Below are 57,671 nucleotides of genomic sequence, written 5' to 3' on the forward strand. Positions count from 1 at the left end.
TTGCGTACCTCCGGCACGCCTGGAGTGCTCAGAATACCCATTTGCTATTAACATTCGACCCCTCCGGGGTCAATAATCTCATAGTTCATGTTAAATTTTAATCAACAAACGACTTTAGCAAGCCGATTAAAGCCCCCTTCAGGGACCGGGCCTACGATTTGATTGGGGCTTATTTAAAATCAGTTTTAGAAATAATTTATACGGTCTTTGAACCACACAAAATCAATGAAGTCTGCTGCTGTTGTCAATTATGCTCCCGAGAAAGGCTCGGTTGAAATTCGTGAAATTCCGAAACCGACCATTGGTGACGACGATGTGTTGCTGGAAGTCGCCAACGTCGGCGTCTGTGGTAGTGATCTCCATCAGTGGACCGCCGACCATAGCTGGCCGGTCAACTATCCCGTTGTGCTTGGTCACGAATTTGGCGGTCATATCGTCGAAGTGGGAAGCCGGGTCGTGGGCTGGAAAGAAGGCGACCGAGTCGTGAGCGAAACGGCCGCCATCATCGATCCCAACAACCCCATGACGCGTCAGGGTCTGTACAATCTGGACCCCACCCGCAAAGGCTTTGGCTACGGCGTCAATGGCGCCATGACCAAATTCGTGCGCGTGCCGATGCGCATTCTTCACCGCGTGCCGGACTCACTGGCGTTTGAAGAAGCCTGTCTGACCGAACCGTGTTGCGTGGCCTTCAACGCCGTGGTCGAAAATTCGCGGATCAAACCCGGCGACCGCGTCATTGTGCTGGGTCCGGGCACCATCGGCATTTTGTGTGCCGCCATGGCGCGGCTTTGCGGAGCCGAAGTGGCGGTGGTTGGTTTGGAAGCGGATCGTCATCGTCTGGCAATCGCCCAGCAATACGGCTGCGAAGCGATCATCGGCGATGCCACCGAATGGGCTAAAAAACGCGACGGGTTGGGAGCCGATTGCATCATTGATGCCGCCGGAGCCAGTATTACGCTCAAAATCGCGCTGCAACTGGTGCGCCCCAACGGCCACATCACCAAAGTGGGCTGGGGACCTCAACCACTCGGTTTTTCACTCGACGCGCTGGTGCAGAAAAACGTCACGCTTCAGGGCAGTTTCAGCCATAACTGGCCGATCTGGGAACGCGTTCTGGCATTGCTGACGAGTGGTCAGCTCGACGTCAAACCGATCATCGGGGGCGTTTGGCCCATCACTGAATGGCACGAAGCCTTTGAAAAAATGCACCATGGCGAAGTGATCAAAAGCGTTTTAAAACCAGTTTAAAATAGAATAAAGAGATGAGACAAGAGAAATGAGACTAAAAACGTATTCGTTAAAATCTCTTCAGACTCGCTTAGTCTCTTGTCTTTCTTCTCCTCTCTTTCCTCTCAGAATGCGCTTACAAGAGAAAGTCATCATCGTTACCGGCAGTTGTACGGGCATTGGGAAAGCCATTGCGAAACGCTGCGTCGAAGAAGGGGGCCGAGTCGTCATTCACGGTCTGGAGCCGGAACTGGGTCAGGAGGTTGTTGCTGAACTGGGTGCCGAAAATGCCGTTTTGCACATTGAAAATCTGGCCGTCGAAGGCGTTGCGGAACGGCTGGTTGCCCTCGCCGTGCAGACGTTCGGTCGGCTGGATGCCGTGGTCAACAACGCGGCCTGGGTCGCGTCTTCCAATATTCACACCACCGATCTGGCGTTTTTCCGGCAAATTCTGGAAGTAAACACACTCGCTCCGTTTGCCTTGATCCAGGCGGCTTTACCGTATCTGAAACCATCAAAAGGTTGTGTGCTGAACATTGGCTCGGTTAACGGCTGGAGCGGAGAACCGGATTTGATGGCCTACAGCGTGTCGAAAGGCGCACTGATGACACTAACCCGCAACCTCGGCGACACGCTTCACCGGGAAAACGGCGTTCGGGTGAACCAGATCAACCCCGGCTGGGTGCTGACCGAAAATGAGGCCCGGCGCAAACACGAACAAGGCCTGCCCGTCGACTGGTACAAGGACGTCCCCCCGGTTTTTGCGCCCTCCGGCCGGATTTTGTGGCCCGCCGAAATTGCCGCTGCGGCTGTCTACTGGTTGGCCGACGAGAGCGGCCCCATCAGTGGCCAAATCGTTGATCTGGAACAACATCCGCTTATCGGACGAAATCCACCAAAGAATTAACCGTTTACGGTATTCGGTTTACGGTATTCGGTAGCTGACGCGAGTTAAAAAAATGCGTCAGCTACCGAATACCGTAAACTGAATACTGAAAACTCTAAACCACTATTAAAATGCCAAAACTCGCTGCTTTTCCCAAAGCTTTTATGCAAGCCCTCTGCAAAGACGGCACGATGACGGTTTCTGAATGGATTGAACTCGCCGTCCAGCTCGACATCGACGGTCTGGAATGGTACGCCGGATTTCTGGAAATGGCCGACGAAGCCAACTGGTCACGGTTTCGCCAGCAGGTCGAATCGCACGGCAAAGTGATTCCGATGATGTGCTGCTCCCCGGATTTTACGCACCCCGATGCGGCTTTCCGCGCCAACGAAATTGCCAAACAGAAACGCTGGATCGATATGACCTACGCCCTGGGCGGTTCGTATTGCCGTGTTCTCTCCGGCCAGCGTCGGCCCGAACTCACCATCGATGAGGGCGTTAAACTGGCGGCTGAGTGCATCGAAGCCTGTTTGCCCTACGCCCGCGAACGCGGCATTACGCTCATCATCGAGAACCACTACAAAGACGATTTCTGGGAATACCCGGAATTTGCGCAGAAAATGGACGTGTTCTGCCAGTTGGTCGACGCCATTCATGACCCAAACTTTGGTGTGAACTACGATCCGAGCAATACGTTTCTGGCGGGGGAAGAACCGCTGGAGTTGCTGGCCCGCGTGGCTGATCGCGTGGTGACGATGCACGCCAGCGACCGGTTTTTGCTTTCCGGTACCATCGAAGACCTGCGCAACGAAGAAGGCGGTGCCGTGGGCTACGCCAAACGGTTGAGCCACGGCGAAATCGGCAAGGGCCTGAATGATTATGATGCTATTTTTACGATCTTGAAGGGCGTTGGCTTCGACGGCTGGATTAGCATCGAAGACGGAGTCGATGGCATGGCGCAACTGGAGCGCAGTGTGGCGTTTCTCCGCCGGAAAATGGCGCAGTACTGGCCGGAATCGGTGGATTGATGTCTAAAATCTGGCAGCGGTTTTTACTACAAATCAATACTTTATGACCAAATGGATCTGGCTCTCTCTTTCCTTGATTACGCTAACGGTTCGGGCGCAAAGCCGGTTTTACGTCGCTCCGTCGGGGAAAGATTCCAATCCCGGCACGATCGCGTTGCCGTTGGCCACGGTATCGAAAGCGTTGGAAAAAGTAAAAACCGCTCCCCACAATTCTGTTCAGATTTTTCTGCGGAAAGGCAACTATTATTTAGCCGAAACGGTGGTCATCAGGCCGGAAACGATGAACGGAAAAAACCTGACGATCATCGCTTTTCCGAATGAAAAGGTTCAAATTAGCGGTGGCCGGAAATTGGCGCTACGATGGCAGAAAACCGGTGCAACGACCTGGACCGCGCGCGTCGACGGCCCAGCTTTCGAACAATTGTTTCTCAACGGGAAAAAGCAGATTCTGGCGCGGTATCCGAATGATGACGCCAAAGCAAGGGTCTTCAACGGCACGGCTGCCGACGCCCTGAGTACACAACGGATCAGCCGGTGGAAGTCGCCCGAAGGCGGTTTTATTCATGCGCTCCACCAGGGCGAATGGGGGGATTTTCATTACCGGATTACCGGAAAATCGGGCGGGCAACTGCAACAGGAAGGCGGTTGGCAGAATAACCGCCCCGCTCCGCTGCACAAAACCGAGCGGTTTGTCGAGAATATTTTCGAAGAACTGGACGCGCCGGGCGAATGGTTTTACGACAAAAAAACCCAACTCCTCCACCTGATTCCGCTCCCGGGCGTTAATCCCAAAACCGCCACCGTAGAAGTTTCCCACCTGAAAAGCCTGATCGAATTAAGAGGAACACTGGAAAAACCGCTGCAACAGGTTCGCATTCAGGGTATTCGGTTTGTGAATGCGGAACGGACGTTCATGGAACCGTATGAGCCGCTGCTCCGAAGCGACTGGATGCTGTACCGGGGGGCTGCGGTGTATCTGGAGAATACCGAAAACTGCCGGATCGAAGCCTGCGAGTTTACCGATCTGGGCGGCAATGCACTGATGGTCAGTCGTTATAACCGAAAATCGGCTGTTGAAGGCTGTCATTTTCACCACATTGGAGCCAGTGCCATCAGTTTCGTGGGCGATTCATCGGCGGTGCGCGCTCCTGCTTTTCGGTATGAAAAGTTTATCCCGTACGGCCAGATGGATTTGACACCGGGGCCGAAAAATAACCGGTTTCCGTCCGAATGCGTGGCGGCTGATAACCTCATTCACGACATCGGGCAAATCGAAAAACAATCGGCGGGGGTGGAAATTGCGATGGCGTCCGGGATCATTGTTCGGCACAACACGATTTATCAGGTTCCCCGCGCCGGGATCAACATCGGCGATGGCACCTGGGGCGGTCATTTGCTGGAGTTTAATGACGTGTTCGATACGGTTCTGGAAACGGGCGATCACGGTGCCTTCAACTCCTGGGGCCGCGACCGGTTCTGGCACCCCAACCGGCAGACCATGGACAGTCTGGTGGCCGTTCACCCGGAATTGATTTTACTCGATGCCCAGAAAACCACGATCATCCGCAACAACCGGTTTCGCTGCGACCACGGCTGGGACATCGACCTGGACGACGGCAGCAGCAATTACCACATTTACAACAATGTTCTGCTAAACGGCGGGCTGAAATTTCGGGAAGGTTTTTACCGCATCGCCGAAAACAATATCCTGATTAACAATTCGTTTCACCCGCACGTCTGGTTCGCCAGCAGCGGTGACGTCTTCCGGAAAAACATCGTCATGCGGCCCTACGCGCCCATTGGCATCAAAGACTGGGGCAAGGACGTGGATGCGAATCTTTTTCTGGATCAGTCGGCATTACAAAAGGCGCAAAAGGACGGGACTGACCTTCACAGCGCTTCTGGTGATCCGGGTTTTGTTCAGCCTGAAAAAGGGAATTATCAGGTCAGCGCCACCAGTCCGGCTATAAAAACCGGCTTTCAGAATTTTCCGATGAACCAGTTTGGGGTTCAAAAACCGGCTTTGCGTGCTTTGGCCCGTTCTCCTAAACCCCCTATTTTATTAGACAGCCGGTTTGAAGAATCGGTGCAGGAAATGACCTGGCTGGGGGCTTCCCTCCGCAACGTGCGCGGCTTGGGCGACCGTTCGGCCTTCGGTTTGCCGGACGAAAAAGGCGTTATTGTGGTGGCGATTCCCACAGGCAGTCTGCTCGGAACCTCGGGGCTGAAACCCGGCGACGTGATCCGAACGGCGAATCAGGAAGAGACGCCCAACGTCGGTCGGCTGGTGGCCATTCAGCAACAGGTCAACTGGACGGGACAAATGGCGATAACCGTAATCCGTAACCAACAGATTGTCAAATTATTGATTCCAACAAAATAGCCCAAAGGGCTTTCATACCCTAGCCTCGCACACCGGGCGGGGACGTGTGGAAAAACGGATAATTATTCAAATTTGTCCAACCCTGAAAGGGTGGCATAATCATGGCCGGAAAATGATTCAACCCTTTCAGGGTTGGCGTTTGATCAATTGTCGCTCCAAATCCCCGCCCGGTGTGCGGGGCTAGGTATTAAAGCCCTTCGGGCTAGGGACTATTCACCCGTTTTTACAAACGAAATATTCCGTTTTAATCCTTCCAGTTTCGTTCGTTTAACGGCCGACCGGCGGAAAATCTCCTGAAAAATATCCTGGGTGATTTCTTCCCAATCGCTCCTAGTAAATTCCGCCAAAACCGGATTGGGGTCAAACGCCGGGGTCGTGTGGGGGCGGGAAAACCGGTTCCAGGGACAAACATCCTGACAAATGTCGCAGCCGAAAATCCAGTTTTCAAATTTCCCTTTTACCTCGTCCGGGATGGCGTCTTTAAGTTCGATGGTGAAATAGGAAATGCACTTGCTGCCGTCCACAACGTACGGATCGGTAATGGCATCGGTCGGGCAGGCATCGATGCAGCGGGTGCAGGTGCCGCAATAATCGGCGATGGGGCCATCGGCCACCAGTTCCAGATCCAGAATCAGTTCACCGATGAAGACAAAACTGCCCGTATCGCGGGTAATCAGGTTGGTGTGTTTACCGACCCAGCCCAGGCCGCTGCGTTTGGCCCAGACTTTGTCCATCACCGGGGCCGAATCGACAAAAAACCGCCCATTGACGTCGCCGATTTCCTCGTGAACAAAGGCCAGTAACTCCGCCAACTTTTCCTTGATAACAAAGTGATAATCTGTGCCGTAGGCGTATTTCGAGATTTTGTACCCGCCTTCTTCCTGCGCTACGGTTTTTTCGGGGTAGTAGTTCAGCAAAACCGTCACCACCGACTTCGCCCCGTCCACCAGAAGCCGGGGGTCGAGCCGTTTGTCGAAGTGATTGGCCATGTACCCCATCTTGCCGTGCATCTGCCGGTTGAGCCACGCTTCCAGCCGGGGGGCTTCTTCTTCCAGAAATTCGGCGTTGGAAACTCCGCAGAAATCGAAGCCTAGTTCAGTCGCTTTGGCTTTGAGCAAGCGGGTATGTTTTTGGATCACTGAAATCATAGTCGGGTTGAACCCAAGGCCGCTATTCCGGGGTTTTATCCGTACCGAAGCTGACACGTTACCGGGTTTCCTGTCAAAATTAACAGGCCCGGCCCACGAATAAAAATGCCATCTTGTCAGTATTCTAAAAATTGGCAACTAATTTGCGACTTTATCGGATACTATGTGGTGGCGACGAAATACAACCAAGCGTATGGAAAATAAAGAAACTTTGAATACTGAAGAGCAGGAAACGACGCAGCAACCTGACAATACCGCCCATGAAGCCAATGTCGTTTCGGAAGCTCCGACTGACAATACGTCGGACGACATCGAATCCGGTGCAACGGGCGAACAGGTGATTACCGAATTCGATAAAGTGAGTGTCGAACTGACTGATTTAAAGGATAAATACCTCCGCCTGTATGCCGATTTTGAAAATTTCCGTCGGCGCACGGCCAAGGAGAAAATCGACCTGATCTCCAACGCCAACGAGGGGTTGCTGGTGGCGTTGCTGCCGGTTCTCGACGATTTCGAACGGGCCTTGAAATCGGCAGAAAACACATCGGATGTCGAAGCGCTGAAAGCCGGGGTGAAATTGATCTTCAATAAATTTTATAAAGTTCTGGAATCCAAAGGCGTGAAGCCGATGGACTCGCTGGGCCAGGTTTTCAACCCGGATCTGCACGAGGCCATTACCCAGTTTCCGGCTCCCAGCGATGATCTGAAAGGAAAAATCATGGACGAAACGGAAAAAGGATACCTTCTGAATGACAAAGTGATCCGGTTTGCGAAAGTGATTTTAGGCTCCTGAACGATGACGATAGGCTAGAACGAGTAGACTGAACAGGACGGCTTTCCGCCCCTCCCCGTTCAGTCTACTCGTTTTTCAACGAACAATACATGGCTACGAAACGAGATTATTACGAAGTATTAGGGGTCGACAAAAACGCTTCGCCGGAAGAAGTTAAAAAAGCCTACCGGAAGATGGCGATCAAACACCACCCCGACAAAAATCCGGACGATCCCACCGCCGAAGACAAATTCAAGGAAGCCGCCGAAGCCTACGATGTGCTGAGCGATCCGCAGAAAAAAGCACGATATGATCAGTTTGGCCATGCCGGCATGAACGGCGCGGGCGGTGGTGGCCAGTCGATGGACGACATTTTCTCGCAGTTCGGCGATATTTTCGGCGACGACAGCCCCTTTGGCAGTTTCTTCGGCCGGGGTGGTCAGCAGCAGGGTCGGCGCGTCCGGCGCGGTTCGGATTTGCGGATTAAACTGAAGCTGAACCTGCAGGAAATCGCCAACGGTGTCGAGAAAAAAATTAAGGTAAAACGCCACGTTTCCTGTACGACCTGTGGTGGCAACGGTTCCAAAAACGGTACCGCCGTCACCACCTGTAACACCTGTAACGGTTCCGGCCAGGTTCGGAAAGTGGTCAATACGATGCTGGGTCAGATGGTTTCGACCAGCACCTGCCCGACCTGTAATGGCGAAGGCAAAATGGTCACCGACCGTTGCGACACCTGTTTCGGCGAAGGTCGTCTGTTGCAGGAAGACGTTATTCCCATCAAAATTCCGGCTGGCGTGGCCGAAGGCATTCAGCTTTCCGTAACCGGCAAAGGAAACGTTCCTCCGCGCGGGGGGGTGGCCGGTGATTTGCTGATTGTGGTAGAAGAAGAGGAAGACGACAACCTGAAACGCGACGGCAACAACGTGGTTTTTGATTTGCACGTCAACTTCGTCGATGCCACGTTAGGAACCTCCGTGGAAGTGCCAACGATCGACGGTCGCGCCCGAATCACCCTCGAACCGGGTACGCAGGGCGGCAAAATCCTCCGTCTGAAAGGCAAAGGCATCAAGGAGCTGAATGGCTACGGACGTGGGGATCAACTCATCCACATCAACATCTGGACGCCTAAAACACTCAGTTCCGAAGAACGCAGTATTCTGGAACGACTGCGAAACTCGCCTAACTTCCATCCCAAACCGGGAAAGAACGAAAAAGGGTTCTTCGATAAAATGAAAGACTTTTTCCACTGACATAAAAAATCCCGGCCAGTCTGGCCGGGATTTTTTATGTCAGTGGAAGACAAGAGAGGTGAGAATAGAGAGTAAAGATTTTACAATTTGATTTTCAAATCTTTACTCTCTATTCTCACCTCCCTTGTCTCCGGGTTATCCCAGCGCGTTCAAATGCTTCTGGAACAGCGCGTCGTATTTTTTCGCCAGCGCTTCGTTTTTGGTTTCGCGGAACGCGTTCACGATGGTTTGCAGGTTGTACAGATCAAAGTTGGCGTCGTCGCTGCCGCCACCGGTTTGCTTGATGTAGGTCAGACTCTGGTCGGCCCGGTTTGCGACCACATCGGCAATGGCCTGGGCGGTTTTCAGATCGCCTACTTCCAGCAGAATCCGGATGTAATTGGTCGAAATCTGGTCGTACGGAATGCTTTTGTCGGGAATGACCTGCAACGAATGGTTCAGCACTTCTTTGGCCTGGGCATTTTTTCCCTCGCGCATCAACTGATCGGCCAGCCGCAGGAACGCAATCCGGGCCGAAATAACCGGTGAACCACGGTACGTATCGTCGTAATACGAATTCGGGTTGTTCATTTCCCGCCAGAAGGTTTTCTTCATCATGTTGGTGTACATAACGTCGGAATTCACAAAACCGTCCGTTGCACTCGGCACCTGCACCGGCATCAACCGGAATGCATACCCTTCCAACTGCATGTGATCCTTCAGATTCAGATAATTCGATTGCCCCAGCGTAGTAGAGAAATAGATCGGCCGCTTCCAGTTATTGGTCGCGATGATATCGAGCATCACCAGATCCGGTTTGTAGATATCCTGTTTGCCATAATTCCAGACCACGGTATCTTTCACCATCGGCAGCAGGTTAGCCGGCACAAAACCGAGTTTCTGAACCTCCGCCTTGTCAACCGGCAGGAAGAACGTCGGCGACGGCAGAATGTTGGTCATTTCGCCGGTTGTCAGTGGCACCTGAATCGCCTGGTTGTTCTGTTTCACCAACCCGATGTATTCTTTCAGGTTGATGCCATTTTTCACCGCCGGGATTTCGTAAAACGGAATCACATCGTTTTTCCCTTTGTTGAACTGGGCAAATTCCAGCGAAATCGGCAACGCTTCAGACTCGTACGTTTTGCGTTTCATTTGCTGAATATACCACTCGGTGCCGAGCAGGCTCAGGTTACAAACCCGTACGTCGGTCCGGAAACCTTCGACTTCCTGGGCATACCACAAGGGGAACGTGTCATTATCACCACCCACAAACAGAATGGCGTTCGGAGCGCAGGAATTCAGGAGGTTTTTGGCAAAATCAACCGAATGGTAGCGGTTCGACCGGTCGTGGTTATCCCAGCTTTTGGCCGCCATCATCACCGGAACCAGCAAACACAGACCAGCGACGAGCCCCACACGCATCTTTTCATTCTTCAAGTAGGCCGCCAAACCGTCTACCAGTGCAACCACCCCCAGACCGATCCAGATGGCAAAGAAGTAGAATGAGCCTACGTAAATGTAATCCCGTTCACGCGGTTCGGAAGGCGGAGAGTTCAGGAAGATCTGCAACGCAATCCCGGTAAAGAAAAACAGCATCCCCACAATCAGCAGGTCTTTTGGCCGGCGGAAATATTGAATGACCATCCCGAACAAGCCCAGCAGAAACGGCAGCATGTAGAAGTTATCACGGGCTTTGTTGTCCTTGATCAGATCCGGAACACCATCGTCACTCGTCCAGGGCAGCAGATAGCCCGATCCTTCCTGATCACCGGCGCGTCCGGCAAAATTCCACATCAGATACCGCCAGTACATATGCCCCAACTGGTATTGAAAGAAGAATTGCAGGTTATCCCCCATCGTCACTTTCCGCGTGGGTTGCCCCTGCGCATCGAGCGGAATGTTTAGCATGCGGGAATACAGTTGCGGGTGGTTATTCTGGTTGCTGTAAATCCGCGGAAACAGCATTTGCTTGTCGCTGTCGTAGATGTATTCCGGCGCATAATCGAAGATTTTGTACTGGCCGTCGCGCTTTTCGTATTGTGGAGCGCCTTTTTTCTGATCGACGGGGCGCGAGAAAAACAACGGGCCGTAGCTGAGCGAGCGATTGCCGTATTGCTCGCGTTTGAGGTACGACACGAAATTGACCACATCGCTCGGGTTATTTTCGTTGATTGGCGTATTGAAATCCGACCGGATCAGCACCTGAATGTAGGACGCGTAACCAATCAAAACGAACGCCAGTCCCAGCAAAGCCGTGTTCAAAATGGGCCGGTTTTTGCGCGCCGACCAGATAATTCCGTAGATCAGTGCCCCGATAAAGACAATCGTGAAGATGATGATACCGGTTGTAAAGGGCATTCCGAACGTGTTAACGAAAAACCGTTCAACGGCAAAAGCCGCTGTGGGAAGCCCCGGAATGATGCCCGAGTTGATGATACCCAGAATGACCATCCCGACACCGAAGGAAATGATACCACCCCAAAGCGTAGTTTTCGGATTCTTCTTGAAATAGTAAATCAATGCCATGGCGGGCAGGGTCACCAGGTTCAGCAAGTGGACGCCGATGGAAAGACCGATCAGGTAGGCGATGAAAATCAGCCAGCGATTGGCGGCAGCCTCGTCTTCGATCAGCTCCCAACGGAAAGCCGCCCAGACGACAATGGCCGTAAAAAAGGAAGAAACCCCGTATACTTCGGCTTCAACGGCCGAAAACCAGAAGGTATCTGAAAACGTATAGACCAGGGCACCAACGACACCGGAACCGATCACCGTCCAGATTTCGGTCGGGGTCAGTTCATTGAATTGCTTGTTGATCAGTTTGCGGCCCAGCATGGTGATCGTCCAGAACAGAAACAGAATGGAGAACGCACTGGCGAGGACCGACATCATGTTGATCCAGTAGGCTACCTGGGTGACATCGCCGAGGGCCAGCATCGAGAAAACGCGGCCCGTCAGCAGGAAAAACGGCGCTCCCGGCGGGTGAGGCACCTGAAGTTTATAGGCACAGGCAATGAATTCGCCACAGTCCCAGAAGCTGGCCGTCCGCTCGACCGTCGACGCATACGTAAACAGCGCGATGGCGAAAAGCACCCAGCCGGTTATGTTGTTGATGCGTTTATACGAAAAACCGGATGCTTGCGGGGGCGTCCCGGAACGCACTGTAGATTCTGTTCCTCTGATGGTCTGCATTGGGGTAAGCGGTATATTTTCCCCAAAATTAACAAAATAAACCCCGCTTGACGCCGGTCAGGCCCGTTAAAGTTTGTTAAAGCCGTTTGGGAGGTCTTCTACCAGCTATTGCCGGTTGCTGCAACTTATGGACTAAAACCTACCCGTTATGGGTTTCGGGTAGCGAATGTGTAACCAAATCCGGTATTTCAATGCGCTATTCAATGACAGAGTGGGCAACCGGTTGTTCATTCTGACGATTGTCAGCCCGTTCACCAACCAACCCAACTACCCTTATGAAATCTCTTTTCAGACTTGGCGTTGCCATTGATTGCATGGCCGTTCTCTACGGTATTTACGATGCGCTGGCGGGCACCTTTTTGTGGCCGGAACTCTACGCCGGCAAAGGGCTGCTGGCAATTGCCCTCTGTGGCACCTTCGTGGCCCTGGCGATTTACGCGAAAACCCGCGACCAGGTTTCGCTGTCGACGGTCACGGCCCGGCTTCCGGCTTTTCCACTCCTGGGCTTCGGCCTGATGATGTTGCTGATTGCGGCTTCCAACCGGCTGAGTGCGAATAAGTGAAGTTATTTCGCAGAGGTTATCAGAGTTAAGCGGAGTTTTTCTCTGATAACCTCTGATTAACTCTGCGAAATAATCCTTTTTAAAGCGTCAGTCCGCTTCGGCGGAGCATGGCTTGCGGAGATGGTTCACGGCCCCGGAATTTCTTGTAAAGCTCCATCGGTTTTTCCGTCCCCCCTTTTTCCAGGACGTTCTTGCGGAATTTGTCGGCCACTTCCCGGCTCGACAGTCCTTTTTCCTTGAAGAACTCAAACGCATCAGCGTCCAGTACTTCCGACCATTTGTAGCTGTAATAACCGGCGGAATACCCACCGGCAAAGATGTGTGAGAACGCCGGACTGAAAGCCGTTCCCGGTACTTTCGGAAACAGATTTACCAGCGAATCGATGTGGGATTCGACCTGCTCGACGGTTTCCCCTTTCGGCGCACCGCCGTGCCAGTACATATCGACCAGCCCATAGCGCAACTGCGTCAGGTTGGCCATACCAGCCATGAAGTTCTGGCTCGCCCGGATTTTTTCGATCAAATCATTCGGAATCACTTCGCCCGTCTGGTAATGTTTGGCAAACAGTTTCAGCGCTTCCGGGTCGTAACACCAGTTTTCCATCACCTGCGAAGGCAGCTCCACAAAATCGCGGTACACGCTCGTTCCCGACAGGCTTTCGTATTTGCTGTTGGCCAGCATGCCGTGCAAACCGTGCCCAAATTCGTGGAAAAGCGTGGTTACCTCGTTGAAATTCAGCAGTGACGGTTTGGTTTCGGTGGGACGCGTGAAGTTGCAGACGTTAACAATGTGCGGGCGAATGTTCACGCCATTTTCCACTTTTTGCCCCTGAAGATCGTTCATCCAGGCCCCGCTGCGTTTGCCCGCCCGCGGGAAGTAATCGCCGTAAAAAACCGCCAGAAACTTGCCGTCCTGATCAAAAACATCGTAGGTTTTTACTTCCGGATTGTACGTCGGCACGTCTTTCCGCTCCTTGAACGTCAGGCCATACAGCTTGTTGGCAATTGTGAAGGCCCCTTCGATGACGTTTTCCAGTTTGAAATACGGTTTCAGAATTTCATCGTCGAGCGCGTATTTCTCCTTTTTCAGTTTTTCGGAATAGTAGTTATAATCCCAACGTTCCAGTCGTTCATCCTTAAAACCGTTCTGCTTCGCGTAGGTGGTCAGTTCGGTCATCTGCTTTTCGGCCACGGGTTTGGCGTAACCGGCCAGTTCGCTCAGAAACTGCTTCACTTTCTCCGGCGAACCCGCCATGCTTTCTTCCAGAATGAAATCGGCGTGCGTCTGGTAGCCCAACAGTTTGGCGCGGTCGTAGCGAAGCTGGACCAGTTTGCCGATAATTTGCTGGTTGTCGTTTTTGTCACTGTGGAAACCGCGTGAGTTATAGGCAATAAACAGCTTTTTCCTCAACTCCCGGTTGTCGGCGTACTGCATAAACGGCTGGTAGCTAGGAGCCTGCAAGGTAAATACCCAGCTGGTTTTCCCTTTCTGCGTTGCCGTGGCTTTGGCGGCTTCCCGCGCAAAGTCCGGCAAACCCGCCAGGTCCTTTTCGTCCGTCACTTCCATCAGGTATTCGTTCGTTTCGTTCAGCACATTTTCGCCAAACTGCAACGAAAACTGCGACAGGTCTTTGTTGATGGCCCGGAATTTGTCCTTATCGGCGGCTTTCAGATTGGCCCCGTTGCGGGCAAAACCTTTGTATGATTTTTCGAGCAGCATCCGGTCTTCGCCTTGCAGTTTCAGCTGATCCCGCTGGTCGTAAACGGTTTTGATGCGCTTGAACAGTTTCTCATTCAGGGAAATATCGTTGCCGTATTCCGTTAGCAAGGGCGAGGCTTCCCGCACAATTTTCTGCAATTCGGGGCTGGTTTCCGCGCTGTTCAGATTGAACAGCACCGACGACACCCGGTTCACCATATGACCGGCATTTTCGAGCGCGACCACGGTATTTTCAAACGTCGGCGCGGCCGGATTCGCCACAATGGCGTCGATTTCCTTCCGGCCCATCGCCATGGCTTCTTTCAGAGCGGGCAGGTAATGGTCATTTTTAATCAGATCAAACGGCACCGTCTCGTGCGGTGTTTTGAACGGTTGCAATAGCGGATTTTCACTCATTTTGGCTTTTTCGGGAGAAGGCTGTGCTAAAAGTGCCGGGGTCAAAGCCGCCAGCAGCACCGCCGTTTGGGTCATTTTTCGAAGTGTAAACATTTTGATTTGCTGATGGAGTTTCTCGCAGTTTACAAAAGTACGGAAATTTAGAAAAGGAATTCCGGACAAGCGGGATTTGTGCTTGAGCAGTGGTAATCAGGCGGTCACGTCCTGCCGAACGTAAACATCGTACTCCCCCGCCGACGTTTTTCGGTACGAATAAGCCGACGTAGCCGCCAGAAAACTGGCCGAACTGCCCGGTTTCATCCACTCGTGGAGTTCAACCACCAGCACCTGAACGGTGGGAAGCCACAACTCGGTATTAGTCCGAAACACTTCTGATTCGCTGCCTTCAATATCCAGCTTGACAACGTCGAACGGTTTGCCGCCATTCTGCTGAATCAGACCCTCGATGGATTCGGCCCGCACCGAACCGGGCGTCGGGGTGTCGGTTTCTTCCACCGTAAACCCCCATTCTCCTCCCCCCGCATCCCGAATTTCCAGGTGCGTCGGGCGCGACCACAAACCAGCTTTCACGGCGCGAATCGTTTCATAAGCCGCAATGTTCTGCTGAAGGATTTTAAAGTTTTCGCTTTCCGGTTCCACCGAAAGAATCTGCATTTGCGGGTAGCGATTGGCAAAATACACGGCCGCCAGACCGATGTTGCCCCCGCCATCGAGAAAATTGGTCGGCGCAAACCCCAATTCGACAGCGTCGTATTCGCCATACACAAAAATGTTGTTGAACACGTTACGGTCTGAGGTCCCCAACCGAACAAAAATCGGGTGTTTCACCTGCGGAATCCGAATCCGAACGACGCGCTTTCGCTTCGATTTGAGCAGGAAATAGAGCGCAAGCCCTTTAAAAAAACCAAATCGATTGAGATAGAGAGGTAGTTTGCTTTTCATTGTGCGATAAAAGCGCCAGGGTAATGGCTCTGTTCAGCAAATAAAATGAATTATTCAAAAGTGGAATGAAAGACAAGTCAAATTCAAACATTTATCTTGCAGCTACTTATCTACTTCACGATGAACACCGAGTATTCGCCCCCCCTGACCCGCGCTCAGGAATCCCGTCTGGCCATTGAAAAACTCTATATCACAATGCGGCACCTGTTCAACCGGGGGTTTTACAAACCGTCCGGCGTATCGGGTGAAGAAATCCGGCAGGCTCTGCTAACCCTCCGGCCCGAGATTTACGGTTCAGTCAACGACCCGCAACGGGTTGAATTAGACGGCCTTGTATACGTTATGGACCGCTTGCCAAAGGGCATCGAAGCCTGCCGGGTCATCACGCTGGTGTCGCGTGAAGGGTTCGAGCATTCGCGGTTTCCGGTGCTCGTGCCGGCCAAACGCCGACGGAACTGCTACCGCGTCGATGACGAGCAAATGGTGATCGAGGTCACGAACGGCCGCAGCGAAATCTACGACATTCTGACTCACCTCACCTTTCTGTTTATGGAAGCCGACAAAATCCGGCGGAATGTGTTCGTCGACCGGGGCAATAAACTCCGCGAATGGGAAAAACTGGAGGCCATTATCCAGTCTGGCGGAACCGTCAAGGAAGACGAACAGGAACTGGCTCTGATGTACCTGAGTTCGATTCTGGGCCGGACGTTTGAAGAAACGCAGCAGGCCTACCACCGGTTTGCGGAAAACGCCGGAACCAACAACGGTTTGTTCCAGATTGTCTATGGACTGGGCTGCGTGTCGGTACGGGAAATTCAGGAGAAAAAAGTCGACCGTGAAATCAACTTCACGCCCATGCTGCGGGAGCGCGTCGGACAGCACCTGTACGGTGAACGCTGGGCCACCCGCATCAAACATTACATTCAGACCAACGGCTGGCAAAACCGCCCGATCCACGTCATCAGCGCCAATCCGCACAGCGTTGTCAACTGCCTGTATGCCCCGGCCGCGCTGGCCGAAGTGACGTCCTGGGACAACCTCTATGAGCTGGCCTACAAACTTAGCCAGCCTGCGCAACAGGAACTCCGCCAGCAGGTGATCGAATTTGCCGAAGCCCACGGCTTGCACGAACTGGAGGATTTGGGGGGCACGAATCTGCTGGTGCAAGTGATCGATACTGCCCAACTCGATGCTACGAAATTGTCGCCGGAGATTGCTCACAACCCGGTTTTGATTCAGGAAACCCAGCCGCTGCTGCTGGTGATGGACTACGCGTTTGGCGAACAGGCTTTTGAAACGATGGACGAATTGCTGAAACCGTATGACCACGGCGACGAGTCGTTCGCGCTGAATGTGGCCTCGATCTCGATCATGGGCAAAGCCGGTATTCTGACCGGCGACAAAGGCGACCTGATGATTCCGACTTCGCACATTTTTGAGGGAACCGCCGACAACTACCCGCTGGAAAACGATTTTTCCATTGCTGATTTTGCCGGTTTTGGCATCGATGCCTACGAGGGCGCGATGATTACGGTGTTGGGAACGTCGTTGCAGAACAAAGACATTCTGTCGTATTTCAAAAACTCGTCCTGGAAAGCCGTCGGGCTCGAAATGGAGGGCGCGCATTACCAGAAAGCGATTCAGTCACACGCCAAAATCCGGGGCAGCGTACAGCCCAGCATGAAGGTGCGGTATGCCTATTACGCGTCGGACAACCCGTTGCTCACGGGGGCGACGCTGGCCTCCGGGAGTTTGGGGACGCTGGGCGTAAAACCGACGTATTTGATTACAATAAAGTGTTTGGAGAAGATTTTGGGATAGGAACACAGATTGAACGGGTCAAAATGGATTTTAATCTGTGATAATCCGTTTAAATCCGTTCAATCCGCGTTCCTTTCCCAAAACGAAAAAACAGGAAGAAATGAAACCAAACCCCTTTCAAACCTATTTCCTAACCTGTTTTCTTCTGCTCATCCCCATTCTGCTCTGGAATCTGGCCTTTTCGAATCAACTGCCGCCCGTTTTTCAACCTGCGGTATTTTGGAAGGATATCCCTCCGTTTTTAGCTTTCGGCGAAAACGGCCTGAGGTTTCTAGTCTTTGGATTGGCTTACCTGATGCCATTTTCGCTGGTGTCAAGGACCCGGAAAACCGGTTTTATTGTGTATGGGGCCGGCCTGTTCCTCTACTTTTCCTCGTGGCTCGTCCTGCTCTATGCACCCGATAGTCCGTGGAGCCACAGCCTTTGGGGCTTTCTGGCTCCCGCTTACACGCCATTTGTCTGGTTAATGGGCATCGGACTGATTGGCCGCTCGTTTTCTTTCAATCTGACCTATCGACCTTGGATTTTCGGAGCGGTTTCAGTACTTTTTCTCGTATTTCATCTCTCACACTCCTTCCTGGTCTATAAAAGACTTCATGGATAGAAAACCCTTTTCCGCGTATGAACAAACCCGCCAGCATCGACGCCTACATCGCCGGATTTCCAGCCGAAACGCAGGAACTGCTGCAACAAATTCGGGAAAGTGTTCAGAAAGCGGCCCCCGATGCGGAAGAAACCATTAGCTACAACATGCCGACGTTCAGGCTGAACGGTTATCTGATTCATTTTGCGGCCCATAAAAACCACATCGGGATGTACCCGGCCCCCAAAGGCAACGACGCTTTTCAGGAAGCCATCGCGCCCTATAAAGGATCGAAAAGCACGGTTCAGTTTGCGTATAATAAACCACTGCCGCTGGCCCTGATCACCGATCTCATCCAATTCAGAATTGCAGAAACCGGCGGAAAACTGTTGCAAAACCCGTAAAAGCTCCAATCAACGTTCCTTATGAAAATTCATACCACCAATTTCACCAACACGCTCATTGCCATTGCCGACGACTGCCCCGCAAGCCGGGGAGAAATTCCACCGCAGAAAGGTGACGCCAAATCGGTGGCTACGATGCAGTTTGAGATGCTGAGCCGAAATCCATATCAATACACGTCGGATGATGTCTTGTTTCAGGTATATGTCCAACGGAACGACCTCACGGAAAGTGAACGGCCAGCCGCCCGCCAGCAGTTCTTTTCCAAAGGACAGCCGTGTTTTCGGGCTTCTCCCCTGACCAAACGCTACGGCTGGGGCGTTCACAGCGACGAAAACGGGCGAATTGCGTTGCTGGGTTGCGACACAGAAGACTATGAGAAATTATCCCGTGACAAGAATCTTCAGGTTGTAAAAGCCATGAAATCAAGCCGTTAATTTCTGCAACTGGTCGTCCGATTAAAATCAAAAAACAAATCCCGGCAAGCTGTCGGGATTTGTGGCGTTAACTCTAAATCGTTGAAACAGAATCTATCGGAAGTCCTTAGTCTGTTTGGATTACCCAATGAACATGAGAATACGAAAGAGTTGCAAAGCTACTTCGAATCCTGTTGCGTCCGGGTTATCAAATCATGAAGGATTTCCGCCAATTACTTCAAACTCACTTCACGGTGCGCTACTTCAACGGGGGTGCTGGTTTGCACTTTCACGGTTTTGACGTCGGTTTTGACCCCGTCGGAAACTTCTACTTTGTAAATCCCGTCTTCCAGGTTGTTGAGGTCAAACCGGATGATCGACGATTCGTTGTCTTTGCCCAGTTTTAAAACTGTCAGCGTTTGACCGGCTTCGTTCACCAACCGGATATCGACTTTACTGTCTTTCGGTTTGCTGACGTTCACACTCACCTTCATGCTGTTGATCATCGGATAAACCGCCGATTGAAACGTGGATTTGGGGTCGGCATTTTCTTTGTTGTCAGCGGCAAACGCGACTGAAGACGTACTAAGAACCAAAGCAAGCAGTGCGGAAGTGAATAAGGCTTTCATCGTATGGGTTGTTTAAGGATGTTGTTAGTGTTTGTTGTTACTGCCGTTTTCCGGCCGGTGCGACGTTGCCGCCGTTTTGATGATTCAAAGGTAATTACTCCGTAAGGTACCTTGCTATACATAGTACTTTGGCGGTATAAATACCGGGATGAATGGTTGGTGGCCGGGATGAACAAAAGAAATCGCCCGCACCAACAACCAGCGGGTTGTCAATACGGGCGATGAAACCCAAAGAAACACGTAAGAAATACTGATTCTTACTTCACCCGAACCGGCAGGTCTTCCAGTTGGGCATAACTAAGCTTCCAGGTGTTGTCGGCTCCTTTTTTCCAGAGCAGCAGGTAGTTTCCTTCACCTGTTCCGTGCGGTTCGTCCGGGTTGGCGGGCAACACGTCGACGGAGAACGTTCCGGCTTCGTAAGCGGTTTGCTGATCGGTTGACGAACTGACGGTAAACGTTTTCAGGTCGTCCAGCGAAGGCAAGGTGGCCCGAACCCATTTCGTGGCGACTTCGGACTTGCCCTGCAAATGGCTGTTTCCTTGAACAAACTGGACGTCGTCGGCCAGAAAACCGACAATTTTGTCAGCCTCTTTCGTATTCCAGGCCGAGATAAACTGCTTATTCAGTTCCTGTACATTGACAGGTTCACTGGCGGGCGAGCAAGCCGTAGTCAGTGCTGCCAGCATAGCTATTGCGATGAATGCTTTCATGGTGTTTGCGATTTTAAGGTGAGATGAACGAATACGGATCGATGTTACCAGCTTTTCTGGCGGTATTCCGTCGCTCCATACGGCGCCGTCTGATCCCCGTAATACGGATTAGGCAGATAGCCCTGGTTCAGGACATACAGGGCCGGATTGTTCTCGGTTTCCGACTTCTGCACCGGTTGAACGGCACTAAAGGTCGGTTTTGTAGCCGATACTGCAGGTCTGGCTGCCAAAGCGGTGCGTTTTGTAATCGAAGGAGCGGCTCCCTTGCTGGTGGCCAGCGGCTGCTGCTCTGCCGCCCGACGACCGGCTTCCTGCCAGGCCGCCTTCTTACGCTTGTTGTCGATGTGTTTGCCGACAGCATACCCGGCAGCACCACCCACTACCCCACCGATGACTCCACCCACCACACGGTTCCGTTTGTTGATAATGGCTCCGGCGGCCGCGCCGGTTCCGGCTCCAATGGCCGTTCCTTTGGCTTGGGGGCTCCAGCTTTTCAGAATTTGAGCCTCCATCGAATGCCCCGCCATCAGGATCACCAGCAGGATCAAGATAAAACTATTATGATTCGTTTTCATAGCGTTTCATGTTAAGTTGAATGAACTATAGACACACTCAAGTGACAATAGTTTAAAAAACGGTAACAATAAAGAAATGTTTGATGCGCAAAAAGTCGCAATCGACCCGGTCAATGTCGCAGTCATACACCCCTGAAAATCCGGATCGGCGGTACCTTTGTCAGGTAAACTTTAAACCACAAATACACATGGCCACTCAAATTTTTGTAAACCTGCCCGTTAAAGACCTGGACAAATCCATCGCGTTTTTTACCCAATTGGGCTACCGCTTCAATCCCCAGTTTACGGACGAAAAAGCTACCTGCATGATCATCAGCGAAGCTATTTTTGTGATGCTGCTGGTGGAACCGTTCTTCCAGTCATTCACCAAAAAAGCAATTGCCGATTCGACCAAAACCACTGAATCGATCATCTGCCTTTCTGCCGAAAGCCGGGAGGCTGTCGATGAACTGGTCAGCAAAGCGGTGGCGGCTGGTGGAAAAACGCCGAATGAAAAACAGGATCAGGGCTTTATGTACGGACACGGTTTTGAGGACCTGGACGGACACCTGTGGGAAGTAATGTGGATGGACCCCAGCGCCATCGGGCAAGACCAACCGGCGGCCGAAGCCAGTAAGTAACCAATACATCAATTTGTAACGCATAAAAAAACCGTAGCGAGCCACGCTACGGTTTTTTTATGCGTTTGATAGAATCCTATCTTATAACGCCACCTCCGAAAGTGATTCTTCAAAACCGGCTTTCTTCGCCCGGTAATGAATCACCCGTTGTCCTGTCATGAAAATAACCAAACCACTGAACACGCAGACCAGCATCGTACCTACCATCGGGATGGCGGTGTGGTTATGGAAAACACTGACGGCCGCGGAAACCAGCGCACCAAAGCCCATCCGGAAGCTGCCCATCAGTGCGGCCGCGCTGCCTGCATGACGGGAAAAAGGAGCCAGCGAAAGTGCCGAGGCATTGGGGCCGGTCAATCCCTGTCCAGCGAGGAACAAAAACAACATGGCGATCAATCCGTAAGGGCCAAACCAGCCCGCCCAGGTTCCCCAAACCATCAACAACCCCACGGTGGATTGGTAAATCAGTGTGGCATGAATGATCTGCTCGCTCCGAAACCGCTTCAGCAGAACGTGGTTCAGTTGCGTCGGAGCAATCATGCTAATGGCTAAAAAGGCAAACATCCAGCCGTATTGCTGCTCACTGATCCGGTAGATGTTCATAAAGACATCGGGTGAGCCGGAAATATAAGCGAAAGGAGCCGACGTGGCAATCCCGCCCACCAGCGTGTAAGTCAAAAACTGGGGATGTTTTGCCACCGTCAGAAAGCTAGTCAGAACGGCTTTGGGGCGGAGCGACAAGGACGGGTCGGCCTGTTTTCCATCGGGTAAAACGAAATAAATGGCGACCAGAATCAGAGCCGTGATGCCCGCCAGAATCAGGAAAATGGAATGCCAGCCCAGGGCGACCGTCGCATAACCGCCCACCGTGGGCGCAATCATCGGCGAAATGGCCAGCACCAGCGTCAGCAACGAAAAAACCTGGGCAATCTGCGATACCGGAAACAAGTCACGCACCAGCGCCTGGGCTGCCACCAACCCGACACAGCCCCCAACAGCCTGCAAAAGCCGCATCAAAATCAGGGTTTCGATCGACGTTGTCTGCGCACAGCCAATCGAGGCCAGTAAATACAGCACCAGCCCCGCATACAAGGGGCGTTTCCGGCCATAGCGATCCAGCAACGGTCCATACAGGAGTTGCCCCACCGAAATACCAATCAGGTAAGCCGTCAGGGAAAGCTGCACCTGTTCAATGGTGGTGTTGAGGCTTTTCGCAATGGCCGGAAAACCCGGCAGATACATGTCGATGGAAAATGGACTGATTGTAGTGAGCGTTCCTAAAATCAGGATCACAATAAAATGCTGTCGGCGCGTCATGAACTGCGGAAGAGGTTCTTACTAAAGTACGCTCAACCACGGATGATTGTTCCCATTTTTGCATTTTTTTTAGAAAACCGCCCGAAAACACCCTCTATCCAGGATCATTCGGGTAAATCAGAACTTGAACCCGAGGCTGGCACTGACCATCCGAAGCTTGGCATTCTCGGCTTTATACACGTCTTTGATGCCATGATGGTAGGACACATCGAGGGTAACCGGCCCCAGATCGAAGCCGACACCACCCAGTAGATTGACGACGGTTTTGTTGTAATCGTCGTCGGTCAGGTTGAAATCATTTTTATCAGCATTCAGCAAATACGACAATTCGGCCCCCGCCTGAATCCGGATTCCCGTCCGCTTGGATGGAGACATGGCCGGCCGAAACCCGATCTGGAGCGGAATCTGAACGTAGTGGGTATTGATGGTGCTGCTGATCTGGTCCAACGAGGTGCCTTTATCATCCTTGCTGTAGCGTTTCGACGACACCCCCACGTATTCGACTCCCACCTGCCCGAAGAGTCGCCCACCACCACGAACGTAGACGCCGAGTTGGTAGCCCACGCGGGCTTTGGATTCCAGGCTATCCTGATCCGTCGAATACTTGGAAAAATTAGGTCCGGCGTAAATGCCAATCGAAACATTGTCGCGTTTGAGTACTTTTCCCGGTTTCGACGGGCGGTTTGGCGAAGCGGCTGTTGTGGCGCCTTTCAATTGGCCCAGATCCGTTTGAATGCTGTCGATCTTGGCGTTCTGGGTTTCAATCATCTTCCGCAAGACCCGCATATCGTCGGGGTTCGGTGCTGCGTCCGCTGGCGAAAAAACCGCTGAACCCGGAACCATCTGCCCGTTGCGGGATGGACTGCCCAACGATTGTGATTCATAAACCGGTGGTTCAGCAGAAAGCGACGCCGTCGACGCCGAAACGGGCGCTGGGGTAGAAAACGAAGTCGTCAGGCGTTTTTCCGTTACCCGTTTTTCGTAAATAACGGATTCGGTGCGTTCGATCACCGGCGATTCAGGTCGCAGGTCGGCTTTTTCGGTTGAAACAGTCGGCTGTTGTGCCCACGAAGGAGCTTGTGCGGCAAAGGCAAGGGTGGCTACAAAGAGAATCCGATGCATCGGTCTTGGTCGTGAAAGTGAGAAATCATTTCCTATTGGAAGGATTTCGGATCAAAAAGTCACTTTCGGGAAAAGAAGATGGTTTTTCGGATCAATAGGATCTAATAAATTCTTGAAATAAGTAAATAAAACAGCCAATTCTCCCCATTCCAAAACAAACTCCATTGCCGATCTTCCTGCAATGGCACCATTCGCAAGCGGTATTGTCCCTGTATCGAAATAAACGAATGGACTCGCGATCATTGAGGGATTTATTGGTTGGTCAGGACGTTCATACTCTGAAAAATTCGCTCGGCCACTTTCTGATTGCCCTTTACATTGAGGTGTAACGGGTCGAACCGCAACGATCTCGGCACCACATCGTCTGTATGGTCAACAATATCCAGGTAGCTTGACCGGTCATACTGAGACAGCAAGTACGCGTGAATATTGACGTAATGGTCGCCATAAATCGTGTATAATTCCCCATTCAGTTTCATGATGGCGTCGTGGCCTGCCCCAAAAACATCTTCATTCTGGCCGAAACTGCCGTTTACGATACTCAACACCAGATACCGGTCGTGCCCTAGCGCTTTGACCATCGACGCGATGTCGGCTTTGATTTGCTCAGGCTCCAGGTAGTTGTTTCGACCGGCCCAGATGATCGTATTATACGAATGTTTATCGGTCGCAGCCAGCATCCGTTTGGCAATCTGGTAGCTTTTTTCTCCGGAGATCCCCTCGTTCACAAACGTGTACTGCGGGGCCAGTTTCTGTAGTTCAATCAGATACGAGCTGCCGTTGCTGCCTTCTGTCATGCTATCACCCCAGCCCACAATGACATTCGAGCCTTTGTCTTTGGGCGACAACCCATCGAATAGCGTGCAACCTAAAACCGTGTAAACGACGAAAAAGAAGCTCAGTCGGGAAAAAATGCGAAACAGAAAGGCCATAGAATGCGGGAACCAAGGCTGGAAAAAATCAAAAATCAGGAACCGCCACCCCTCGCGCTCCCAACCGACCTCAACGGCTGGGACGCGGTGTTTTCGGTCGAATACTAAACGGCGGATTCAATCCCGAAATTGTATTGTACTTAGAATTGCCCAAAAACGCAGGAGTTTACAGCGTGCTGTTGGGGTGCAGGCAATTCTTCCAGTATTCAACGAGAAGCTTCATTTGTTGCTGAAAACCGGCATAATCCGTTGCTTTCTGGAAAAAGCCCTGTACTTCCTGTTCATAGGCTTCGCGGATGATGTCGGGATTGGCTGCGGTCGTTAGGTACACAAATGGAATGGATTTCTGGCGCAGGGCCTCGTTCTGATTGATCCGTCGGCGCAGTTCCAGCCCGTTCATAATGGGCATGTTGATGTCACACAAAATCAGAAAAGGCTGTTCATCGGTCGTTTCCAGATACTGCAGGGCCAATTGACCGTTGGGAAAAAACCGGATTTCATTGGGAACATTCAACTGCTTTACAATTTGCCCCAGCAGGAATTGGTCGTCTTCATCATCTTCGATGGAAATAATGGGGCCTTTCAATGACAGGTTACGTTGAGCCATACGGGGTCAGTTGCATACGGTTGTTTACAAATATACATCAACATTTGTACGATTTTTGTAAACAGGACCGACCAACTGAAGGAAGCCGCGCCCACAGCCTCCCCGTATTGCACCGCCAATTTTAAAAATCCGGCTTTTACAAGCGGCTTTTCCCGACTAAATCAACCGATACAGTTCTGCCAAATCCTTGAGCATGATAACGTTATCGACCCGCAATTTGTCATAGATCCGGGCTTTGTGTGTCCCAACTGTGGACGTGTGAATATTGAGATAATCAGCAATGGTGCTCACCGACGTTCCTTTGAACAGATGCTGGGCAATTTCAAACTCCCGGTTCGACAGAAGTTGGAAGGGATCCAGTTCATCCGCCAGATGCCGGTCTTCCAGCGTCTGGTCCTGCAACGAGGGATCCATGTATTTTCGACCTGCCAGGATAATCCGCACGGCCGTCAGAATTTCCGGGTCGCCCGCTTCCTTGCTCAAATACCCCTTTACTCCCATTTGCAGATACCGCTTCAGAAAAGCATATTTGGTAACCGTCGTGAAGAGGAGGATGGGCAACTCAGGCACCATCTTGCGGAGATTTTCCAGAAAACTAAACGTATCGGTGTTCGGCAGATTCAGTTCCATGATCACCAGATCATAATCCGTGTCCATGATTTTCCGGAAAGCCACCCCGCCGTTCTGGGCCTCGTCGATCTGGATCGTGCCGTAGTAGTCTTTCAACAACAGACGGATGCCCGAGCGCACAATAGAATGACCATCGACAACTAGTAATTTACGCATGATTCGGTTGGTGTTTGTTCCGTAGCTACCGCCACGGGATTCCTTTCAATAATCCAGTGTGCTGAATTCGGAATTGTTGCTGATGAACTCGGGAATGATTCGTTTGATGCTACTCACCAAAGCCCGGTCATTGCCTTCCGTGAGCTGGTGACGGAGTTGTTCCAGACAAAACCGGATTTCCTCCGCATGCAGGGCCGCCACCCGGGCAATCATAATTTTGGGATGATGGGTGGGCAGTGTGCGTTCGTTCGTATGCAGCAATTCTTCATACAGTTTCTCGCCCGGTCGCAACCCGGTAAAAACGATCTTGATGTCCGGCCCGCCCGGCTCGCGCGACAACCGGATCATCTTCCGGGCCAGATCCACAATTCGGACCGGTTCGCCCATGTCGAAAACAAAGACCTCCCCACCCTGCCCCATCGCCCCGGCTTCGAGCACCAGTTGACAGGATTCCGGAATGGTCATGAAATACCGCCGAACCTCGGGGTGGGTTACCGTTACCGGCCCGCCCCCCTGGATCTGCTGCCGAAAAACCGTTACTACCGAGCCGTTGGAACCCAGTACGTTACCAAACCGGGTGATCATAAACCGGGTCCGGCGCAACAGCGGGTCTGAATGGTTCAGACTCTGGACATACAGCTCGGCCAGCCGCTTGGTCGCTCCCATCACGTTGGTCGGATTGACGGCCTTGTCAGTCGAGATCATTACAAACCGCTGCACCCCGTATTCCAGGGCCAGATCGGCCATCACCTGCGTGCCGAGCACATTGACCCGCACGGCCTCAAACGGATGTTCTTCCATTAGTGGAACGTGTTTGTAGGCTGCGGCATGAAAAACCAGGGTCGGCCGGGTATCCCGAAACACGTGCTGCATTCGCGTCTGGTTGGACACATCGGCGATTTTGATCACCAGCCGGATTTCGTTCAGGGCGGTTTTAAAGTGCTGGCGGAGTTGAAATTCCAGGTCGAACAAAGCCGATTCAGCCTGGTCGACCAGCACAATCATACGCGGATGATGACCCAGCAGCTGACGCACCAGTTCGCTCCCGATGGAACCGGCCGCACCCGTCACCATCACCACCTGATCAGCGAGCTGTGCCCGCAAAGCGTCGTTGAAAAGCTGAATGGGGGCTCTTTCAAGCAGATCCTCGATGCGAATGTCGCGGATTTGGAGCGTATCGAGCCGACCGTCCATCCACTGCCGAACGCCCGGAACGGTTTTGAGCGGAATGTCGTATTGCAGAAAAAAGTCGGTGATCTGCGCCCGTTGGTGGGGTGTACTGGACTCCATCGCCAAAATCACCTGGGGCAGCACGGTTTGCCCTTTAATAAAGCGTTGGTAGGCCTGCTGGCGCGACAGCACCTCAACACCTTCCAGCACCTTATCGCGTTTGGCGGGATCGTCATCCACAAACGCCAGCATCTGATACCAGTGGTCGGGGTCCTGCTCCAGGGCTTTGCGGGTGAGCAATCCGGTTTGGCCAGCCCCATAAATCAGAACAGGCTGGCGACGACCGCCACCCACCAGGAGCAGATGCCAGTACAATGCCTTTGCACCAAACCGGCTGGCGGCCAGTATAACCAGACAGCAGCAATAGTCGATGAGGAGAATGGAAACCGGTACGGAAACTGTCCACGGTCCACTTCCCAAAGCCAGCAGGCCCGAAACCAGCGCCGTTAGCGCCGTACTCATCGTAACCGCCAACCCCAACAGCCGCAGGTCTTCCAGGCTGGTGTGCCGGATAATGCCCCGGTAGGAACCCACCAGAACAAAGCAGGTTAAGCGACAGAGGGTCGTGATCAGCAAACCGCCCAGCAGCGTATTCCCGTTCATGACGCTGAAATCAAAATTAAACCGCAGCCCATAAGCCAGGGCAAAGGCAATACCGGTTATGATCGTGTCGCTCAGCAGAATGAGGTAGCTGGACAGAAAACGGTTGGTATGCGTTCGAAGGTAGTTCTCGATCATTCGTGATACGCAGTATAAGGGAGCAGAAAAGTCGGAATGACCGCACAAAGCCGTGCCAGGGTGAACCGAAATCACCGGTAAATGGCTCCAAAATGGACTATTGAGAATCGGTGACTGGCCCGGAATGAGGGTTGAAAACCAGCCAGTCAGGTATACAAACGGCTACTCCACGATAAAACGGTGCTGGCGTGTTTGCCCCCGTTCCTGCACCTTGAGAATGTAGACACCCGACGACAGGCCCGTCGATTTCAGCAGCAGATTTCCCGATTGAATACCGGTTTTCTGGAGAGACAACACACGACCATCGGCACTGTAGAATCCAAGGGTGGCGGTTTCCGGCTCGTCCAGCCGCAGCACGAAGCGTTCTCCGTGTGCCACCGGATTGGGATATACGCCGTAGGCATCATCCCGCAACACCACCGAAACCGCCCGGTATACCGTCGATCGTCCGTTCAAATCCGTCTGCGTCAGACGGTAATAGCTGGTGCCGGAAAAGGGCGTCTGATCCGTCAGCCGGTAGGTTTTTAAAGAGGTACTGTTCGCCGAGACGTCACTTACTTCACCCACTTTCTCGAACCGTTGCAGATCTTTACTCCGTTCAATCAAAAAGCCTTTGTTATTGATTTCCAGCGACGTCGTCAGGGCCAGCTCAACCGTCCGATTGGCTTGGGCTTTCGCCGTGAAGCTGACCAGCGTTACCGGCAACGGGGCTGCCGCCGGAACAATAACCGTGCTGGCATTGATGGTAATGGCCCCCGCTGTTGAAAGGGCTCTTCCTTCCAGCGTAGTCGTATTCAGAACGATGGCGTCCAGTGCAACGATGGTTCCTCTAAACGTCGAACCGGTTCCCAGGGTGGCAGCTCCGTTGATTTGAAAAAACACATTTTCAGCCGTGGCTCCATTCGTTAACAGAATGTTTGAATTGGTACCTGTAGTTAAGGCACTGTTCAATTTGATGATAAAAATACCGGCTCCGCTTAAAGTCAGCGTCCCGTTCAGAGTAGTTGGCAACGCGGAAGTCTGGCAGGAAACACCCGGATTCAGCGTCTGTCCTCCTAACTCCACCCCGATGGCCGTCGGATTACAGGGAGCGGCAAGCAGCGAGCTGTAAGCCAACGCGACATCAGCCGCTGCCTGGATCGATTCCGGGCTTCCTTGAGTGCGCGTACTGCCCGTCACAGTAGCTGACTCAAAGCCAGTGATGGCCCCAACATTGGTTCCAATGTCACCCGTAATCCGGGAAGCTCCGTCGTTGAAAAGCGCCCCGTTGGCGGTAAATAAAGCAAAGGTAGATGTCGTTCCGAGGGGGGGGGCGCTCTGTCCGAAACCGATGAACGGTAAAGCGAACAAGGCACTGTAGACCAGGCTACTAAGTAGTTTTTGTTTCATAGTCGTTGAATGATCAGGCTGGTTTTGTTTTGCAATGCTAAGATGGGCTTTTGCGAACTCGTATATGTTACACAATTCCTCAGAAAGGTTACATTATTCACAGATTCTCCAGCGCGGTGCGTCCATTTTGTTTAAGTTGTTTGTAACAGGAGGGCGTTACACCGGTCACCTTTTTGAACTGGTTGGACAAATGAGCGACACTGCTGTAATTGAGTTTGTAGGAGATCTGGGTCAGATTGAGTTCGTCATACCGCAGCAATTCTTTCGCCCGTTCAATCTTGTGAGCAATGATGTATTTTTCAATGGTCGTCCCTTCCGCTTCCGAAAACAGATTGGCGAGGTAGGTGTAATCATACTGCAGTTTCGAACTGATGTAGTCCGAATTCTTCATTTTGGGCAGCTCATCGGTGTAGTGTACCAGCTCCACAATGACGTTTTTCACTTTTTCGATCAGCACATGTTTTTTGTCGTCAATCAGTTCGAGCCCGGCTTCCAATAAACCGGTACGCAACTGGTTCAATTGCCCGACAGAAATACCCCCTTGTACGTCTACTTCACCGAGATCGATCACCTCGCAATCCAGGCCTGCTTTTTTAAAAATTGCCTGTACAATCATTTTGCAACGAACACTAACCATATACCGGATAAAAACTTTCACCTTGTTTTTGCTGAACAGCGTATGAAGGAAACTCACTAAGAGAAGGGGGCCGGGTCACCAGCAAGGTGACAAGAGTAGAAGCAGCAGAAGGGCAAAAAGAGGGAATCTTTACTAAACGGTCCTTGGTTTTGTATATGCAAAAACCGTTCCAGAAATATCGATTTATCAGACAGAGAAGATTTAATATTCAGGTTGGTCAGAATTTGTAACGATGCGGGTCAAGACGGTGCGGGTCAGGATTGCATATCTTGACCCACTCTGTCGCGGATCGCCGGGCGACTCCATTGTAATCCGCACTCAATCTGCTGGAAACTTCAAAGTCAGGCTTGCCAGTATCTAAAATCACCGGGCGACTTCTTTGCAATCCACTGCGGATTAAAATCCGCGACAGAGACGATCTCGGTTGCAAATCGCGATCAGCCACACTAGCATACCCGAATTACCTCCACCTTCAGCAACGCCCCCAGTTTTGCCAGCTTGGAAGCAATATGTCCCACTCCCACCGCACAATGGTGCGCCGGACCGTGGCTGTTCCAGGTGTGCACGAAGTTCCGGGCACCCGGCGAAAACCGGTAGCGGCTGTTGGTGTTGCCAATGTGCAGAATCGGTCCCGGCACGGATTCGCCTTCGGCCACCAGCAGGCTGATTTTCCCGTTTCCGTTTTCCACCACCGACAGGAGTGTTACCGGCCCGTTTTTCACCGACATTTCCACCGAAAGGCCCCGACCCACTTTGCCGTGATATACATAGAGCGGACGGACCTTGGTTTTTCCCTCGGCAATGCGGATGTGTCCGGGACCGTCGTGGCCCATCAGCACCACATCGGCGGCAAAATCCATCGCGTAGTATTCCGTGAAAGATCCGCCAACGCCGAAGCTGTCCATGATTTTCATGGCCTGGGCATTCTTGACTTCGTATTCCCCCGCTACCGGAATACCGCGCGCCGTCAACAGCGAATTCCCCAGAATCACCGAACTCATCGTGTCTTCATTCGCCGGATTGCCGCTGCCTTTGTGGTAATACGCCAGTGATCCCAAACCGTGGGTTGCCACCAACTGATCCAGCGCCACGGAGGTTCGGGCAGCGCGAGCGAGTTCCTCGGGTAAACAATCGGCCTGAACGTCGAAGGTTTCGGCAAAAACCGCCGTCCGTTCCTTCACCTGTTCCGGCGAAACCGCTTCCCGCAGGGCAGACAACTCATCAACTTCCACGATTTTCATATGGCCGCCGAAGGTTGCGTTTTGCAGCGTCAGATCGGAATAAATGTCGAGCATGCCACTGTAATAATTGCCCATCAAACCCAGGCAGTTGTGCGCCATGACGTGTGCCACCCGCCCGGCTTCGATCCACTCGTCAATTTCCTGCCAGCCCTCGGGGTCGTTTTCGAGCATACCAGTAACCTGGTGAAACGGAATACCGGCCCGCCGGAACACGTTGGCCATTTCGGGAACGGGGCAGGCCGAGCAGTAGGCCAGCCATTCGCCCGTCATCCGCGTTCGGTCGTTCAACTGGTTGAACCATTCGTAGTTAATGGCCGGTTCGGGTGCTAAATTCAGGACGATCACCGGCACTTTGGCCCGCTGCACCACCGGCAAAACCGTCGCCGACAGGGCATACGTGGTGACGTAAATGAACAACAGATCGATGTCGGCCTGCCGAAACTGGTGACCGGCCACCAGGGCTTTTTCCGGCGAATCGACCAGGCCGAGGTTGACCACTTCGACACCCGGGCGACGGAACCGCGACTCGACGCGCTGCAGGTAACCTTTCAACCGGGCTTCCAGCCCGTCGAATTGCGCCCAGTAAGTATCCAGCCCAATTCCGAATAAACCGACTTTAAACGGAAACAATGGGGTGTTCAACGTGGATACGGTTCCTTCAGCGGATTGACCGGTTTCGACTCCCTGATTCGTTTTCATAGACCATTTATAATTGACGTACTGGCTCATTTTCTAAAATAGAATTGGCAAGTAAACAGGGAATCGACACTTTCTTCAAACTATTTTTCAAATCTGCCAAATAAATATAAAATTACGGTAAGTGTTTTTTCGTCCCTGAAACGTCTCCCTGTATCGAAGCAGTGATTTCGCCTTTCTGACTAGTATTTTCACCATTTACCGAACATGGGAGAGGTTAGACGTTTAGTACCGGACCCAAATGGCAATCAGGCAAACCCATTTTCACTCGGGGATCGTCCGCTCAGTGATCATCCTCCGGCCCATTTTCAGCGACCGGCGGTGGCACTGGATGCCGAACGGCTGATTCATAAGGCGTTTGAACAGAACCCGGATTCGGGCATCGCGCTGCTGTTTCAGCACTATTACCAGTCGCTGTGCAGCCACGTCGTCCGGTTTGTATCGTCCAAAGAAATTGCCGAAGACATCGTTTCTGACATTTTCTATGAGTTCCACGTCGGCCGGGTTTACCTCACCATTACCACCTCCTACCGCGCCTTCCTGTTTACCGCCGTACGCAACCGGGCTTTCGACTACGTCCGGGCCGAGATGAAACGCAGCACCTCGCTCGACCAGGCCGAGCGGCTTTCGTTCCCCAGCGAGCAGCAACCCGACTCCGTTACGCAGTTCGAAGAACTGTATCACGACGTGGAGAAAGCCATCGACGCCATGCCGATGAAACAGCGACAGGTCTACGTCATGCACCGGTTTGAAGGCCGGAAATACACCGAGATTGCCCAGGAACTCAACCTTTCCCTGCGAACCGTCGAAGTCCACATGTACCGGGCTATCCGCCACGTCCGGGCTTTCCTGAAAGACAAATGGCTGATTTTGCTCCTCAGCTTCTGCCAGTATCCGCAATAAAACCACAACAACTTCCTGAAACATGGTTTTGGCGTGGCGGTTTTTGCCAGCCCGAAACCGGTCTGACTTATGAAAACACAGGTAACGAAAGAACTCTTGTTCAACTACTTCGCAGGTCGCACGACGGCTTTCCAGAAGCAGTTGATCGACGAATGGGCCAAAGATACAGACAACCGGGAACAGTTTTTCCAGTGGCTGGAAATCTGGGAAAGCCAGCATCCGCAGTATGTGGCCGATGTCCAAACCGCCCTCGACCGTCACCAGATGCGGATGGCTCAGGACCCGCAGGAGGACGAACCGGCTGGTGCCGATCGGCCCATTCCCATCATCCATCAGCCCTGGTTTCGGTGGGTTGCTGCGGCCTCGGTGACTTTGCTGGTCGTAAGTAGCTGGGTGTATCGGGACGACATCATGAACGAAAAATACACCACAACTTACGGCGAAACCCGGCAACTGACCCTGGCCGATGGCAGTGAGGTGACGCTGAATGCCAACTCGACGTTGAAAGTGCCCCGGTTTGGATTTGGGTCTCAGACGCGGGATGTGGCCCTGTCGGGCGAGGCCACGTTTTCAGTTACCCACACGACGGACGATCAGCGGTTTGTGGTCAAGACAAACCGCAACTTCGAGGTGGTCGTACTCGGCACCGAATTTTCGGTGTACAACCGGGAACGGGGCGGTAAAGTCGTCTTGAACAAAGGGAAAGTGCAGCTCCGGTACCAGGAGGGCAAGGCTCCCCGGCAGTTGATGATGAAACCCGGCGATCTGGTGACTCTGAACCGGCGCGATGGACAGGTCCAACTCCAGAAACTGAGTCAGCCCGAAAACGCATCGGCCTGGCGCGAAAACCGCTTTGTGTTTGAAGAAACCACGCTGGAGGAAATCACCCATCTGTTCAGGGAAAACTACGGTCTGGTGCTGGAAATCACCGATCCCAAACTGGCCAAATGGACCGTTTCCGGCTCGTTTACAGCCCGCAACGCCGAAGAACTCCTGGAGTCGCTGATGGAAGGGTCGGCCCTGACCTACAAACGCACCGGCAACCACATTGTTATTCCGAATCCTGCTCACTAACCCACCGTACGTCTTCTCATTTCTGCTTACTAACCCATTCTTCTTATTTACCTCCATGAAAAAAAGAATACCACCACTGCTGATTCTGCTGCTGGGTGTTATCCAGCCAGGTTTTGCCCAAATGCTCGCGAAGGCCCAGACCTCAGCCCGCCAGCCGCTGTCTGTGAGGCCCGAAAACCGCCAGTTGAAAGAAACCCTGCGGGAACTGAAAAACCATTATAAAGTAGACATTCTGTTTTTCGACCGGATTGTAGAGGGCTACGTCGTTTCGTCGGACGCTATCCGCTGGGACGACCGGCTGGAAACCAACCTGGAGACGGTGTTGAAACCGTTTGGGTTAAGCTATAAAAAATCAAAAAACGGGGGCTACGTGATCACCGCCAAAGAACCGCAGCGGAGGTCGGAAATCGAGCCGAGTCGATTTCCCGAAGCCCCTTTCGCCCGCCAAACCGAAAGCCGACAGGCCACCGAAGCAGCAGCGCTAGAGGTTCCGGCGGCCCGGGTAACGGAAAAACCGGTGGTTGCTGACATCACCATCCAGGGCCGGGTAACGGATGCCGGAAAAGGCGAAGACCTGCCCGGCGTGAGCATTGTCCTGAAAGGATCGACGCGCGGAACCACCACCGACGGAACCGGCACCTACAAGCTGGCCATCCCCGGTCCGGAAGCCGTTCTGGTTTTTAGTTTTGTGGGCTACGAACCGCAGGAAGTGCTGGTAGGGAGCCGTACCGAAATCAACGTCAGCCTGAAACCGGACATCAAAGCGTTGAGCGAAGTCGTCGTGGTGGGCTACGGGGTTCAAAAGAAAACCTCGGTAACGGCGGCTGTTTCGGCCATGAAAGGCGAAGAAATTGCCTCCGTTCCCGTCACCAACCTGAGCAACAGCCTGGGGGGCCGACTGCCGGGCGTCATCGTCAAACAGGCTTCCGGCGAACCCGGTCGCGATGGGTCCAATATCTACATTCGCGGAATTTCCTCCACGGGCAACAACCAGCCCTTACTAATTGTAGACAACATCCCCCGCAGTTTTCAGCAACTCGATCCCAACACCATCGAAACATTTACGATCCTGAAAGATGCCGCAGCGGTGGCACCCTACGGGGTGGCGGGGGCCAATGGCGTGGTTCTGGTAACGACCAAACGCGGAAAAACCGGTACGCCGTCGCTGACGTATAATGCTTACGTCGGCTTTCAGAATCCGACCGTCATGCCCGATTATTTATACGGCTACGACTTTGCCTCGCTGAAAAATGCAGCCGCTAAATACGCCGGGTTGCCAGAACCGTATTCGGCGGAAGCGTTACAGAAATTCAGAGACGGTTCGGACAACGATTCGTACCCGGCCGACCATTATGTCAAGGAAATTGTCAATCGCAACGCCGTCATCACCACCCACAACATCGAATTGTCGGGCGGAGCCGAACGGATTAAATACTACGCCAGCCTGGGCTACCAGTACCAGGCCGGGATGTGGCCGTCGACCAGCAATAAACGGTATAACCTGGCGATCAACCTCGACGCACAGGCCACCAAAACCACCAAAATTTCTTTTAACCTGAACGGAAGGGTGCAAAAGTCGCAGTATCCGTCGATTGGCACGTCGCGTCTTTTCGAACTAATTGCCTATTCCCACCTGCAAAACGGCCCACTGTTTTTCAGCAACGGCATGAACGGCACCTACGTCACCGGCAGCATTTACAACAGCGGCTATCAGAAAACCAATACGACGGCTTTGTATTCGCAACTGTCGGTGGAACAGGAGATTCCGTTCATTCCGGGGCTGGTTGCCAAAGGTACGATTGCCTACGATCCGACGATGGTTCTGGATAAAATCTGGACGACTCCGGTTCACCTGGCCACGATCAATACAACGACGAAAGTGATCACCGACGGTATTTTCGGTCAGGCTAAATCGTCGCTGAACCAGACCTACAACCAGACCCAGCAATTGACCTACCAGGCCAGCCTGAACTACGTGCGGTCGTTTGGCAAAAGCACCGTGGGCGCGCTGGCGGTTTTTGAAGCCAAAGCCAACGACGCGATGCTGCTGGGTGCTACCCGCCGGAACTACAACCTGAGCATCGACGAACTGGACATGGGGAGTTCGAGTCAGGCCGACATGACGACCACCGGAACTTCCAACTACGGCCGGCAAATGGGTCTGGTTTACCGGGTTACGTACGACTACGCCGATAAATACCTCTTCGAAGCCAGCGGTCGCTACGACGGCAGCTATTACTTTGCCCCCGAAAACCGCTACGGTTTCTTCCCGGCCTTTTCGCTCGGCTGGCGTTTGTCGGAAGAGAATTTCATCAAGAACAATGTGCGCTGGATCGACAACCTGAAACTGCGCGGGTCCTACGGCGAAGTGGGCGCGCTGGCGGGGAGTGCCTTTCAGTACATGAGTACCTACAGCGTGGTAGGTCCGGCCTATGTGCTTGGTGGCAACGCCGTTCAGGCCCTCCGCGAACGCAATGAACCGAACCCGAACATCACCTGGGAACGCGCGAAAAAGACCGACATCGGTTTGGAAGCCACGTTATGGAAAGGCCTGCTGAACCTGGAAATGGATTATTTCTACGAAAAACGCTCAAACATGCTGGTTAATCCCGATGTCATTGTGCCTTCTGAATACGGCATCGGGCTAAGCCAGGTGAATGCCGGGATCATGCAAAATCAGGGCATCGACCTGTCCGTTGGCTCGGCACACCGGTTTCCGTCCGGCCTGCGCATTGCGCTGAACGGTAATTTCACCTACGCCAAAAACAAGCTGTTGCAGGTGTTTGAAGCCGGGGCAACCTACAACAACCTCAACCGCCGGTTGACCGGAAAACCGCTCGGAACACAGTTTGGCTTTCAATCACTGGGTCTTTTTCAGGTGGCCGATTTTGACGAAGCCGGTAAGCTAAAACCGGGAATTGCAGTGCAACCCTGGGGGGCCGTTCAACCCGGCGACATCCGGTATCAGGACATGAACAACGACGGCAAAATCAATGACGACGACCTCACCCGGATTGGTGACGCCGTAGCCACGCCCCGAATCATTTACGGGATTGCACCCAACGTCCAGTACAAAGGTTTCACGCTCGACCTGCTGTTTCAGGGCGCGGCCAAAACCAACTTCTATTACTCGGGCAGTGCCGCCTGGGCATTCAGCAATGGCATGGGTGCGGTCCGGGAAACGCTGGACTACTGGACGCCCGAAAATCCGGATGCGACGTATCCACGCATCACCAACGCCCCGACAACCAACAACACGCAGACGTCCTCCTACTGGATCGGCGATGCCAGCTACCTGCGGTTGAAGAGCGCGACCCTGTCGTATTCGATTCCGTCGGTGATCACGCAGCGAATAAAAATCCAGAATGCGCGGGTCTACGTATCGGGGCAGAACATCCTGACCTGGACGAAGTTGCGGAATTTTGACCCGGAAATTACGCAGGCCAACGCCTGGAGTTATCCGCAGCAAAAAGTGATGTCAGTTGGCTTGAATGTAACGTTTTAATCCTGAAAACAACCACCCGCGATGAACCTGTCTAGGCTTATGAAGTTGAATGGCAAAGTAGCTTTGCTGTTCCTGATCCTGGGAGTTTTCTCCTGCAAAGATTTTCTGGACGTGGCCCCCAAAGACCAGATTTCGGACGATATCGTCTGGACCGATGCCGCCACTGCCGACCTGTTTCTGAACAACGTGTATTCCGGGTTGCCGGGTCCGTTCAATGGCTTCGATCCGTGGGAAAACTTTACGGACAATGCCATGAACGGCGTCAACGGGTTGCCCAGCCGGGTTTTGTACTCGCCGTCGGTGTATACGGCCAGCAACGCGCCCAACTGGTGGGGGCAGTACGCCAACATCCGCCGGGCCAATTTATTCATCGAAAAAGTAACGGCGTCTGCCTTTCCGGATACCTGGAAAAAACCCAAAATCGCGGAGGCCCGGTTTTTACGCGCCTACTACTACCAATTGCTCTGGACGGCCCACGGCGGGGTTCCAATCATCACCAGTTCGCTGAACCAGAACACGCAGGGCGACGCCATTTTCCGGGCGCGCAACACCGACGAAGAAACCTACAAATTCATTGTGGACGAGTGTGCCGCCATTGTCGATGACCTGCCGCTCAAGGCCGAAGCGGGCCGGGTTTCCAAAGCCACGGCACTGACGCTGAAAGGCTGGTGCGAGCTATTCTGGGCCAGTCCGTTGAAAAATACCGCCAACGACAAAGCCCGCTGGGCATTGGCGGCCGCTACCAACAAGCGTGTCATCGATCTGGGTTCACACAGCCTGTTTTCCAATTACGAAACGCAATTTTACGAGGACAACAACAACAATGTGGAAGTGCTTTTTGCCAAGCAATACCTCGGTGGTACGGCCCTGGGCAGTGGCAAAGAAGGCCTTTGGGGTCCCTGGATGGTCGGCGGGGTTCAAAAAGCCTACGGTGGCGTCGATCCGACGCAGGAACTGGTGGACGAATACGCGATGGCCAACGGTTTACCGATTTCAGACCCGGCTTCGGGCTACGATCCGCAGAATCCGTATGTGAACCGGGAAAAGCGGTTTTATCAGTCCATTGTGTATGATGGATCGACTTGGGTTGGCGCCGAAATGGTAATGAAACAGGGCGTCGGTAGTCGGAATGCGACGGATTTGAGTAATACCAATGAAGCGACCAATACCGGTTATTATTTGCGGAAGGGATTGAATCCAAAATACACCATCAACGGCAACCATTTGTTGAACAGCGGCAGTTTTATCATTTACCGCTATGCCGAGGTGCTGCTGAGTTATGCCGAAGCCCAGAACGAAGCCGTCGGGCCGGATGCGTCGGTGTATGCCGCCATCAACCAGGTGCGGACGCGGTCGGAATTACCGAACCTGAAAACCGGCTTGACGCAGGCCGAGATGCGGGTGGCAATCATGCGGGAACGCCGGGTGGAACTGGCGTTTGAAGAACGGCGCTGGTTCGATCTGATGCGGTTGAAGCTGGCCGAAAAGAACCTGAACGGAACGTTACACGCCATGAAAATTGAGCTGGTGGGCGGAAAACCGGTGTACACGGTCATTGCAGCACCGGAAGGCGGCAAAACGTTTTTTGCCAACAAAAACTATTTGCTGCCGATCCCGCAATCGGCGTTGAACCAGAATACGAAGCTGACCCAAAACCCGAATTACTGACCCAATGGTAATTTCATTGACTAAAATACAGCAGTATCTTTTTTACAGTCTGATCGCTGCCAGCCTGGTGATGGTGCCGGGTTGTCAGAAGTCGTCTACCTCTTCGGGAACCTCCCCCGAAGAGGCTTTGAAAACGTTCGAACTCGAACCCGGTTTTCAGATCGAACTGGTCGCCAGCGAACCGCTGGTGGCCGACCCGGTTGCGATGGAAATTGACGAGGATGGGCGGTTTTACGTCGTGGAAATGCACGGCTATCCGCTCGACAAAACCGGTACCGGAAAAATCAAACTGCTCACCGATTCCGATGGCGACGGTCGCATGGACCAGAGCACGGTTTTTGCCGAGAATCTCGTGTTGCCCACCGGGATCATGCGCTGGAAAAAAGGCGTGCTGGTGACCGACGCGCCGAATGTCTACTACCTGGAAGATACCGACGGCGATGGCAAATCCGACGTCCGCGACACGGTTTTGACCGGTTTTGCCCTTTCCAATCCGCAGCACAACGTCAACGCGCCCCTGCTGGGTCTTGACAACTGGATTTACCTCGCCCACGAATCGGCGGTGACGGCGCAGGTGTATAAGGAAGAATTTGGCGACCGCGGGAGTGATGTTTTCTTCCCCAAAAAGCCTGACGGTATCCGCCTGCCCGACAACGCCAGTGGCCGCAGTGTCCGGTTTCGGCCCGACCGCTACGAACTGGAACCGGTGGCCGGCAATACGCAGTTTGGTCATACCTTTGACGCCTGGGGAAACCGCCTGCTGGTGAGCAACGCCAACCACGCCTTCCACGAAGTCATCACGACGCCGTATCTGAAGCGCAACCCGGATTTGCTGGTTTCCAACGTCACCCAGTCGATTTCGGACCACGGCAATGCCGCCGAAGTGTTTCCGATCACCAAAAATCCGCAGATGCAGTTGCTCACGGACATTGGCGTGATCACATCAGCCTGTGGCATTACGGCGTATCTGGGCGGGGCGTTTCCGGCCCTGTACGACAGCGTGACGTTTGTGGCCGAACCCGTCAGCAATCTGATTCACTTCGATAAAATCCATGAAAAAGGAGCCAGTTTTACGGCCAGCCGCATCCACACCGGCAAAGAATTTCTGGCTTCGACGGACGCCTGGTTTCGACCCGTCAATATGTACGTCGGACCCGATGGCGCGCTGTATGTCATTGATTATTACCGGCAAATTGTCGAACACCCCGAATGGATGGCCGAAGACGTTATCAAATCCGGGGCCTTATACAACGGAACAGATCAGGGCCGCATCTACCGCATCACGCCCAAAGGAACCCAACCCGCCGTCCTGAACAAAGACCTGCTGGGGAAGGCGTCCAATGCGCAGTTGATCGAAAAACTGGGTGATCGGAATAGCTGGTGGCGCCGGAATGCGCAACGGCTTTTGCTGGATCGCGCGACGCCCCAGGATGTGGCAGGATTGGAAGTCATGGCGAAAAATCCGTCGTCGCCCCTGGGTCGTCTGCACGCCCTCTGGACGCTCGAAGGGCTGAAAAAACTTCGCCCCGAACTGATCGCTGTGGCATTGAAAGACCCGGTTCCGGGTGTCCGAACCAACGCGATCAAACTGTCGGAACAACATCTCAAAACCACCCCGGCGCTCATTCCCGCGTTGCTGGCGATGCCGTCCGACAGCGATCCGAAAGTCCGCTTTCAACTGCTTTGCACCCTCGGTTTTGTTGAAACCCCCGAAGCCGCCAACGCCCGGCAGCAACTGCTGTTCACCGACATCGACGACCAGTGGGTTCAGATTGCGGCCCTTTCTGCGCCCGCGTCGCAAAAAGGCGATTTGCTCAATGCGGTTTTGACGCGATACAAGCCCGACCAACCGGCGTATAGTTCGCTGGTCGAGCGACTCAGCGCCATGACCGGGGCCAGTCAGCCACCGAAAACGATTCATTCGCTTCTGGAGAAAGCGCTCACACCGGTTTCGGCAGCAAAAGAAACGTGGCAACCCTCCATCATCAAAGGCATCGCCCAGGGCGTAAAACGGCGCAATGCGACGCTCGACTCCAATTTCCTGGCGGAACAACAACTGCTGATCCGGTCTTTTTTCGATCACCCCTCCCCTTCCGTTCGCTCGGCCTGCCTTCAGTTTTTGCAGGTAACGGGCCTGCCGGACGAAGCCCGGACAACGGCGGCATTTCAACAGGCGGTGCAGACGGCGGCTGATCCGAAACAGTCGGAAGAGAAGCGGTCGGAAGCCCTCGGTTTTCTGGCCCTGCGCGACGCAACGCCCCAGATTCCGCTCCTGAAAAAAATGATTGCTCCCAACGAGCCGCTGTCGGTTCAGGTGGCCGCGTTGAAAACCCTGAGCTCGATCCCCGATGCCACGGTCAGTGACTACGTGTTGCAAAAGTGGCCCGTCATGACGCCCGACATCCGCGAACCGGCCATCGCTACGTTTTTCAGCGGCCCGGACCCGGTCAGACAGTCCCGGATCAAGCTGCTGCTGGATGCCGTCGAAAAAGGAACCATCGACCAGAACAGCATCGGCTGGCCCCGCAGCGTCGGTTTGATGGCGAACTCGAACGTCGAATCGCGAAACCGGGCGCGGGTGCTGCTGACGAAACGCGACAAACAGCGGGATGAGGTCATCAAACAATACCAGACTTCGCTGGAACTACCGGCTGATGCGGACAAAGGTGCGCTGGTTTTCCAGCAGAATTGTGCCTTGTGTCACCAGATTGGCAGCGCGGGCGGGATTGCCTTCGGTCCCGATCTGGCCACCATCCGAAACCGGCGTCCGGCTTCCATTCTGGGCGATATTCTGAACCCGAACCTGTCCATCGCCGACGGCTACGACCTCTGGACGATCACGCTGAAAAACGGCGAAACCCAGCAGGGATTGATCTCGACCGAAACACCAACGGCCCTCACGCTGCGCAACCAGGGCGGCCAGGAAACCACCATTGCCCGGCAGGACATCGAGACCCTGAAAGCCATGAACATGTCGGCCATGACCGCCGGTCTGGAAAAACAGATCAACCCGCAGCAAATGGCGGATCTGCTGGCGTATATCCGGAAGGCGAAATGAGTTTACGGTTTACGGTATTCGGTTTACGGTGGCTGACGCATGCAAACAAAACGCGTCAGCCAACTGAAAACCGTAAACCCAAAAAAACACTTCTTAACCCCTTAACCATGCTTTTTTTTCAAAACCATATACCGACTTTTAAACGCCGGACCGGCCTTTGGGCGGTAGCTGTTCTATTGCTTTTCCCGATAAGGAGTCAGGCCATCAACCCCAAAGCCACCGGTCTTCGGGCGGCTGTGGTCAAGGTGGACGTGACGCCGGAAGGTCACCAGATGCTGCTCGGCTACGGTGCCCGGCGCTCGACCGGGGTTCTGGATCGGATTTACCACCGGATCACCGTACTGGACGACGGCAAAACGCAGTTCGTGCTCGTATCGTCGGATTTTGCCGTGGTTTCGCCTTCCGAATACGACAAAGTGGCCGCTAAGTTGAAGAGCCAGTTGGGCATCGATCCGGTGAATTTCTGGTGGACTTTAACGCACACGCATTCGGCACCCGAAGTAGGCCCTCCCGGTTTACCGGCCCTCTTTATGGGCGAACGGTATCAGCATAAATTCGATTCGGACTACACCGATGTGGTCGAAAAGAAGTTGATTGACGGTGTCGCCGAAGCCCGGAAGAAACTCGAACCGGCCCGGTTGGGGGTGGGCTGGGGCATGGCGCAGGCCAACATCAACCGTCGGGCCAAGGGCGTCGACGGCAAAGCGTTTCTGGGGATGGACCCGGATGGCCCGGTCGATCGCCGGATCGGGATGCTTCGACTGGATAAAGCAGACGGTACCCCGATGGCGTTGATTTCCAATTATGCGATTCACGGAACGGTGATGGGGGGCGAAAACCTGCTGATCAGCGGGGATGCGCCGGGCGTGGTGGCTCAGTATGTAGAAGAACAACTGGGCATTCCATTGCTGTTCATCAACGGAGCCGCTGGCAATATTGCCCCGATCTACAGCCAGTATGCGAACCACAAAATCGGGCGACTCCACCAGTTCAAGACCTTACTGGGTGACAAAATCATTGCCGCCAACCAGTCGATCAAGGCGACCACGGCGGATATCAGCCTGAAAACCGCCAGCCTGGTTGTCGAAACACCCCGGAAGCCCGAACTTGGTTGGGTCGATGATTTGAAAGACTACACCCGCACCACCAAAGCCGGGGTGAACATGGTCAAATTGCCCGTCCGGTTTTTGCAAATCAACGACGACATCGCCATCTGGAGCGCCCCGCTTGAGTTGTTCTGTGAAATCTCCAACGAGGTTCGCGACCGGTCGCCTTTCCCCTATACCTTCTATTTTGGCTACGGCAACGGCTGGCTGGGGTATTTGCTGACGGCCGAAGAAATCACGCACGGTGGGTATGAGATAACGGTTTCGCCCTACACGCCCGCTGCCGCCAAAGATCTGACGGAATCCGTGGTCAATTACTTGCAGTCACACCCTCCCATCGTTAAAAAACCATGACCGCGGTTTTTCTTACCTTTGTCTTTCAGACTTTATTCCGATGAAACTAACCCCGATCCTGCGCGCATCTACCCTATTCTGCGCCCTCCTTAGCCTTTCGTTTTCGAGCGAAATGCCATCCGTCAAACCATCGGCAGCCCCCATTGTCTGGCCGAATGGCAAGAAAGTAGCCTTGAGCCTCAGTTTCGATGATGCCCGATTGAGCAACGTCGACAAGGGGACGGTTTTGCTCGATCAATACGATGTCAAAGCCACGTTTTTCGTGGTGCCATCGGCGGTAAAAAAACGGCTGGAAGGCTGGAAAAAAGCCGTAGCCAGTGGTCACGAAATGGGCAATCACTCGGTCAATCACCCGTGCAGCGGCAATTTTACGTGGTCGCGGGAAAAGGCGCTGGAGGACTATACCGGCGAGAAAATGCGGGCGGAACTGATCGAAGCCAACCAACAGGTGCAGGAACTGCTGGGCGTTAAACCGGAGGTGTTTGCCTACCCCTGTGGGCAGATGTTTATCGGGCGCGGGCGCAGTACGCAGAGCTACGTGCCGATTGTGTCCGATCTGTTCATCAGCGGCCGCGGCTGGCGGAATGAAGCGCCCAACGATCCTGCTTATTGTGACATGGCCCAGATTTATGGGATGGAAATGGACGGAAAGGATTTCAGTGAAATCAAAGACCTGATCGAAACCGCCCGCAAAACCGGGCAGTGGCTGGTGCTGGCGGGTCATGAAACGGCCGAATCCGGGGGACAAACCACACGCCTGGCCATGTTGAAGCAACTCTGCGAATACGCCAAAGACCCCGCCAACGGCGTCTGGATCGCCCCCATCGGCACGGTGGCCAAACACGTTAACAAACAACGGAATTAAAATAGAGATGGTAATTTTTTGTCAGCCTCCGGCTTCTGGCCGGAGGCTGATTTTTTCATTAGGAAACCTTCCTCCAAAGCCTGAAAGGCTTCCCTATGGATAACCCCGGGGGTAGCCCGGGGACACGGGGTGACATGGGGTTGTCCGGGGCAACCCGGGGACACGGGATGATATGGGATTGTCCGGGGCAATCCGGACATGGGGTGACATGGGATTACCCGGGGCAACCCGGGGATACGGAAACACGTTGAGACGCCCCGTAAAACCGGTGGAAAAGAGTAGAAATAAACCGATTATCGCTTCCGGATTTGAGTCGATCTTCCGTTCCTATGCGTTCCCTCCCGATCATCTTTGCCCTCTTTTTAACATTCACTGCTGGTATTCTGCGCGCTCAGCCGGGCGAAAAAACCACCCCTTGGCACAGCTTTGAAAAAGTAGAATTTAAGCTAAATGACGTACCGGCCCGGTACATCAAACCCCGAAAACCATTGCCCGGCAATCCGTGGGTCTGGCGCGCCCACTTCCCCGACTGGCACATCGAAATGGACAGCATTCTGCTGGAACGCGGTTTTCACATTGCCTATATCAACACCAACGACTTATACGGCAGCCCCAAAGCGATGATGATCTGGGATGCTTTTTACCAGCATCTGGTTTCGGAAAAAGGCTTTGCCCCGAAGGTAGCACTGGAGGGCGTCAGCCGGGGCGGTTTGTACGTCTACGGTTGGGCCAAACGGAATCCCGCCAAAGTGAGTTGCATCTATGCCGAAGCCCCCGTTTGTGATTTTAAGAGCTGGCCCGGCGGAAAAGGAAAAAGTAAGGGCGACGCCAAATCGTGGCAGCAACTGCTCGACGTCTACGGGTTTTCGGAACCACAGGCGCTGGCATTTGACGACAATCCGATGGATCATCTGGAAGGCATGGCGGCTTATAAAATCCCCATTTTGCACGTCATCAGCCTGAACGACAAGCTGGTTCCGTCCGACGAAAACACGTTTCCGCTCGTGGAACGGTATCAGAAACTCGGCGGTCCGACCACGGTTTATGCCATGTCGCGGGGCGCGCAAACGCTCGAAGGCCATCACTTCCCGATTGAACATCCCGAATGGTGGGCCGATTTCATCACCCGGCATTCCGTTCCCGTTCAAAAACCGCTTTCCTCGTCGGCCTACGTCGCCATCCGGGCTGGTTTACCGAATGCCTACCGGGTGATCACGGAGCAGAAAAAGGCCACGGTGGCGTTTCTGGGCGGTTCCATTACCCACAATCCCGGTTGGCGCGACAAGGTGAGCCGGTATTTGCAGGAGAAATTTCCGCAAACGGCGTTCACCTTCATCAAAGCCGGGATTCCGTCGCTCGGGAGTTTGCCGCACTCGTTCCGCATCGAGCAGGATGTACTGAGCCAGGGCAAAGTCGATTTGTTGTTCGTGGAAGCCGCCGTCAACGACCGCACGAACGAAACCGATAGCCTGACGCAACTTCGCGCGCTGGAAGGCATTGTGCGGCACGCCCGAAAAGCCAATCCGGCCGTCGATGTCATTTTGATGGAATTTGCCGACCCCGACAAGTTCGGTGATTTCCGGCAGGGCAAAAAACCGGTGGAACTCGCCAACCATGAGCGGGTAGCTGCCCACTACCAACTGCCCTCTATCGACCTGGCCCGGGAAGTGTACGACCGAATCGCAGCGAACGAGTTTTCGTGGGAATACGATTTCAAGGATCTGCACCCGTCGCCGTTCGGGCAGGAAGTGTATTTTCAAACCATGAAGCATCTATTGGATACCGCTTTTCAAACCGCTTCATCGACCCCGGCCAAACCGTCATCCGGGGTATCTCCGCTGGTTCGCGGCAGTTTTAACAACGGCCATTACGTCCCAATCCACGAAGCGTCGCTCCAAAACGGCTGGAAGCTGGTCGAAAACTGGAAACCGGCGGATGGCGTTTCGACCCGTCCCGGTTTTGTCGACCGACCCATGCTGGAAGCCACCACGCCGGGAGCCGCCCTTTCGCTCAACTTTACGGGAACCGCCGTTGGCATCGCCCTGATTTCGGGACCGGATGCGGGAGAAGTGGAATACCGCATCGACCAAGGACCGTACCAGAAAATGGACCTCCAGACCCAGTGGAGCCAGCAATTGCACCTGCCGTGGTACAAGCTTTTCGCCAGCAACCTGCCCAATAAAAAGCACGTTTTGCAACTTCGAATGGCACCTACCCAAAACCCCAAAAGCAAAGGAACCGCCTGTCGGATTGTGTATTTTCTGGTGAATTAAAAACGCTGTCGGACTTCGGGACCAAACCGGTCGGGTCTTGAAGACCTGACCGGTTTTTAGCTTTTTTAAGAGTGTCCATTCACCACGATGTCGGCAGAAACGTACTGACGTTGCTGTCACTTTCCTGAAACCGCACCACCAGATTCGGCTTGCCATTGCTGCCGGTTTTCAGTTCGTAATAGTACGTCTGCGTTTTCAATTCCTCGCGATTCATTTTCCGGTTCACATTTTGCTTCGGAAAGCAGGAATAAAAGCCCCGGTAATGGCCCTCCGTGGGGGTTGTCGTAAACGAGCCATCGGTTTCGCTGAAATCCACGCTTCCTTTTTCGAAGGTAAACGCTTCGGTTTTGCAACCCGAATAATCGCGGGTAGTCGCCACGAAATACTTCTCGTAGGTACCATCGGTTTTAAAGTCGAACATGACCGCCAGCTCAAAGGGTTTGCCCTGGTAGGAACCGTCGTAGGCCCAGAAGTCCCCCATGGCAAACGAGCCGTACATCCATTTCCCGGCGGCTTTGGTCGGTACATGCCCCCCCGGCAGGACGGTGTCCGTGTCTTTTTTGCAACTGCCCAGCAGGACCACTGCCAGCAGCGTCATCATTAGTGTTTTCATTTGTTCAGTTTGATTTGTGTTTACTGGTATCGGAATCAAAATTGGCACGTCGTCGGGCTCCGGCCAGTGGTCAGGCGGTTGAAACGGAAAAAGCCGCCCCTGAAGCGACCGAAGGACGGCTTTTCGAAAACCGCCGATAGTAAATCCGGAGCGGTTTTGGCTTTCTACTTGGAAATCAAGCTCAATTTGCCAGACCCTCATGGAAAAAGAACCTTTTAGTGCGTTATCCCGTCGAAAATTCATAGGACAGGCGTCTGCAGCCCTGTCGGCCTTCATGATCGTCCCCCGGTTTGTGCTGGGCGGTCGGCGGGCCGACGGAACGGGCTACCGGGCACCAAGCGACATCATTACGCTAGGATTTATCGGAACCGGCAAGCAAAGCCGCGGTCTCTCCCGGAATTTTCTGGCCACCGGCGAAACCCGGATTCTGGCCAGTGCGGAAGTCTACAAAGCCAAACGGGATCTGTTTATCGAACAGGCCAAAGCCTATTACACCAGCGAAGACGGAAAGGCCAAAGTCAATGGCGCGTATTCGGAAATTCAGGCCTATAACGACTTCCGGCAACTCCTCGACCGCAAGGACATCGATGCCGTGGTCATTGCCTCTCCCGACCACTGGCATGCGGTCATGGCCGTGAAAGCCGCCGAAGCCGGGAAGGATATTTACTGCGAAAAACCGCTCGCGCTGACCATCAAAGAAGGCCGGGCGATGGTGAACGCCACCCGCAAACACAAGCGGGTGTTCCAGACGGGCAGCATGCAACGGTCGTGGCCGGAGTTCCGGCAAACCGCCGAACTGATCCGCAACGGTTACATCGGTGACATCAAAGGCATCAAGGTGAACGTGGGGCCTCCGCCGAAACGGTATGATTTACCGGCCGAGCCTATTCCCGAAGGACTGGATTGGGCGATGTGGCTGGGACCTAATGAACCGGTTCCGTTCAATTCCGAACTGGCCCCACCCCTGTCGAAAGACGTGTTCCCCAACTGGCGGAATTACAAGGAGTTTGGTGGCGGTATGGTGACCGACTGGGGAGCGCACATGTTCGACATCGTGCAGTGGTCGCTGGATATGGACAACAGCGGCCCCGTGGAGGTGATTCCGCCCGATGGCAAGGAGCACAAATTTCTGACGTATCGCTACGACAACGGCATTACGATGACCCACGAACCCTGGGAATGGAACAATGCCATTCAGTTTGTCGGCTCGGAAGGCACGTTGAACATCCAGCGGAAGAAGCTGGAAACCACCCCGGCTACGCTCAAAGACAAGGTGATCGGTCCGGACGAGAAACACGTTTACCACAGCGACAACCACTACAAAGACTTCCTGGACGCTATGCGGAAACGCAGCGAACCGATTTGTGATGTCGAGATCGGCCACCGCACGGCGTCGGTTTGCACCATCGGTAACATTGCCTACCAGCTCAAACGCCCGCTGAAATGGGATCCGAAAAAGGAGAATTTCAAGAAAGACAAAGAAGCCAACGGCCTGTTGGAAAGGTCGTTGAAAAGCGAATGGGCGATTAAAGTCTAACCGAAGGCCCAGCCTGAAACCGTCAAAACGGTTTCCAAAATGTTCGACCATTTATGTTAGCCCACGGTTTAAACCGTGAGTTAATTATACATGTCCCAAACGGTTTTAACCGTTTTGATTTGCTCAACCGAATTTACTATTCCAAACACAATGCCAATCTCTATCAGAACAAGTACCATCGGTGCCACGCTCCTCGTCATGGCGTCGGTAGCCGGGAGTTTTTACGGCTGCAAGACGCCCCAGAAAGCGTCGACGCAGGCTCCGTCGTCGACCTCCGAACCTGTTGCGACGGCTCCGGCACCCAAGCCGAAAGTGCCGCGCATTCTGGTTTTTTCGCGCACCAAAGGCTATTACCACGAGTCGATTCCGACCGGGATTGCCGCCATTCAGAAGCTGGGCCAGGAGAACGGTTTTCGGGTCGACACGACCAAAAATGCCGATTTTTTTGTGGAAGACAGCCTGAAACACTACACCGCCGTCGTGTTTCTGAGCACCACCGGCAACGTGCTGAACCCCGATCAACAGGTGGCGTTTGAACGCTACATTCAGGCCGGGGGCAATTTCATGGGCATTCACGCGTCGGCAGATACCGAATACAACTGGCCGTGGTACAACAAACTCGCCGGGGCGTATTTCCTGCACCACCCCAAGCAGCAGAAAGTCGCCATCGACGTAATTGACAAAAACCACCCGTCGACCAGTTTTCTGCCCGACCGCTGGGAGCGGTTTGATGAATTGTACAGCTACCGGAACATCAATCCCGACATCAAAGTACTGGCGAAACTGGACGAAACGACGTACGAAGGCGGCCGCAACGGCGACAATCACCCGTTTGTCTGGTACCATGAATTTGACGGAGGCCGCGCGTTTTACACCGGCGGTGGTCACACGAACGAAAGCTACAGCGAGCCGCTGTTCCAGCAACATTTGCTCGGCGGCTTGAAATACGTGATCGGCGAGAACAAGGACCTCGACTACTCGAAATCGTACGCGGTGAAGACGCCGGACGAAACCCGGTTTGTGAAAACCGTTCTGTCGAACGACCTCAACGAACCGATGGAACTGGCCGTGGCACCGGATGGCCGGGTGTTTATGGCCGAACGGAAGGGCAAGTTTTACATGTATGACCCCAAAACCAGAAGCACGAAACTGGTTTATGATTTTCCGGTTAAAGCCGTCGAGAAGTACCTGAACGGTTTATTGGGCATGACCATCGACCCAAATTTTGCCAAAAACCATTACCTCTATTTCTTCTACACGATTCAGACCGGCGAGGAAACGAAGCAGCGGATCGGGCGGTTTGTGATGAACGACGACGGCACGCTCGACATCAAATCGGAAAAATCGATCATCGAATTTCCAATCGATCTGGAAGTGAGCGCCCACACCGGCGGTTCGATGGCCTGGGATAAACACGGCAATCTGTTCATTTCGACGGGCGACAATACCGTGCCGTTCGAGTCGAGCGGTTTTTCACCCACCGACTGGCAGGCAGGGCGGCTGACGTTCGATGCGGCCCGTTCGGCGGGAAATACCAACGATTTGCGCGGTAAAATTCTACGGATTCACGTTGAACCCGACGGTTCGTATACGATTCCCGACGGCAACCTGTTCCCGAAAGGCATGGCGCAAACCCGGCCCGAAATCTACGTCATGGGTTGCCGGAATCCGTACCGGATTTCGGTCGACCCCGAAACGTCGATTGTGTACTGGGGTGAAATTGGCCCGGATTCCGGCACCGATGGACCGCAGGGACCGCGTGGCTACGACGAGTTTAACCAGGCGAAGAAAGCCGGAAATTACGGCTGGCCGTTTTTTGTCGGCGACAGCAAACCGTACAAAGCCTACGATTTTGCGACCAAGGCCGTGGGTGACGAGTTCGATCCAAACGCGCCGGTCAACAATTCGCCCAACAACACCGGGTTGAAAAACCTGCCGCCCGTCACGAAGGCGATGGTCTGGTATCCCTACAACAAATCGACCGAATTTCCGGAACTGGGAACGGGCGGGCGGTGTGCGATGGGTGGCCCGGTATATCACTTCGACGCCAACCTGCAATCCGATGTGAAACTGCCGCAGTATTACGACAAGGCGCTGTTCATGTACGACTGGATGCGGAACTGGGTGTATGCGGTTCGGATGGACGACAACCAGAACTACAAACGCCTGGAAGCCTTCATGCCGGTGCGGGGCGATTTCCGTCGCCCGGTCGATCTGGAGATTGGGCCGAAAGGTGAGATGTACATGCTGGAATACGGTTCGGTGTATGGCATCGACAACGACGATGCGCGGCTGGTCAAAATCGAGTTCAACCCCGGAAACCGTACGCCCGTTGCCAAAGTGACGGCGCGGGACACGATTGGGCTGGCTCCGTTTAAAGTGGCCTTCAACAGCCGCCAGAGCTACGATTTCGACGAGGACGACAAACTGACCTACGAATGGAAATTTGACGGCAATCAGGTGGCTTCGACCGAAGCCAATCCGACGTTTACGTTTCAGAAAAATGGCATTTACCCGGTGACGCTGAAAGTGACAGATCCGAACGGAGCCAGTTCGCTGGATACGCTGGAAATCAAAGTCGGGAACACGCTACCGCAGGTGGCCATTGCGACCACCGACAACAGCACGTTCTTTTTTGCCGACCAGACGCCGTTCAACTACGCGGTCAATGTGAAGGACAACGAGGACAAAGCGATCGATAAGAAGAAGGTAAAAGTTGCGCTGAACTACATTCCGAAAGTTTCTGGAAATGATCAGGTGATGGGTCACCAGCAGATTACGAGCACCTTCAATCTGGGCAAAAACCTGATGCAGGCCAGCGATTGCAAGGCGTGTCACCAGATCAACGGCAAGTCGGTCGGCCCGGCGTTTGTTGAAGTTTCGAAAAAATACCGGGGTGACAAGGGTGCGGCCACGCGGCTGGCTAACAAGGTGATCACCGGCGGTGGTGGCGTCTGGGGCGAACACGCCATGAACGCCCACCCGCAGTTGTCGAAGGAAGACGCCACCGAAATCGTGAAATACGTGCTGGCGTTGGGGAACGAGCAACCGGACGTGACGCTGCCGCAGCAGGGCACGACGGTTTTGAAAGAGCACGTTGGCAAGGACCAGACGGGGCGCTACATTCTGTCGGCGTCCTACACCGACAAAGGCGGGGCCATCACGCCCCTTACCAGCAGCGAGAGCCTGATTCTGCGCCCCTCCAAAGTGCTGGCCGGTGACGCGGATGAGGTGTATAACATGAACCGTCAGCGCGGACGGCTGGGAGCTACCAAAAACAAAGCGTATTTCGTGCTGAAAGGCGTGGACCTGAAAGGCATCCAGAAGCTGACGTACCAGGTGGCCTCGAAAGACCACGACGGCACGATTGAAGTCCACACCGGTTCGGCGAAAGGCCCGGTCATCAGCACGGTGGCGTATACGGCCACGGGAGCCTGGAACAAAACCGCCGAGCTAAGCGCCCCGATTCAGGACCCCGGCAGCAAGCAGGATTTGTATTTCGTGTTTGTGAACGCGGATCCGAAAGCCGAGAATATTGGCGGGGTAAGTTGGGTGGAGTTTGGGAAGTAAGATTTTAGATACGGTTTTTAGTGAAGGGAGCCACCGTGGTTTTTTAGGAACTGCGGTGGCTTTTTGGTTTACCAGCAGCAAAACGCCAAAAATATTTCATGGAATATTTTATCTTTACTAAAAAATAACAAATTCTAATGAGCACAGATTTACTACAACTTCCAACTCGACATTTACTAGATAAAATCGGTGCGGGTAATCATAAACCTGGATCTGGTAGTGCAGCTGCTCTTAATGGAATTTTAAGCTCTGAACTATTAGAGACTGTTATTGAACTTACGCTTGAAAGAGAAAAAACATATATACATTGTAAAACAGAGTTTGAAGCAATAAAAAACAAAATTATTAATATCATAGGGCCAAGATTAGAAGTATTGTTTGAAGAAGATTCTTTACAGTTTGATAAGACGATTCAAAAGAGAAAGGAACGAAACAAAGAGAGAAATCAAAAAATAAAAAACGATCTTCAGGAAGAATCACTGCAAGAACTGAAAAGATCAACGGAAATTCCGATTGAAATTGCAAATCTTTGTATCCAGCTCGCAAAATATTCCGTTGTAGTATTTGATAAAGGATTTAAATCAGCTAGGGGTGATTCAGGCGTAGCTTTAGGTAGTTCTCTTTCAGGTCTTTCAGGCTGTATTGCTATCATAAGCCTAAATCTACAATCGTTCCCAAAAAATGCTTGGACTAATTCAATTGAAATTCAAAAAAAGGAGCTAAAGAATGAGTTTAATAATCTCAGCAAAGAGAATGTTAGATTAATGGATACCCTTGATGAGGAAGCAGATATAAAGGGGGATTTTCTAGTAGAATTTACTGAAATTAGGAAATCACTATTTGGAAAATCTAATGTTTCCCACACTGATATTGAAAATTTAGCAAGACGAATTCAAAATGCATTATGGGGTTATAAAGAACTAATATGGAGTGTTAACCCTCCAGATAATCTACTTGGCGTGCTGAAACCACAAAAAGTTATAGAGTTATTAAGATATGCATTTCACAAAGCACATACCTTAGGAGTTAATGAACAGGGTGAAGAAATCGCTGGCATAATTAATAACGAGGATTATACTATTACAATCTCAGATATGTATAAGCCAGATGTTATTAAATTCACTACGGCTCATGAGCTTGGACATGCCTTGCTACATGACAAAATAGAACTTCACCGTGATTTACCATTAGATGGGTCGGACATAGAACGATATAGACCAATTGAAGAAATACAAGCAGATAAATTTGCAGCTGTATTTTTGATGCCCAAAAAGATAGTAGTCCAACTGTTTTATGAACGATTTCAAATTAAGAGGTTTACGATTAATGAGAACACTGCACGTTTACTTGATAGTACGGCTCATGAACTTCGCAAGAAGGTTAAAAACAAACGTGACCTTTCTCGAATGATTGCAAAGTGTGGATATTATAATTCTAGACCTTTTGATTCATTGTCAAAAATTTTTCAAGTTTCAATCGAAGCAATGGCTATTAGATTAGAGGAGCTAGAATTAATAGAATATTAATTCTAGAGAGACCCTTTGTCACTTGCGTTTCTATTCAAAGACTTTCTGTCCCTAACCAGTAATTGACCAATCTCCCCATTAAAACCGGCGGCTTCGGGCCAGAGACCGTATCGATGTAGTCCCAACGTACCACACGCAAGCAAAAACAGCATGCTACCGCCGTGGTGTAAGATTGCGGTAAGCTTATGGTAGCGAAACGTGTATTTTTTGGTTATTTTTGCTGAAAAGGAATAAAGACATGACCACCGACGTGCAGTATCAGACCGGAAAGATGGTCAAAGACCCGAGGGCCATGACCCCGCAGGAGCGGAGCCGCTGGCAAAAACAATGCGCTGAAAATGCGCGGGATTACCTGTTTTCCATTGGTCAGCCGCTGGTCTACAAGCGTCCGGACGGCCATGTGGTCGCTGAACACAAAGACGGCCGCATTCTGGTGATCCAATGACAATTTATCTGATCGCCGGCCCTCCCGGCATCGGCAAGAGTACCAACGCCCGGGAATTGATCCCGGAAGGCGTTCCAATCGTTGATCAGGATCTAGCTGCCTACCAATACAAAAAAAGAGGATTCACCGATTATCAGGACATTGCATCCCTGACAACCCATCAAAAAATCCGGGAATGCTTGTTTAATAAGGAAGATTTCGCCCTGGAATTGAATTTAGGGTTTCCCTCGCATTACGCTTATCTAAAGTCGATTGCCAACTTCGACCGGTCGAACCAGGTAAACCTGTTGCTGTTTTTTACGGACGATCTTCATCTCTGTATCAACCGGGCGAAAGCCCGGTTTTTGAACGGTGGACACGAAGTTAAAACCGAGGTCATTGAAGAAATGTATGTCAGTACCATGCCACTGTTTGAAGAGAATAAATCGCTGTTTCAGCAAGTGCGCCTGGTGGACGTTTCATATACAGAAATCATCGAACTGACCAGAGAAAGCAGCATTTTACCGGATTGGGTGATAAAAAATAATCTACAGATTTATTTATAATCGAGACCCAGAATATAGCTCTTTTTGGTTGTTGCTTCTGCTTGCGTGGTTGCGGGACAAAAGGCCGATGATGAGGCCTAAATCGCCCCTTTACAATACACTGAGATGGAAAAAACGAAAATTGATCTCACTGCGGAACTGGAAGAAATCAAGCGAGGCCAGCAACAAACGCTGGATTTTCTGAAATCGCACGGCCAGGAACTGGATCTGGGCGAATGGCTGTCGGTGCGGGACTACGCCAAAAAATACGGTGTTTCGATTCAGGTGGTGGTCAACTGGATCAACCGGGGTATTATTCCGGCTGACTGCGTGGAAGACCTGCTGATGTTCAACAACATTCGCATGGTTCAGGACAAGGTGTATAAATGAGACGCTGCCGGGCTTTCGATCAAACGCTAGAGCCGTTTCTGCCTTCTTCAGCAAGGGAATAAGAAGACAGAAACGACAAAGCTTCAAATTCGGCCTTTATTCTTCCACGAGTTCCTCTTTTTTGAGACAGGCAAAGACCTCGCGATAGAACTCGGGGTGTGATTGCCAGGTCTGTGCGGTGACCATATTTCCGTCACGGACGGCCTGTTGGGTCGAATAGGTGCCACCACCCATCTCAATTTCGGTCCGCACATGTTCATAAGCGGTTAGTTTCCGGTTGTTCGCCAGGCCCGCGGTGACCAGAATCTGGATGCCGTGGCAGATGGCAAAGACCCACTTGCCCTGCCGGTCAAACGCCCGGACGACCTCCAACAGCCCGGCATGGTTGCGCAGGTATTCGGGGGCGCGACCGCCCAGCAGCAGAATGGCGTCATAGTCGTCGACCACCACCTCGTCGATCGTCAGATCGGAAACCAGACAATAGCCGGGCCGCTCGATATAGGTATCCCAACCGGGTTCAAAATCGTGCATCACCAGGTTCAGCCGGCGTTTGCTGGGCGCGGCAATCACCGCGATGTCGCCTTCTTCCTGAAAGCGGTGAACGGCATAGAGGGTTTCGTAACTTTCGCCACCATCACCGGTGACAATCAGGATTTTGCGATTCATGGCGTAACGAATTTAAAACATGGGGTAATAATAGAGCCATTTTACCCCGCTAAACCACCAAAAGCAAACAATCCGGCCGTCCTACCTATCCGTTAAAATCTGATTACGTTCCGGATATTCCGCGCCCGCAATTCGTAAGATTCAACAGAAGTCAACCTTTCAAAAAACCGTTCTTGTGGGTCGCGTAGCGACCAGATGTTTGTAGAAAAGAAGGCATTTCTCCCCCTTCCAGGATCGCGTAACGCGTAGCGATCCAGCAAAAAGCAAAGTCCGATCGCTACGCGATCCAAAAGGCCGGAACTTGGCTATTAGGCTACAAACATTTTGTCGCTACGCGACTAAAAAACGGGCAGAGTGATCGGTACATACGCATGAGTGAAGGCGTCCCCAAACGTGAAGACCGGTGTCATTTGTAAAATTTTTGGCTTCCTGCTAATGTTGCAATACCACTCATCAGGGTTGAAATCATAAAAATCAGATAAAGAACTATCTCATTTTTTTCTGAACTATAAAAATAAGCTATGACTCCCAGCACCCAGGCTCCTACCCCCGTCACCATCATACACTTTCCTACCCATCTAGCCAACCCATCCGGGTCTTTGATTGTATTTTCGTCATACCCAGCGATCACATTGGCAATTTTAAATTTCCAAATCATAAAGCCGAGAAAGAGGAAGAAAACGCCAATCAGTGCAAAAAAAACGAAAGAGAACATAGCACATTCAGAATTTATCTTGACCTTAAATTAACGTTCTATTACCCTTAACGATTGTATGAGCAAAAATAAGCACTTTTTTTGATTGCATAGAAAACTGTTCTGTTTACCCAATGATCGATCATTCGTCATGCATGCAGCCAGCCAAAAAACCGCCGATCCGTCCTTTAAAAGCCCAAAAAACTGCAAACAGTAACCCACCCCCCGGTGTTGTATGGGTTCACCTTACACTTGCCACCATACGCCATGAAATATGCGGTTTCCTACAACATTGAACAATCCGCTTTTGAACTTCGGGTCGACGACCACGCCCCCATCGTCTTCACCAATCATTTTCAGGTGATCGAATACCTGGAACAGGCCGGGCTGTCGGAACCCGACGGGGATTACGTCTATGATCCCGTCGAAAAGGGTTTTACTTTTTCGGAAGCCTATGCGCTCGATTAAACACCGGTTATGAATAAATAAAGAACCAGTCATCTATATTTACGAATCAATGCCTTGGCACAACCAAAATCTGTATGCTGGTCAAACGACTTTTGCTTGTAGTTTCGGTTCTGGTTCTATCGGAAACAAACGCTTTCGGACAGTCGCTGGCGGACACCTCGGCCATTCTGACGCAACTCAACCAGGCCGAAGCCATTGAAATGCAACAGCCCGAAAAGGCCCTGCAGGACTACCGGGAAGCCCTGGCAGTCTCTCAGAAAACCGGCTACACCAAAGGATATTTTGAAAGTGTACGACTCATCACCTACCTGCTGGATGTGCTGGGTCGGCACGACGAATCGGAAAAACTGGCGACCGAAGCCCTGCAAAAAGCCCTGCGGGAGCCGTCCGAACAATACCGGAGTCAATGCCATTTTGCGCTGGCACAGTCGGCCAAGTGGCAGGGCAAAAACAGGCAGGCCATTCAGCACCTCAAGCTGGCTGCACCCTACA

Annotated in this window: 48 protein-coding genes (1 of these 48 running past the window's edge); 28 read left to right on the plus strand and 20 right to left on the minus strand. The window is 52.7% G+C overall.

From position 1 onward, the window contains the following. The first annotated feature begins 225 nt into the window (after positions 1-225). The 4 genes from F0P93_RS21555 to F0P93_RS21570 all read left to right on the plus strand — a co-directional run bounded on the left by F0P93_RS21555 (position 226) and on the right by F0P93_RS21570 (position 5,527). Entirely contained in the window at positions 226-1,251 is a 1,026-nt protein-coding gene (locus F0P93_RS21555; protein WP_150879819.1) for a zinc-binding dehydrogenase, read from the plus strand. Between the two features lie 109 nt (positions 1,252-1,360). Next, complete coding sequence (locus tag F0P93_RS21560) at positions 1,361-2,137, plus strand: SDR family NAD(P)-dependent oxidoreductase (RefSeq protein ID WP_150879820.1); 777 nt, start codon at positions 1,361-1,363, stop codon at positions 2,135-2,137. 110 nt (positions 2,138-2,247) lie between these two features. Continuing rightward, positions 2,248-3,144 carry a sugar phosphate isomerase/epimerase family protein gene (locus F0P93_RS21565; RefSeq protein WP_150879821.1) on the plus strand — a complete coding sequence of 299 codons (897 nt, stop codon included), beginning with the start codon at positions 2,248-2,250 and terminating at the stop codon, positions 3,142-3,144. A gap of 43 nt (positions 3,145-3,187) precedes the next feature. Further along, complete coding sequence (locus F0P93_RS21570; protein WP_150879822.1) at positions 3,188-5,527, plus strand: right-handed parallel beta-helix repeat-containing protein; 2,340 nt, start codon at positions 3,188-3,190, stop codon at positions 5,525-5,527. 209 nt (positions 5,528-5,736) lie between these two features. On the opposite strand, the gene queG is transcribed toward F0P93_RS21570, so the two are convergent. After that, positions 5,737-6,675, minus strand: coding sequence for a tRNA epoxyqueuosine(34) reductase QueG (gene queG, locus F0P93_RS21575; protein WP_150879823.1), 939 nt, complete (start codon positions 6,673-6,675; stop codon positions 5,737-5,739). Between the two features lie 193 nt (positions 6,676-6,868). Between queG and F0P93_RS21580 the strand changes: the two genes are divergently transcribed. Then, complete coding sequence (locus F0P93_RS21580; protein WP_150879824.1) at positions 6,869-7,468, plus strand: nucleotide exchange factor GrpE; 600 nt, start codon at positions 6,869-6,871, stop codon at positions 7,466-7,468. 89 nt (positions 7,469-7,557) lie between these two features. Further along, a complete protein-coding gene (dnaJ, locus tag F0P93_RS21585) occupies positions 7,558-8,700 on the plus strand; it encodes a molecular chaperone DnaJ (protein WP_138992256.1) in 1,143 nt (380 codons plus the stop codon). A 135-nt stretch (positions 8,701-8,835) separates the two neighbouring features. Here the strand turns inward: dnaJ and F0P93_RS21590 are convergent, their stop codons facing one another. Beyond that, complete coding sequence (locus tag F0P93_RS21590; protein ID WP_150879825.1) at positions 8,836-11,868, minus strand: DUF2723 domain-containing protein; 3,033 nt, start codon at positions 11,866-11,868, stop codon at positions 8,836-8,838. A 275-nt stretch (positions 11,869-12,143) separates the two neighbouring features. Between F0P93_RS21590 and F0P93_RS21595 the strand changes: the two genes are divergently transcribed. After that, positions 12,144-12,431, plus strand: a complete 288-nt coding sequence (locus F0P93_RS21595) for a hypothetical protein (RefSeq protein WP_150879826.1) — start codon at positions 12,144-12,146, stop codon at positions 12,429-12,431. A 79-nt stretch (positions 12,432-12,510) separates the two neighbouring features. Here F0P93_RS21595 and F0P93_RS21600 read toward each other — a convergent pair whose 3' ends face one another. Both F0P93_RS21600 and F0P93_RS21605 read right to left on the minus strand, forming a co-directional pair. Beyond that, positions 12,511-14,640 carry a M3 family metallopeptidase gene (locus tag F0P93_RS21600; RefSeq protein ID WP_150879827.1) on the minus strand — a complete coding sequence of 710 codons (2,130 nt, stop codon included), beginning with the start codon at positions 14,638-14,640 and terminating at the stop codon, positions 12,511-12,513. A 96-nt stretch (positions 14,641-14,736) separates the two neighbouring features. Beyond that, positions 14,737-15,489 carry an FkbM family methyltransferase gene (locus tag F0P93_RS21605; RefSeq protein ID WP_150879828.1) on the minus strand — a complete coding sequence of 251 codons (753 nt, stop codon included), beginning with the start codon at positions 15,487-15,489 and terminating at the stop codon, positions 14,737-14,739. Between the two features lie 120 nt (positions 15,490-15,609). Here F0P93_RS21605 and F0P93_RS21610 point away from each other — a divergent pair, with 120 nt between their 5' ends. The 4 genes from F0P93_RS21610 (at position 15,610) to F0P93_RS21625 (ending at position 18,732) form a co-directional block, all read left to right on the plus strand. Beyond that, positions 15,610-17,310, plus strand: a complete 1,701-nt coding sequence (locus F0P93_RS21610; RefSeq protein WP_150879829.1) for a DUF6909 family protein — start codon at positions 15,610-15,612, stop codon at positions 17,308-17,310. Positions 17,311-17,410: 100 nt separating this feature from the next. Next, on the plus strand, positions 17,411-17,914 hold the full coding sequence (locus F0P93_RS21615; RefSeq protein WP_150879830.1) for a hypothetical protein: 504 nt from the start codon (positions 17,411-17,413) through the stop codon (positions 17,912-17,914). Between the two features lie 17 nt (positions 17,915-17,931). Then, positions 17,932-18,297, plus strand: a complete 366-nt coding sequence (locus F0P93_RS21620) for an iron chaperone (protein WP_150879831.1) — start codon at positions 17,932-17,934, stop codon at positions 18,295-18,297. A 21-nt stretch (positions 18,298-18,318) separates the two neighbouring features. Then, positions 18,319-18,732 (plus strand): DUF6157 family protein, encoded by a 414-nt coding sequence (locus F0P93_RS21625; protein ID WP_150879832.1) that lies wholly within the window; start codon positions 18,319-18,321, stop codon positions 18,730-18,732. Positions 18,733-18,944: 212 nt separating this feature from the next. On the opposite strand, the gene F0P93_RS21630 is transcribed toward F0P93_RS21625, so the two are convergent. The 3 genes from F0P93_RS21630 to F0P93_RS21640 all read right to left on the minus strand — a co-directional run bounded on the left by F0P93_RS21630 (position 18,945) and on the right by F0P93_RS21640 (position 20,625). Continuing rightward, complete coding sequence (locus tag F0P93_RS21630) at positions 18,945-19,340, minus strand: T9SS type A sorting domain-containing protein (protein WP_150879833.1); 396 nt, start codon at positions 19,338-19,340, stop codon at positions 18,945-18,947. A gap of 257 nt (positions 19,341-19,597) precedes the next feature. Continuing rightward, positions 19,598-20,050 (minus strand): YybH family protein, encoded by a 453-nt coding sequence (locus tag F0P93_RS21635; protein ID WP_150879834.1) that lies wholly within the window; start codon positions 20,048-20,050, stop codon positions 19,598-19,600. Positions 20,051-20,094: 44 nt separating this feature from the next. Then, complete coding sequence (locus tag F0P93_RS21640; protein WP_150879835.1) at positions 20,095-20,625, minus strand: YMGG-like glycine zipper-containing protein; 531 nt, start codon at positions 20,623-20,625, stop codon at positions 20,095-20,097. 188 nt (positions 20,626-20,813) lie between these two features. On the opposite strand from F0P93_RS21640, the gene F0P93_RS21645 reads away from it, so the two are divergent. Further along, positions 20,814-21,245, plus strand: coding sequence for a VOC family protein (locus F0P93_RS21645; protein WP_150879836.1), 432 nt, complete (start codon positions 20,814-20,816; stop codon positions 21,243-21,245). 81 nt (positions 21,246-21,326) lie between these two features. Here the strand turns inward: F0P93_RS21645 and F0P93_RS21650 are convergent, their stop codons facing one another. The 10 genes from F0P93_RS21650 to F0P93_RS21695 all read right to left on the minus strand — a co-directional run bounded on the left by F0P93_RS21650 (position 21,327) and on the right by F0P93_RS21695 (position 31,943). Then, positions 21,327-22,562, minus strand: coding sequence for a multidrug effflux MFS transporter (locus tag F0P93_RS21650; RefSeq protein WP_150879837.1), 1,236 nt, complete (start codon positions 22,560-22,562; stop codon positions 21,327-21,329). A 117-nt stretch (positions 22,563-22,679) separates the two neighbouring features. After that, positions 22,680-23,684 (minus strand): porin family protein, encoded by a 1,005-nt coding sequence (locus F0P93_RS21655; protein WP_150879838.1) that lies wholly within the window; start codon positions 23,682-23,684, stop codon positions 22,680-22,682. A gap of 51 nt (positions 23,685-23,735) precedes the next feature. Beyond that, complete coding sequence (locus tag F0P93_RS21660; RefSeq protein WP_150879839.1) at positions 23,736-23,927, minus strand: hypothetical protein; 192 nt, start codon at positions 23,925-23,927, stop codon at positions 23,736-23,738. Positions 23,928-23,935: 8 nt separating this feature from the next. Next, the gene (locus F0P93_RS21665; RefSeq protein ID WP_150879840.1) at positions 23,936-24,616 is read right to left on the minus strand and encodes an SGNH/GDSL hydrolase family protein; all 681 of its coding nucleotides are present in this window, start codon (positions 24,614-24,616) and stop codon (positions 23,936-23,938) included. A gap of 166 nt (positions 24,617-24,782) precedes the next feature. Beyond that, complete coding sequence (locus F0P93_RS21670; protein ID WP_225309592.1) at positions 24,783-25,223, minus strand: response regulator; 441 nt, start codon at positions 25,221-25,223, stop codon at positions 24,783-24,785. Positions 25,224-25,379: 156 nt separating this feature from the next. Next, positions 25,380-26,009 (minus strand): response regulator, encoded by a 630-nt coding sequence (locus tag F0P93_RS21675; protein ID WP_150879841.1) that lies wholly within the window; start codon positions 26,007-26,009, stop codon positions 25,380-25,382. A gap of 45 nt (positions 26,010-26,054) precedes the next feature. Beyond that, the gene (locus F0P93_RS21680) at positions 26,055-27,977 is read right to left on the minus strand and encodes a polysaccharide biosynthesis protein (RefSeq protein ID WP_150879842.1); all 1,923 of its coding nucleotides are present in this window, start codon (positions 27,975-27,977) and stop codon (positions 26,055-26,057) included. 162 nt (positions 27,978-28,139) lie between these two features. Continuing rightward, complete coding sequence (locus F0P93_RS21685; protein WP_150879843.1) at positions 28,140-29,366, minus strand: ice-binding family protein; 1,227 nt, start codon at positions 29,364-29,366, stop codon at positions 28,140-28,142. 97 nt (positions 29,367-29,463) lie between these two features. Continuing rightward, the gene (locus F0P93_RS21690) at positions 29,464-29,982 is read right to left on the minus strand and encodes a helix-turn-helix domain-containing protein (RefSeq protein ID WP_225309593.1); all 519 of its coding nucleotides are present in this window, start codon (positions 29,980-29,982) and stop codon (positions 29,464-29,466) included. 467 nt (positions 29,983-30,449) lie between these two features. Further along, entirely contained in the window at positions 30,450-31,943 is a 1,494-nt protein-coding gene (locus F0P93_RS21695; RefSeq protein WP_150879845.1) for an arabinose isomerase, read from the minus strand. 204 nt (positions 31,944-32,147) lie between these two features. On the opposite strand from F0P93_RS21695, the gene F0P93_RS21700 reads away from it, so the two are divergent. The 8 genes from F0P93_RS21700 (at position 32,148) to F0P93_RS21735 (ending at position 46,746) form a co-directional block, all read left to right on the plus strand. Beyond that, entirely contained in the window at positions 32,148-32,843 is a 696-nt protein-coding gene (locus tag F0P93_RS21700) for an RNA polymerase sigma-70 factor (RefSeq protein ID WP_150879846.1), read from the plus strand. Positions 32,844-32,912: 69 nt separating this feature from the next. Beyond that, the gene (locus tag F0P93_RS21705) at positions 32,913-33,917 is read left to right on the plus strand and encodes a FecR family protein (protein ID WP_150879847.1); all 1,005 of its coding nucleotides are present in this window, start codon (positions 32,913-32,915) and stop codon (positions 33,915-33,917) included. 55 nt (positions 33,918-33,972) lie between these two features. Beyond that, entirely contained in the window at positions 33,973-37,422 is a 3,450-nt protein-coding gene (locus tag F0P93_RS21710; RefSeq protein ID WP_150879848.1) for a SusC/RagA family TonB-linked outer membrane protein, read from the plus strand. A gap of 21 nt (positions 37,423-37,443) precedes the next feature. Next, on the plus strand, positions 37,444-39,090 hold the full coding sequence (locus F0P93_RS21715; RefSeq protein ID WP_150879849.1) for a RagB/SusD family nutrient uptake outer membrane protein: 1,647 nt from the start codon (positions 37,444-37,446) through the stop codon (positions 39,088-39,090). 4 nt (positions 39,091-39,094) lie between these two features. Then, positions 39,095-42,148, plus strand: a complete 3,054-nt coding sequence (locus F0P93_RS21720; protein ID WP_150879850.1) for a PVC-type heme-binding CxxCH protein — start codon at positions 39,095-39,097, stop codon at positions 42,146-42,148. Between the two features lie 107 nt (positions 42,149-42,255). Next, positions 42,256-43,608 (plus strand): neutral/alkaline non-lysosomal ceramidase N-terminal domain-containing protein, encoded by a 1,353-nt coding sequence (locus F0P93_RS21725; RefSeq protein ID WP_150879851.1) that lies wholly within the window; start codon positions 42,256-42,258, stop codon positions 43,606-43,608. 40 nt (positions 43,609-43,648) lie between these two features. Continuing rightward, complete coding sequence (locus tag F0P93_RS21730; protein WP_225309594.1) at positions 43,649-44,473, plus strand: polysaccharide deacetylase family protein; 825 nt, start codon at positions 43,649-43,651, stop codon at positions 44,471-44,473. 329 nt (positions 44,474-44,802) lie between these two features. Further along, the gene (locus F0P93_RS21735; protein WP_150879852.1) at positions 44,803-46,746 is read left to right on the plus strand and encodes an SGNH/GDSL hydrolase family protein; all 1,944 of its coding nucleotides are present in this window, start codon (positions 44,803-44,805) and stop codon (positions 46,744-46,746) included. Between the two features lie 79 nt (positions 46,747-46,825). Here F0P93_RS21735 and F0P93_RS21740 read toward each other — a convergent pair whose 3' ends face one another. Next, the gene (locus F0P93_RS21740) at positions 46,826-47,359 is read right to left on the minus strand and encodes a hypothetical protein (RefSeq protein WP_150879853.1); all 534 of its coding nucleotides are present in this window, start codon (positions 47,357-47,359) and stop codon (positions 46,826-46,828) included. Positions 47,360-47,558: 199 nt separating this feature from the next. Here F0P93_RS21740 and F0P93_RS21745 point away from each other — a divergent pair, with 199 nt between their 5' ends. From F0P93_RS21745 to F0P93_RS21770, 6 genes are all read left to right on the plus strand, one after another. Then, entirely contained in the window at positions 47,559-48,896 is a 1,338-nt protein-coding gene (locus tag F0P93_RS21745; RefSeq protein WP_150879854.1) for a Gfo/Idh/MocA family protein, read from the plus strand. Between the two features lie 150 nt (positions 48,897-49,046). Continuing rightward, a complete protein-coding gene (locus tag F0P93_RS21750) occupies positions 49,047-52,466 on the plus strand; it encodes a ThuA domain-containing protein (RefSeq protein WP_225309595.1) in 3,420 nt (1,139 codons plus the stop codon). Between the two features lie 137 nt (positions 52,467-52,603). After that, entirely contained in the window at positions 52,604-53,992 is a 1,389-nt protein-coding gene (locus F0P93_RS21755; RefSeq protein WP_150879855.1) for a cyclodeaminase/cyclohydrolase family protein, read from the plus strand. Positions 53,993-54,230: 238 nt separating this feature from the next. Continuing rightward, the gene (locus F0P93_RS21760) at positions 54,231-54,437 is read left to right on the plus strand and encodes a hypothetical protein (RefSeq protein ID WP_150879856.1); all 207 of its coding nucleotides are present in this window, start codon (positions 54,231-54,233) and stop codon (positions 54,435-54,437) included. Then, positions 54,434-54,982, plus strand: coding sequence for an AAA family ATPase (locus F0P93_RS21765; protein WP_150879857.1), 549 nt, complete (start codon positions 54,434-54,436; stop codon positions 54,980-54,982). The genes F0P93_RS21760 and F0P93_RS21765 overlap by 4 nt, the downstream gene beginning before the upstream one ends. Before the next feature lie 105 nt (positions 54,983-55,087). Then, on the plus strand, positions 55,088-55,351 hold the full coding sequence (locus F0P93_RS21770; protein WP_150879858.1) for a helix-turn-helix domain-containing protein: 264 nt from the start codon (positions 55,088-55,090) through the stop codon (positions 55,349-55,351). A gap of 96 nt (positions 55,352-55,447) precedes the next feature. On the opposite strand, the gene F0P93_RS21775 is transcribed toward F0P93_RS21770, so the two are convergent. Both F0P93_RS21775 and F0P93_RS21780 read right to left on the minus strand, forming a co-directional pair. After that, positions 55,448-56,017, minus strand: coding sequence for a DJ-1/PfpI family protein (locus tag F0P93_RS21775; protein WP_150879859.1), 570 nt, complete (start codon positions 56,015-56,017; stop codon positions 55,448-55,450). 406 nt (positions 56,018-56,423) lie between these two features. Then, a complete protein-coding gene (locus tag F0P93_RS21780) occupies positions 56,424-56,732 on the minus strand; it encodes a DUF3784 domain-containing protein (RefSeq protein ID WP_150879860.1) in 309 nt (102 codons plus the stop codon). Positions 56,733-56,978: 246 nt separating this feature from the next. Here F0P93_RS21780 and F0P93_RS21785 point away from each other — a divergent pair, with 246 nt between their 5' ends. Then, positions 56,979-57,179, plus strand: coding sequence for a hypothetical protein (locus tag F0P93_RS21785; protein ID WP_150879861.1), 201 nt, complete (start codon positions 56,979-56,981; stop codon positions 57,177-57,179). Between the two features lie 74 nt (positions 57,180-57,253). Next, positions 57,254-57,671: the 5' portion of an ATP-binding protein gene (locus F0P93_RS21790; protein ID WP_150879862.1), read on the plus strand. It continues 1,568 nt past the right edge of the window; 418 of the gene's 1,986 nt are visible here — the first part of the coding sequence; its start codon is at positions 57,254-57,256; its stop codon lies beyond the right edge, outside the window.

The sequence above is a fragment of the Larkinella humicola genome, assembly GCF_008727875.1.
GTDB lineage: Bacteria > Bacteroidota > Bacteroidia > Cytophagales > Spirosomataceae > Larkinella > Larkinella humicola.

Bases quoted from the DNA above. Each gene is read 5' to 3' on its own strand.
- F0P93_RS21555 (WP_150879819.1), top strand. From the start codon at position 226: ATGAAGTCTGCTGCTGTTGTCAATTATGCTCCCGAGAAAGGCTCGGTT.
- F0P93_RS21560 (WP_150879820.1), top strand. From the start codon at position 1,361: ATGCGCTTACAAGAGAAAGTCATCATCGTTACCGGCAGTTGTACGGGC.
- F0P93_RS21565 (WP_150879821.1), top strand. From the start codon at position 2,248: ATGCCAAAACTCGCTGCTTTTCCCAAAGCTTTTATGCAAGCCCTCTGC.
- F0P93_RS21570 (WP_150879822.1), top strand. From the start codon at position 3,188: ATGACCAAATGGATCTGGCTCTCTCTTTCCTTGATTACGCTAACGGTT.
- queG (WP_150879823.1), bottom strand. From the start codon at position 6,675: ATGATTTCAGTGATCCAAAAACATACCCGCTTGCTCAAAGCCAAAGCG.
- F0P93_RS21580 (WP_150879824.1), top strand. From the start codon at position 6,869: ATGGAAAATAAAGAAACTTTGAATACTGAAGAGCAGGAAACGACGCAG.
- dnaJ (WP_138992256.1), top strand. From the start codon at position 7,558: ATGGCTACGAAACGAGATTATTACGAAGTATTAGGGGTCGACAAAAAC.
- F0P93_RS21590 (WP_150879825.1), bottom strand. From the start codon at position 11,868: ATGCAGACCATCAGAGGAACAGAATCTACAGTGCGTTCCGGGACGCCC.
- F0P93_RS21595 (WP_150879826.1), top strand. From the start codon at position 12,144: ATGAAATCTCTTTTCAGACTTGGCGTTGCCATTGATTGCATGGCCGTT.
- F0P93_RS21600 (WP_150879827.1), bottom strand. From the start codon at position 14,640: ATGTTTACACTTCGAAAAATGACCCAAACGGCGGTGCTGCTGGCGGCT.
- F0P93_RS21605 (WP_150879828.1), bottom strand. From the start codon at position 15,489: ATGAAAAGCAAACTACCTCTCTATCTCAATCGATTTGGTTTTTTTAAA.
- F0P93_RS21610 (WP_150879829.1), top strand. From the start codon at position 15,610: ATGAACACCGAGTATTCGCCCCCCCTGACCCGCGCTCAGGAATCCCGT.
- F0P93_RS21615 (WP_150879830.1), top strand. From the start codon at position 17,411: ATGAAACCAAACCCCTTTCAAACCTATTTCCTAACCTGTTTTCTTCTG.
- F0P93_RS21620 (WP_150879831.1), top strand. From the start codon at position 17,932: ATGAACAAACCCGCCAGCATCGACGCCTACATCGCCGGATTTCCAGCC.
- F0P93_RS21625 (WP_150879832.1), top strand. From the start codon at position 18,319: ATGAAAATTCATACCACCAATTTCACCAACACGCTCATTGCCATTGCC.
- F0P93_RS21630 (WP_150879833.1), bottom strand. From the start codon at position 19,340: ATGAAAGCCTTATTCACTTCCGCACTGCTTGCTTTGGTTCTTAGTACG.
- F0P93_RS21635 (WP_150879834.1), bottom strand. From the start codon at position 20,050: ATGAAAGCATTCATCGCAATAGCTATGCTGGCAGCACTGACTACGGCT.
- F0P93_RS21640 (WP_150879835.1), bottom strand. From the start codon at position 20,625: ATGAAAACGAATCATAATAGTTTTATCTTGATCCTGCTGGTGATCCTG.
- F0P93_RS21645 (WP_150879836.1), top strand. From the start codon at position 20,814: ATGGCCACTCAAATTTTTGTAAACCTGCCCGTTAAAGACCTGGACAAA.
- F0P93_RS21650 (WP_150879837.1), bottom strand. From the start codon at position 22,562: ATGACGCGCCGACAGCATTTTATTGTGATCCTGATTTTAGGAACGCTC.
- F0P93_RS21655 (WP_150879838.1), bottom strand. From the start codon at position 23,684: ATGCATCGGATTCTCTTTGTAGCCACCCTTGCCTTTGCCGCACAAGCT.
- F0P93_RS21660 (WP_150879839.1), bottom strand. From the start codon at position 23,927: ATGATCGCGAGTCCATTCGTTTATTTCGATACAGGGACAATACCGCTT.
- F0P93_RS21665 (WP_150879840.1), bottom strand. From the start codon at position 24,616: ATGGCCTTTCTGTTTCGCATTTTTTCCCGACTGAGCTTCTTTTTCGTC.
- F0P93_RS21670 (WP_225309592.1), bottom strand. From the start codon at position 25,223: ATGGCTCAACGTAACCTGTCATTGAAAGGCCCCATTATTTCCATCGAA.
- F0P93_RS21675 (WP_150879841.1), bottom strand. From the start codon at position 26,009: ATGCGTAAATTACTAGTTGTCGATGGTCATTCTATTGTGCGCTCGGGC.
- F0P93_RS21680 (WP_150879842.1), bottom strand. From the start codon at position 27,977: ATGATCGAGAACTACCTTCGAACGCATACCAACCGTTTTCTGTCCAGC.
- F0P93_RS21685 (WP_150879843.1), bottom strand. From the start codon at position 29,366: ATGAAACAAAAACTACTTAGTAGCCTGGTCTACAGTGCCTTGTTCGCT.
- F0P93_RS21690 (WP_225309593.1), bottom strand. From the start codon at position 29,982: ATGATTGTACAGGCAATTTTTAAAAAAGCAGGCCTGGATTGCGAGGTG.
- F0P93_RS21695 (WP_150879845.1), bottom strand. From the start codon at position 31,943: ATGAAAACGAATCAGGGAGTCGAAACCGGTCAATCCGCTGAAGGAACC.
- F0P93_RS21700 (WP_150879846.1), top strand. From the start codon at position 32,148: ATGGGAGAGGTTAGACGTTTAGTACCGGACCCAAATGGCAATCAGGCA.
- F0P93_RS21705 (WP_150879847.1), top strand. From the start codon at position 32,913: ATGAAAACACAGGTAACGAAAGAACTCTTGTTCAACTACTTCGCAGGT.
- F0P93_RS21710 (WP_150879848.1), top strand. From the start codon at position 33,973: ATGAAAAAAAGAATACCACCACTGCTGATTCTGCTGCTGGGTGTTATC.
- F0P93_RS21715 (WP_150879849.1), top strand. From the start codon at position 37,444: ATGAACCTGTCTAGGCTTATGAAGTTGAATGGCAAAGTAGCTTTGCTG.
- F0P93_RS21720 (WP_150879850.1), top strand. From the start codon at position 39,095: ATGGTAATTTCATTGACTAAAATACAGCAGTATCTTTTTTACAGTCTG.
- F0P93_RS21725 (WP_150879851.1), top strand. From the start codon at position 42,256: ATGCTTTTTTTTCAAAACCATATACCGACTTTTAAACGCCGGACCGGC.
- F0P93_RS21730 (WP_225309594.1), top strand. From the start codon at position 43,649: ATGAAACTAACCCCGATCCTGCGCGCATCTACCCTATTCTGCGCCCTC.
- F0P93_RS21735 (WP_150879852.1), top strand. From the start codon at position 44,803: ATGCGTTCCCTCCCGATCATCTTTGCCCTCTTTTTAACATTCACTGCT.
- F0P93_RS21740 (WP_150879853.1), bottom strand. From the start codon at position 47,359: ATGAAAACACTAATGATGACGCTGCTGGCAGTGGTCCTGCTGGGCAGT.
- F0P93_RS21745 (WP_150879854.1), top strand. From the start codon at position 47,559: ATGGAAAAAGAACCTTTTAGTGCGTTATCCCGTCGAAAATTCATAGGA.
- F0P93_RS21750 (WP_225309595.1), top strand. From the start codon at position 49,047: ATGCCAATCTCTATCAGAACAAGTACCATCGGTGCCACGCTCCTCGTC.
- F0P93_RS21755 (WP_150879855.1), top strand. From the start codon at position 52,604: ATGAGCACAGATTTACTACAACTTCCAACTCGACATTTACTAGATAAA.
- F0P93_RS21760 (WP_150879856.1), top strand. From the start codon at position 54,231: ATGACCACCGACGTGCAGTATCAGACCGGAAAGATGGTCAAAGACCCG.
- F0P93_RS21765 (WP_150879857.1), top strand. From the start codon at position 54,434: ATGACAATTTATCTGATCGCCGGCCCTCCCGGCATCGGCAAGAGTACC.
- F0P93_RS21770 (WP_150879858.1), top strand. From the start codon at position 55,088: ATGGAAAAAACGAAAATTGATCTCACTGCGGAACTGGAAGAAATCAAG.
- F0P93_RS21775 (WP_150879859.1), bottom strand. From the start codon at position 56,017: ATGAATCGCAAAATCCTGATTGTCACCGGTGATGGTGGCGAAAGTTAC.
- F0P93_RS21780 (WP_150879860.1), bottom strand. From the start codon at position 56,732: ATGTTCTCTTTCGTTTTTTTTGCACTGATTGGCGTTTTCTTCCTCTTT.
- F0P93_RS21785 (WP_150879861.1), top strand. From the start codon at position 56,979: ATGAAATATGCGGTTTCCTACAACATTGAACAATCCGCTTTTGAACTT.